Genomic DNA, 55528 nt, shown 5'->3' with positions numbered 1-55528 from the left:
GTCACCCAGCGTGCCGAAGAGGATGAGTAGCGAGGCGCAGACGAGGGGGTAGGCGTCGACGATCCACAGGAGTCCGGTGGCGCTCGGGCGCAGGTCCTCGGTGAGCGAGGGGACGGCGACGTGGAGCACGGTCGCGTCGAGCGCGACCACGAGCAGGCTCAGGCAGAGGACGACGAGGACGACCCAGCGGTTGGCGCCGTCGGCGGCGCTGCGCAGCCGGACTCCGGCCGTGGTCGTCCCGGACATCTACATACCTCCCGATGGGTCCCTCGCGCTCGGTGGACCGGCGGGGACTGTGGCGTGTCGCGTCTCCGGGGGCCCGGCATCGACGGGCGAGTGCGCCGTCAGCGTACGCGAGTTCGGCCTGCTGACACGTGGTCCACCTCATACGCCGGTCCGCCACACAGTGTGTCGTACGCCACTGCGGCCCCGTCGGCGGGCCCCCGCGCCGCACCCCGGCGGGCCCCACGGAGGGGCGGAGCGCGGCGGCGCGCGTCTCCCCCGAATGGCCGGATCAATTCCCGCGGATTCCCCCGTACGAAATTAACCGGGAGATCAAACACACTTCCGAAGGGAACCCCGGGGAAATGGGGCGCAAGATCACGGAGATTCTTCTGCGGGCCGGGAAAAAGTCACCGTTCTGAGACAAAGTCCACATCACATCGTCATCACAAAGCGGCCGGATTGGCCTGCACGCACACTCACTCGCTGTAACGTCGATTGGGTGCGTACCGACATCTTTGCCCGCCTGGACCGGGAGCCGGAACCGCCGAAGATAGTGGCACCGCGGATGAGCCGTCACCGCATCGCCCTCTTCGGCGGGACGTTGGTGTTCTATCTCGCCATCGTCTTCGCCGTGCTCGTGACGTCCTGGCTGGTGGCCCTGGACTGGAAGGTCATGCTGTTCAGGCCCTACCAGCAGTGGCCCGAACTGCACGCCTTCCTCGACTACTACGTCGTGCTCGGCCAGCGCGGCCCGACGGCGGTGATGGTCGCCTGCTGGCTGGGCTGGCGCTCCTGGCGGCAGCACACGCTCCGGCCGCTCCTGGTCCTCGGCACGGCCCTGCTGCTGCTGAACGTGACGGTGGGAGCGGTCAAGCTGGGTCTGGGGCGGCTCGGCCCGCACTACGCGACGCAGATCGGCTCGGCCGAGATGTTCGCCGGCGGCGATATATTTCCCTCAGGTCACACCGCCAACGCCGTCGTGACCTGGGGAATCCTCGCCTATCTGGCCACCACGCCCCGGGCCAGGCGCTATCTGTCGGCGCTCTCCGCCACGGTCTCGCTGGGCGTCGGCCTCACCACCGTCTACATCGGCACGCACTGGCTCAGCGATGTGCTGCTGGGCTGGGCGGCGGGGCTGCTCATCCTGCTGGCGCTGCCCTGGTTCGAGCCGCTGATCGCCCGGACGGAGAGCTGGATCTTCGACGTGCGCGAGCAGTGGCGGGCCCGGCGCAGGGCCCCGCGTCCGGCGCTCGTCCCGCAGGACGGGCCGCAGCCGGTGCTGCTCCCGCAGTCGATCGCGGGCGAGGGCGCGGCCCGCGCGGCCGTGTCGGCCGCGCCCGCCGCACAGGTGTCCACGGGAGTGGCGACTGCCGCGACCGGGACCGCGAAGGCGACCGGGGTCCGGGCGCGGGCGCACACCGCGCCCACCGCCTGCCCGGAGCGACCGGCGTCCGCCCCGGCGGGCAGCCGCCGCCCCCCGCAGCACCCGGAGCACAGCTCCCGGAGCACGGCGAGCCCGGCGCGGCCGATGACGGGCGGCTGAGGACTGTCCCGTCCTCCCTGAGGACCAGGACCCCCGCGTACGGCCAGGGCCCCGACCACACCATGGTCGGGGCCCTGGCCGTAGGCGGCCGTACCGGGGGCGCGGAAGGGCGTCAGCCGACCCAGCAGCGGGTGACCGTGGCGTCCTCGACCTGGAAGTTGATGCGCCCGGAGCGGAACTCCATCGTCAGGAACGAGCCCGGCGGGACCGCCCGGACCGTGTCCCAGCCACGGCTTCTCGCCAGCTGCTCGGCGGTGTCGGCGGCGAGGCCGACATACGAGTCGGGGACGTCGTCGGGCTGTGCGGGAGGGGTCGGTAGAGAGGCCATGCCCTCACCGTAGGCGGCCGCGGAGCCGGACGGAAGGCCGGACCGGGGTCCGGCCCGGCATCCTCACATGCCGTCGCGGTCACGCTTGTGTCACAGAATCCCCACACGCCCATATCCCGGTCCATTCACTCGGACAGCCCGCCGGGAAGTTGCGGCGCGAAATGGTCCGCGGCCCCCGTGCAGCCGCGCGACGGGGCCGGTCGCCGCACTCCGAAAACACCCTGGGTGACCTGCCGCTTTACCCGGCCGGAGTCCCGTCACCCGAATGGCCGGAACACCGGGTAATTCTGGCCCCATAGCTGTGTCCTGTCTTTCCCCACGTTTCTTCCACGACTCCCCCTCCCGTCACGAAGCCGGGAGGAATCTCACGATCCGGCGAGCGCCCGGTCGAGCCGGTCCCGGGCCCGGGACATCACCTCGATCAGCTCGGGCGGCTCCACCACCTCGAAGTCGACACCCATGAGCAGCACGTGGATCACCAGCACCTCCAGGTCGGGTGCGCCCGCGGTGAGCCGGCAGCTCCGCTCGTCGACGGGCTCCAGCACCCCGGCGGAGGGCGAGATGTGCCGGGCCGCCTCCGCCACCGGGGCCTTCAGCAGGAGCACCGCCCGCTCCGCGTAGGCGGAGACCGCGACCCCCCGGGAGACGTAGGCGGCCAGGTCCTCGGCGGGCGGCGTCCGGGGCGTGAAGCGGGGGCCGTGCGGGGGTGTCGGGGTGATCCGGTCCACCCGGAAGGTCCGCCAGTCCGCCCGGTCCAGGTCCCAGGCGACGAGGTACCAGCGGCGCTCGGTGCAGACGAGCCGGTGGGGTTCGACGGTCCGGCGGGAGTCCGAGCCGCTGTGGGCCCGGTAGGAGAAGCGGAGCCGCTCGCTGTCCCGGCAGGCCCCGGCGAGTTCGGTGAGGAGCGCCGGGTCCACGGTCTCGGCATCCGCCGCGTGCAGCATCGGCACGGTGAAGGCGCCCAGCGCGCTCACCCGGCGGCGCAGCCGGTGCGGCAGCACCTGCTCCAGCTTGGCCAGGGCGCGCACGGAGGTCTCACCGATGCCCTCGACGCCGTGGCCAGCCGCCGTGCGCAGCCCCACGGCGACCGCGACGGCCTCCTCGTCGTCCAGCAGGAGCGGCGGCAGCTCCGCCCCGGCACCGAGCTGGTAGCCGCCGCCGGTGCCGGGGCTGGCGTTCACCGGGTAGCCCAGCTCGCGCAGCTTCTCCACGTCCCGGCGGACGGTACGCGGGGTGACGCCGAGCCGCTCGGCCAGGTCGGCGCCGGACCAGTCGCGGTGGGCCTGGAGCAGCGAGAGCAGGCGCAGCAGTCGTGCCGAGGTCTCCAACATGGGAAGGAGTCTGCCAGGGCTTGCGGACAGCTACCGTCCGCAAGCCCTCCGGAAGCAGGCCCGAACCGCTCAGGCGGCGGGAGGCCCGGGCTCCATCCGTACGCAGAGGTCGTTCCCCACGGTGTAGCAAGGGGTGGCCACGGCGCCCTCGGCCACCGGACGGCCCGGGTAGACGAAGGTCTTGTGCCGGGTCCAGACGTCGTCGAGGATGCGCGAGATCCTGACCGCCTTCGCGCCCGGGACCGGGATCAGCCACAGCCCCCAGAGCTGCTCCCCGGCCAGCGGGCCGGTCACCAGCGGGGCGTAGGGCAGCGTGAAGGCGAAGCCGCCCGGCTCCCCGGTGGCGGTGAGCGGGACGCGGTGGAGGCGCGCGGGGTCCTGCTGGAGCCGGGCCTCCACCACGGCGCCCTCCCCCGCCCCGGACCCGTACAGCACGCCCTCGACGCTCATCCCGGACCGGCTGACGCGGATCGCACCGGCCTCGGCGTGCGGGGCGCGGACCCAGCTGCGGACCGCGAGGCGGCCGTCGAGGGTGGGATAGGGCACCCGCCAGCGGACGGTGGCGGTGGCGGCGTCGGGGGTGCGGTCGATGAGGGTGCGCAGGTCCCGAAGGCCCGGCAGGACGGCCGGCGTGTGCTCGGAGCCGGGCTCCTCGACGTACGTGTCCCACCACCCCTCGGGCAGTTCGGTGGCCGGCTCCAGCACCGCCCGCAGCCGGCCGGGGGCGGTGGTGCTCAGCGGCAGCCGGACCGTGGTGCCCGCCCCTCCCCTCCGGCGCAGGAGCAGCACGGCCCCGGGGCCGGGGGCCGGGGCGAGGGCCAGCTCGAAGGTGAGCGTCCCGGCCGGGTCGGCGACGCAGTCGGCGCGTACGGTGGCGGTGGTCATGCGGTCCTCCCCTTGCGGAGCACGTCGGCGGCCTTGTAGCGGAGGGCGTACGCGCCGTCGAGCACAGTGCCCCGGGTACGGTGCAGCGCGGTGCGCAGGGGTCCGTGGCTCCGGCTCAGGCCGCCCCGGGAGACGAGTTCGGTGAAGAGGCTCTCGTGGCGCTCGGCGATCCGCGCCGGGTCGAAGCGCTCCGACGCCCCGATCGCGGCGCGGCCCATCCGGTGGCGCAGGTCGTCGTCCTCGATCAGCCGGAGCAGCGCTGCGGCGACCGCGTCGGTGTCCCCCACCGGTACGAGGCGGCCGTCGACGCCGTCCTCGATGATCTCGGCAGGTCCGTGCGGGCAGGCGGTGGCCACGACCGGCAGTCCGCCGCGCATCGCCTCCACGATGGTCATCCCGAACGACTCGCGCTCCGACGTGACGGCGGCGATCGACCCCTTGGGCCACTCGGCCTCCATGGGGTTGGCCGCGCCCATCAGGAACACGTGGTTGTGCAGGTCCAGCCGGTCGATGAGCGTGCGCAGCGTGGCCTGTTCGTCGCCGCTGGCGTCCGCTCCGCCGTAGATCCTCAGCCGCCAGTCCGGGCGTACGGCCGCGACCTGCGCGAAGGCCCGCACGAGCAGGTCGTACCGTTTGACGCGGTGCAGCCGGCCGGCCGCGACGACCCACTTCAGATCGCCGTCGGCGGGCGGACAGCCGGGCACGGGAACGGCGTTGGGGATGGCCTCGATCCGCACGCCGGGCAGCTTCATCCGGCGGCGGTAGTCGGCGGCGTCGGCGCGCGTGACGGTGGTCAGCGCGTCGAGCAGGGTGTACCGGTGGGCGATCTCGCGCCGCAGGCGGTAGCCGTGGTTGTCGAGGGTCAGGTGCTCCTGCCCGACGCGGACCGGGCCCCGGCGGGTCTGCCGGGTGATGTGCACGTTCAGGCCGGGGCGGGTGCCGACCACGACATCGGCCTCAAGCGTCCGGAGGTGGTCGGCGATCCGGGCGTCGGTGAGCCTGCTGTACTGCTTGTGCCGGCTGTCGCCGCGCGGGAACACCACGGCGGGCCGGGCGTGTTCGGCCTCGTCCCCCTCGTAGGTGCCGCTCTTCTTCCGCAGGTCGACGAGGTGGCGGAGCACCACACCCTCGGGCGCGCCGAGCTGGGGTGTGTCGCGGTGCCGGAAGACGGAGACGATCTCCACGTCGTGCTGTTCGGCGAGCGTGCGGGCGAGTGTGAAGGTCGAGCGGATCGTCCCCCCGATGCCGTACGCGTTGTGCAGCAGAAATGACATGTGCATGGAGCTGCCGTCTCCCCCTGGTCGGGCCCGGTGTTTCGTGACTGTACGTCCCGGTGGTTCACCATCTGTTCCGCCGACCCGTTCCACCACCCCGAACGGATCCGGAATCCGGGTGGATTCCGCCGTGGAATGCTTCGCACCGTCCGGTGCCCCCGCCGCGCCGCCGGAGCCGGGACCGACCGGGCCGTTCCCGGGAGCCGCGGACCCGCCTCCCGCTCGACGTCCGGTGTCCGCGGGTCTTTCGGGGGCGGCCGGGGCGCCTCCCGGCCGCCTGCCCGCCATCCGTTCCGGCGACGCGTTCCTCCGTGCTTGACGTGGGACGAAGCGGGGAGGTTGCCTGCGTCCGGGGAAAATCTCCGGAGCATGCGCCCGACCGGCTCCCCTCTCGCCCCTCTCGCCCTCTCGGCCCCCGAGGGAACCGAAGGTTGACTCGTCGATGTGGAGATGAGTCGACATGGCCCTCACTTCCGTGCTCGCCGGTGCGTGACCCCGGCCACGGGTTCCCCGTTGTCTCTTCATGAGCCGGGAACCCCCCGGCCCACGCACCGAGTTCGAGGAGCCACCCGTGCCGCGCATGCTCGACGTCAGCCAGGACGTACGCGCCGAGATCGGCGACGACGAAGCCGACCGGCTGCTCGTCGGCGACGACACCCCCGGCAGCTACGACTGCACCTCCTGCCGCACCCCCGGCGACTCCGACCAGGAGCGCACCAGCACCGTGCTGTTCATCGGGGACGAGACGGCCGTGCTCGCGTTCGCCCACGCGACGTGCATCCCCTCGCAGGTCGTCAGGGTCGCGGAGGACCAGCTCCAGGGCGCGGTGCGCAGCATCACCGGCAGCGAGCAGCAGAATACGGAGGGGCGTATGCCCGAACAGGCCGTCCTCGGCATCACCAGCGGTCTCGTTCTCATCGAGGACGATGTCCGCCCGGCCCTGGTCGTCGAACCGACCGGACCGGTCGCCCGGCCCGGCACCGACGGCAGCGGGGGCGACGAGTTCCTCCAGCTGCTGCTGGAGCAGGGCTTCCACCCGGCGCCCGACCTGCACACCCTGCCCGCGCCGCTGCCCGGCTGGTCGGTGCTGCTCGCCGTGGGCCAGCTGCACGCCGTGCTGCAGCCGGGCTCCGGCGGCGGGAACCCGGTCGCCTGGTGGCAGGCCCACCAGCCGCTCCAGGTCACCGACGGCTGGCGGGCGGCGGTCAACAAGTCGCAGCAGGTCCTGGTCTTCGCCGCGCCGGCCGGCACCATCGGCCAGCAGCCGCGCGAGGATCTGCTCCGGGACGCCCTGGAGAAGGCCGCGGTCAACGGGGTCCTGGTCGCCGCGTCGATGCCGCTGGCCGGGACCTGAGCGTGTCCGCCCCGCCCGGGTACCCCCGCCGAACAGCGTTTTCTCCGGCGGAACCGCATCCGACGGGCGACGAGGTCGTTGGCACCTACGTGCACTCATACGACCCATCCCGCCAGCACCAGAGCCAGATTCCTGCCATGCGTCCCGCGCAGGATCCATCGGCGGGCACCTCCGCCACCCCGATCTACGACGCGCTGTACTCCGAGTACCGGCGCTCGTTCCGGGCGTTGCCGGGTGACCGGAGCGGTGAGGAGAATCTCCGCTTCCCGGCCTTCGGCGCCGGGCTCTTCGCCACCCGGGCCCCGCTGGGCGGCTACCCGCCGTCGGCCGGGTCCGCCCGGCACACCGGAACCGGCAGCGTTCAGAGCCAGCACACCGGGAGCCTCGGCTCCTGGCAGCGGGTGGGCCGGCACGCCGGGCGCCCCCGGCCGGCGGCGCTTCCGCCGGGCTCCCGGGAGTCCTGAGAGCGGGTACGGGGAGAGCCCCGGCGTGGTCCCTGGGCAGGGACCGCGCCGGGGCTCTCCCGTGTGCGCTACTTGGTGCGGCCGCGCTTCTCGCGGACCCGGACCGAGATGTGGATCGGAGTGCCCTCGAACCCGAACTCCTCACGGAGTCGGCGCTCGACGAAGCGGCGGTAGCCGTGCTCCAGGAAGCCGGAGGCGAAGAGGACGAACCGGGGCGGCTTGGTGCCCGCCTGGGTACCGAAGAGGATGCGCGGCTGCTTCCCCCCGCGGACCGGGTGCGGGTGGGAGGCGACGATCTCCCCGAGGAACGCGTTCAGCCGACCGGTGGGGACGCGGGTCTCCCAGCCCTCGATCGCGGTCTCGATCGCCGGGACCAGCTTCTCCATGTGGCGGCCGGTGACGGCCGAGACGTTGACGCGCGGGGCCCAGGCGATCTGCGCCAGCTCCGTCTCGATCTCGCGCTCCAGGTAGTAGCGGCGCTCCTCGTCGAGGGTGTCCCACTTGTTGAAGGCCACGACCAGGGCCCGCCCGGCCTCCACGGCCATGGTGACGATCCGCTGGTCCTGGACGCTGATGGACTCGCTGGCGTCGATCAGGACGACGGCGACCTCGGCCTTCTCCAGGGCGGCGGCGGTTCGCAGCGAGGCGTAGTAGTCGGCGCCCTCCTGGAGGTGGACGCGGCGGCGGATGCCGGCGGTGTCGATGAACTTCCAGGTGATGCCGCCGAGCGTGATCAGCTCGTCGACCGGGTCTCGGGTGGTGCCCGCCAGTTCGTTGACGACGACCCGGTCCTCGCCCGCGACCTTGTTGAGCAGGGAGGACTTGCCGACGTTCGGGCGGCCGATCAGCGCGATGCGGCGGGGGCCGCCGGGGGCGGTGCCGAACTTCTGGGCCGGGGCGTCCGGGAGCGCCTCCAGGACCGCGTCCAGCATGTCGCCGGTGCCCCGGCCGTGCAGCGAGGAGACCGGGTAGGGCTCACCGAGCCCCAGCGACCACAGGGCGGTGGCGTCGGCCTCGCCGCTCTGGCCGTCGACCTTGTTGGCGCAGAGCACCACGGGCTTGCCCGCCCGGCGCAGCAGCTTGACGACGGCCTCGTCGGTGTCGGTGGCGCCGACGGTGGAGTCGACCACGAAGACGACGGCGTCGGCCGTCTCGATGGCGTACTCCGCCTGGGCGGCGACGGAGGCGTCGAGGCCCAGCACGTCCTGCTCCCAGCCGCCGGTGTCGACGACCTTGAACCGGCGGCCCGCCCACTCGGCCTCGTAGGTGACGCGGTCGCGGGTGACGCCGGGCTTGTCCTGCACGACGGCCTCGCGGCGGCCGATGATCCGGTTCACCAGGGTCGACTTGCCGACATTGGGGCGGCCGACGACGGCGAGCACGGGGAGCGGGCCGTGACCGGCCTCGCCGAGAGCGCCCTCGACCTCCTCCGGGTCGAAGCCCTCCTGCGCGGCAAGCTCCATGAACTCCGCGTACTCGGCATCGCCAAGCTCCCCGTGCTCGTGGTCCGAGCCGCCGGAGTGAATCTGGTCGTTCATGAAGTCCGTTCCTCTTTGCATCATCGATGGACCGCGATCAGCGCGGTCCACTACTCAAGTACTCAAGTCTGGCCTATCGGCCGGTGAGGCGCTTGGCGCTCTCCAGGTGGGCGGTGAGCCGCGCCTGGATCCGCAGGGTCGCCTCGTCCAGCGCCTTGCGCGTCCGCCGCCCGTCGCCCGCGGCCGCGTCGAACGCGTCACCGAAGACGACGTCGACCCGGCTGCGCAGCGGGGGCAGCCCCCGTATCAACCGTCCGCGGCGCTCGGTGCTTCCCAGCACGGCGACGGGGACGATCGGCGCCCCGCCGCGTACCGCGAAGTACGCGAGTCCGGCCCGCAGCGAGGCGAAGTCGCCCTCGCCCCGGGTGCCCTCGGGGAAGATCCCGAGCGCCCCGCCGTTCGCCAGCACCCCCAGCGCGTGGCTGATCGCGGTGCGGTCCACCGTCGTACGGTCCACCTCGATCTGGCCGATCCCGTGCAGGAACGGGTCGAGGGGGCCGACGAACGCCTCCTTCTTGATCAGGAAGTGCACCGGCCGGGGCGCGGTGCCCATCAGCATCGGGCCGTCGATGTTGTGGGAGTGGTTCACCGCGAGGATGACGGGCCCGGCGGCGGGCACCCGCCACGCGCCGAGCACCCGCGGCTTCCAGAGCCCGTACATCAGGCCGACGCCGATGCGCCGCCCGACCGCGGCCCCGCGCGGTGTGGGCGCCCCCGTGGCGTCGCTCACGCGGCGGTCCGCTTCTCCTCGACGAGGGTGACGACGCACTCGATGACCTGCTGGAGGGTCAGCTCGGTGGTGTCCACCTCGACGGCGTCGTCGGCCTTGGCGAGGGGGGAGGTCTTGCGGCCGGAGTCGGCGGCGTCCCGCAGGATCAGGGCCTCGCGGGTGGCGGCGAGGTCGGAACCCTTGACCTCACCGCTGCGGCGGGCGGCGCGGGCCTCCGGGGAGGCGGTGAGGAAGATCTTGATGTCGGCGTCCGGCAGCACGGTGGTGCCGATGTCCCGGCCCTCCACGACGATGCCGCCCTTAGCACCCGCGGCGATGGAGCGCTGCAGCTCGGTGATGACCGTGCGCACCTCGGGGACCGCGCTGACCGCGCTGACCTTGGAGGTGACCTCCTGGGTGCGGATCGGGCCGGAGGCGTCCTCGCCGTCGACGGTGATGGTCGGGGCGGACGGGTCGGTGCCGGAAACGATCACCGGCTTGGCTGCGGCGGTGGCGATCTCGGCCGGGCTGGAGATGTCGATGCCGTTGTTCAGCATCCACCAGGTGATGGCCCGGTACTGCGCGCCCGTGTCCAGGTAGCTCAGGCCGAGCTTGGCGGCGACGGCCTTCGATGTGCTCGACTTTCCGGTGCCGGAGGGCCCGTCGATGGCGACGATCACGGCGGAGCTTGCGGTTTCCACGGCGGTGGACACCTTCCTGGTGCACGGGGTGGGGACGGACGGGCCACGGGGGCCTTGTACCAGGTTACCGAGTGCCGGGCGCGCCCTTGTACCCCGTACGGCTCAGGCACCGGACACCGCCGGCGCCAGAGCCGCCGACCTGAGCCCCACCGGACTCAGCCGCGGATCGACCAGCCGCGCTCGGCGAGTGCGGCGCCGAGCACCTGGGCCGCGCTCGGCTCGACCATGATCTGGACCAGACCCGCCTGCTGCCCGGTGGCGTGCTCGATGCGGACGTCCTCGATGTTGACCCCGGCCCGGCCCGCGTCGGCGAAGATCGCGGCCAGCTCGCCCGGCTTGTCCCCGATGAGGACGGCCACGGTCTCGTACGCGGCCGGGGCGGCGCCGTGCTTGCCCGGGACCCGGACCCGGCCCGCGTTGCCCCGGCGCAGGACGTCCTCGATGGCGTCGGTGCCCGCGCGCCGCCTCTCCTCGTCGGCGGAGTGCAGGCCGCGCAGCGCCCGTACCGTCTCCTCCAGGTCGGCGGCGACCCCGGCCAGCACGTCGGCCACCGGCCCGGGGTTGGCGGAGAGGATCTCCACCCACATCCGGGGGTCGGAGGCGGCGATCCGGGTCACGTCCCGTATGCCCTGCCCGCAGAGCCGTACGGCGGACTCGTCGGCCTCCTCCAGCCGCGCGGCGACCATGGAGGAGATCAGCTGCGGGGTGTGTGAGACCAGGGCGACGGCCCGGTCGTGGGCGTCGGCGTCCATCACCACGGGCACGGCCCGGCAGAGCGCGACCAGCTCCAGCGCGAGGTTGAGGACCTCGGTATCGGTGTCGCGGGTCGGAGTGAGGACCCACGGACGTCCCTCGAAGAGGTCGGCGGTGGCGGCGAGCGGCCCCGAGCGCTCCTTGCCCGCCATCGGATGCGTACCGATGTACGGGGTGAGGTCGAGGCCCAGCGCCTCCAGCTCCCGGCGCGGGCCGCCCTTGACGCTGGCCACGTCCAGGTAGCCCCGGGCCGCCCCGTCGCGCATGGCGGTGGCCAGGACGGTGGCGGTGTGGGCGGGCGGTACGGCGATCACGGCGAGGTCGACCGGTCCGGTGGGCGGCTCGTCGGTCCCGGCGCCGAGCGCGGCGGCGGTACGGGCCGACTCGGGGTCGTGGTCGACGAGGTGGACGTGGATGCCGCGTCCGGCCAGGGCCAGGGCGGCGGAGGTCCCGACGAGCCCGGTTCCGATGACGAGGGCGGTTCTCACTGGGCGATGTCCTTGCGCAGGGCGGCGGTGGCGCCGAGGTAGACGTGGCTGATCTCGGCGCGCGAGAGGTAGGTCTCGACATGGGCCAGGAGGCGGACGACGCGGGGCATGGCCCCCTCGACGTCCAGCTCCTGGGCGCAGATCAGGGGGACGTCGACGATCCCGAGGCCGCGCGCGGCGGCGGCCGGGAAGTCGCTGTGCAGATCAGGGGTGGCGGTGAACCAGATGCTGATCAGGTCGTCGGCGACCAGCTCGTTGCGTTCCAGGACCGCGGTGAGCAGCTCACCGACCCGCTCCTCCATGTGTCCGGCCTCGTCCCGCTCCAGCTGGACGGCGCCTCGGACCGCTCGTACCGCCACGTCCTGACTCCTCGCTCGTTCACTTCCGCTGCTCCTGATCACCCTAGAGGGGCGGGAGGGGGGGCGGTCACCGCGCTCTCTGGGTGAGACGGGCGGTGGCATGGACCGCGAGGAGCATGTGCCAGATCCGGCCGGCGAGGTGTTCCGGCGTCGCGGCGACGCGCCCGTGCACCCAGTCGGCGAGCACGCCGGTGAAGAGTCCGGCGACGGCGCTCGCGGTGAGGTCGTGCCCGGGCTGCGCCGGGCGCCGTGCGGACAGCTCGTCGAGGCTGCGCTGCCGCAGCTCCCGGTGGAGCAGCTCGCCGAGCGGCCCGCCGCCACCTTCGCGCAGGAGGCTGCGGTAGACGGAGGCCCGGCCGTGGACGGACGCCAGGAGCGCGGCAAGCGGGGGCGGCGGCGCGTCCGGTCCTGGCGGCGCGCCCTCCCAGGCGTGCAGGGCGTCGACCGCTTCGGTGACGACCTCGGCGCAGGCGTCCACCGCGAGCGCGTGCAGGTCGTCGTAGTGGAGGTAGAAGGTGGCGCGCCCGACCCCGGCCCCGCGGACCACCTGCGCGACGCTGACCTGTTCGAGTGGCCGGTGCTCGCAGGCGGCGAGCAGAGCCGTACGGAGCTTGGCGCGGGTGCGTGCGGTACGGGGGTCGGCGCTGCCGTCGGTGACTGCCGGAGCCATCAGGGGCTCAGCCGGCGAGCAGGACGGCGCCGAGGGCGAGTGCGGACGGCACGGCCTGGACGTAGAGGATCTTCCGGCTCACGGTGGCGGCCCCGTAGATCCCGGCGACGACCAGACAGCTCAGGAAGAAGACCTGCGCCTGGAAGGCGACCGGGTCGGCGGCGACGAGGCCCCAGACCAGGCCGGCGGCCATGAAGCCGTTGTAGAGGCCCTGGTTGGCGGCGAGGGTGGCGCTCTCGCGGGAGAAGGCGGGGGTCGTACCGAAGGCCGAGCGGCCGCGGTCGGTGTCCCAGAGGAACATCTCCAGGACCAGGAAGTAGGCGTGGATCAGCGCGACGAGCGCGACCAGGACCTGAGCGGCGATGTGCATGGCGGTCGGCCTCTCTGTGACGATTTCCTGGACGACTGTACAGGAAGTGCTCCCGACCCGCCCGGTTGCTTCACCTCCGCCCTCCCCGCCGCCACCATGGCGGGCACGATCCCCCACTCACACCTGACCACTGGAGAGCCCGTGAACGCACGGCGAAGGACCGTCCTGGCGGCGGGCGCGGCAGGCGCCGCCGCCCTGGTGACCAGCTGCGGATCGGACGGCGACGGAGGCGGTGGCGGGGATACGGCCGCCACCTCGCCCGGGACCTCGCCGGACGCCTCCCCCGGCGGCGGGCAGCAGCTCGCCTCGACCGATGACATCCCGGTCGGCGGGGGCATGGTCTTCAAGGAGCAGAAGGTGGTGGTGACCCAGCCGGAGGAGGGCGAGTTCAAAGCGTTCTCCGCCGTCTGCACCCACGCCAGGTGCCTCGTCTCGACGGTCGGCGACGGCACCATCAACTGCCCCTGCCACGGCTCCAAGTTCTCCCTCACGGACGCGGCGGTCGAGGCCGGCCCGGCGACCCGCCCGCTGCCGGCCGAGCGGATCACGGTCACGGACGGGGAGATCCGGCTGGGCTGAGCGGTGGAGCCGCCCCGGCCCGGCCCGGTTGTTTCCGGATGCGGCCCGGCCCGCCGTCCACGTACCCTCACGGCCATGATCACTCCCGCCGACGAGGCTCTCGTACGTGACCACACGGTCTACGCGTGTGTGATGGGCTCCCGGGCGTTCGGTCTGGCGACGCAGGACAGCGACACCGACCTGCGCGGGGTGTTCGTGGCCCCCACCCCGCTGTTCTGGGGCTTCACCAAACCCCCGACACATGTCGAGGGCCCGGCGCACGAGCAGTTCTCCTGGGAGCTGGAACGCTTCTGCGAGCTGGCGCTGCGGGCCAATCCGAATGTGCTGGAGTGCCTGCACTCCCCGCTGGTGGAGTACATGGACGACACCGGCCGGGAACTGGTGGCCCTGCGCGGGGCGTTCCTCTCCCGCCAGGCGCACACCACGTTCGTCCGCTACGCGCTGGGCCAGCGCCGGAAGCTGGAGGCGGACGTACGGCAGTACGGAGAGCCGCGCTGGAAGCACGCCATGCACCTGCTGCGGCTGCTGGCGAGCTGCCGGGACCTGCTGCGCACGGGTGAGCTGCGCATCGAGGTGGGCGAGGCGCGCGAGGGGCTGCTGGCGGTGAAGCGGGGCGAGGTGCCATGGCCGGAGGTGGAGCGCCGGATGAACCGCCTGGCCGAGGAGAGCGAGGAGGCGGCGGATGCCTCCCCGCTGCCGCCCGGGCCGGACCGGGCGGCGGTGGAGGACTTCCTCGTACGGGTGAGGAGGGCGTCGGCGCGGTAGTCGGGGGCGAGGGGGCGTCGGCCCGGCAGGAGCCTGCCGGTGGCCTCCGGAGGCCGGGCCGGGCGGACGGCGGACCGGCAGCCCCGAGAGGCCTCAAGGCGTGAGCCTCGCCCGTACGACCACCTCGTGCAGGGCGTCGAACGCCGTCGCGGTCTCCGGGAGCGAGGAGCGTTCCTGTGCCTCGTCCAGCACGCGGTGCAGTTCCTCGATGTCCCGGGCCACGGCCTCGCCGTCCGCCTGCGTCGCCGTCGCGTGCTCGGCCTCAGCCTTGGCCTCGATCAGGTCGGGCAGATACGCGGGGGCGTCGACCTCGTCGAGCAGGGTCGGCAGATGGGCCAGCACCTCCCCGCCGCGCATCAGGTGGATGCCGGTGAGCAGCGCCCGGAAGGTGTAGAGCAGCGGCTTCAGCTCGCCGGTCCTGCCGTACAGCCGCCACTGGGTCCCGGCGAAGCCCCGGTAGTGGTGGGCGTGGTGGCGGGTCAGCACGCCGGGGACGAGGGCGGCCAGTTCGGTGTGGAGGGCGCTCGTGTGGACCACCAGCGGGGAGAGCAGCTGCTCCAGGACGTAGCCGTTGGGCCGGAGCATCAGGCGGACGAACTTGCGCAGGTCGTGGGTGACGAGGTCCAGTTCGACCCCGTCCCGCTCCCACATCCGGGTCCGGGTCTCCTCCGGCTCGCGCAGCCCCACCAGCTCCTCGGCGGGCAGGACGTGGACCCCCCGCAGGTCCACGTCCGAGTCCCGGGAGGGGAAGCCGTAGAGGTGGGCGCCGGAGACCGTGGCGAAGACCAGCGGGCCCGGGGCCTCGGCGAGGTCGGGGCGCAGGTCGACCACCGGGAGGCCGGCCCGCGCCAGGGTCAGAGGAGTGGGGCTCATCGCTCAAGCATCCCAGAGCGCCGCCAGGGAGAGCAGGTCGCTCCGGTACTCGATCCGCTCCGACCACTCCTGGGGCCAGGCCCCCGCGCCCAGGTGGGCTCCGGCGAAGGCGCCCGCCAGGCAGGCGATCGAGTCGGAGTCGCCCCGGGTGCAGGCGGCCCGGCGCAGGGCGGCGAGCGGGTCCTCGGGGAAGAGCAGGAAGCAGTGCAGGGCGGTGGCGAGGGCCTCCTCGGCGATCCAGCCGTCGCCGGTGCGCTCGCACGGGTCGGTCTCCGGCGACGGGTCGCGCAGGGCCTCCTGGACGGCGGCCAGGGCGTGTCGGCACTCGTCCCAGCCACGGCTGATGAACGCCTCGGGCGAGGTGTCCCCGGCGTACCGCCACAGGTCGCCCAGCCAGCGGGTGTGGTAGCGGCCGCTGTTCTCGTACGCGTAGCTGCGCAACTGGCCGATCAGACCGAGCGGTTCGGCGCCCTGGGCGAGCAGGAGGACCGCGCGGGCGGTGAGGTCGGAGGCGGCGAGCGCGGTGGGGTGGCCGTGGGTGAGGGCGGCCTGGAGCTGGGCGGCCCCGGCGCGCTGCTCGGCGCTGAGGCCGGGGACGAGGCCGATGGGCGCGACCCGCATGTTGGCGCCGCACCCCTTGGAGTGCGTCTGGCTCGCCTCCTGCCAGACGCCGCTGGTTTCGAGGAGGCGGCAGGCGGTGAGGCAGGTGTTGCCGGGGGCCCGGTTGTTGTCCGGCGAGTGGTACCAGGCGATGAACTCCCGGCGTACCGGGTCCACCATGCGCTCCGGGGTGAGCAGCCCGCTGTCCATGGCGGTGCGGACGCCCCGGCCCAGCGCGATCGTCATCTGGGTGTCGTCGGTGACGAACGCGGGGGCCGGCAGCTCCATCCCCCGCCAGGGGCCGCACTTGGCGAGGATCGAGGGCACGTCGTTGAACTCGGTGGGGAAGCCCAGCGCGTCACCGAGCGCGAGCCCGGTCAGCGAGCCGGTGGCCGCCTGCTTGGTCAGTCTTCGGGTGGCGATGGTCATGGTGTTCGTCCTTCCGGGCGGGAGAGGGGTGCGTCGGTGGGCTGCGGGCGCAGCAGGGGCGGGTGGAGGGTCGTGGCGCCTCCCGCGCGGTGGAGCGCGGCCGGTTTGCCCCGGCCGCCGGTGCGGCGCGGGGGCCCGTCGACGGGCTGGACGAAGCCGGGGGCGCCCAGGACCTTGCGGCGGAAGTTGGGGCGGTCCAGCTCGACGCCCCACACCGTCTCGTAGACCTGCTGGAGTTCCCCGAGGGTGAACTCGGGCGGGCAGAACTCCGTGGCCAGGCAGGTGTATTCGAGCTTGGCGCCGATCCGGTCGCGGGCGTCGGCGAGGATCCGGTCGTGGTCGAAGGCGAGCGGGCCGGTGGCGCGCGCGTCCCACCACCGGGCGCTCGCCGCGTCGCCGCCGCCGCGCGGTTCGGGCAGGTCCGGCAGGAGGGCGGCGTACGCGACGGAGACGACCCGCATCCTGGGGTCGCGGTCCGGGTCGGTGTAGGTGCGCAGCTGCTCCAGGTGGAGGGAGCCCACGGCGTCCGGGCCGAGTCCGGTCTCCTCGGCCAGTTCGCGGCGGGCGGCCTCGTCGGCGGACTCGCGGGGCAGGACGAAGCCGCCCGGCAGCGCCCAGCGCCCCCGGAAGGGGTCCTGGCCGCGCTCGACCAGCAGGACGTGGAGCGCCGCGTCCCGGACGGTGAAGACCGCGAGGTCGACGGTGACCGCGAAGGGCGGGAAGGCGTGCGGGTCGTACTCCGCCGGTACGCCGGTGCTCATCGCTTCTCCGGGAGGGGGGCGGCGAAGTCCCATGCGGTGGCGAGGGGTTCGTCCACGGCGGCGACAGCCCGGGCGGGCCGGGTCTCGGGCGGGCCGGTGGTCTCGCGCGGCTCGGCGAGCGTGCGTGCGCTGTGCTCGCGCCCGCACTCCGCGACGTACGCCGTCCGTCGCCAGGCCCCACCGTGGGCCCGGCCGTGGCCGGTGAGCGCCCGCGCGAGGGTGGTGGCGCCTGGTCCACCCCCGTGGGTCCAGGTCCACCAGCCGTATGCGGCCAGGGTGATGAGGACCGTCTGGAGGCCGGTGCCGGCGTACGGCACGGCCTGCGCGAACAGCGGGGGATCGAGTAGGTCCGCGAGGCTCACGGGCCCGCCTCCTTCTTAATAGTCACTCTGACTATAAAGGCTGGGCGGGGGCAGCAGAAGGCCCGCGGCCGGTTCCGTCCGAACTTTCCGGACGGTTACCGGCCGCGGGCCCTGGCGTGGGTGCGGGCGCTGCTAGAGGCCGACCTCGCGCATCAGCATGCCGACCTCGGTGTTGGTCAGGCGGCGCAGCCAGCCGGACTTCTGGTCGCCCAGCGGGATCGGCCCGAAGGACGTCCGCACCAGCCGCTCGACCGGGAAGCCCGCCTCGGCCAGCATCCGGCGCACGATGTGCTTGCGGCCCTCGTGGAGGGTGACCTCGACCAGGTAGTTCTTGCCGGTGTTCTCGACGACGCGGAAGTGGTCGGCGCGGGCGTACCCGTCCTCCAGCTGGATGCCGTCCTTGAGCCGCTTGCCGAGGTCGCGCGGCAGGGGGCCCTGGATGGCGGCCAGGTAGGTCTTCTTCACCCCGTACTTGGGGTGGGTGAGGCGGTGGGCCAGCTCACCGTGGTTGGTGAGCATGATGATCCCCTCGGTCTCGGTGTCGAGCCGGCCGACGTGGAACAGCCGCGTCTCGCGGTTGGTCACGTAGTCGCCGAGGCACTGGCGGCCGTCGGGGTCCTCCATCGAGGAGACGACACCCGCGGGCTTGTTCAGCGCGAAGAAGAGATACGACTGCGCGGCGACGGTCAGGCCGTCGACCTTGATCTCGTCCTTGTGCACGTCCACGCGCATGCCCTGCTCGACCACGATCTCGCCGTTGACCTCGACGCGGGCCTGCTCGATCAGCTCCTCGCACGCGCGGCGCGAGCCCATGCCGGCCCGGGCGAGGACCTTCTGCAGCCGCTCGCCCTCCTGCTCGGCGCCCGGGTGGGTCTTGGGGAGCTTGATGTCGGGCTTGTTCGCGTACCGGTCGCGGTTGCGCTGCTCGATCTTGGCGTCCAGCTCGCGGGGGCGCGCGGGGGCGCCCCGGCGGGGGCCACCGCTGCGGCCGCCGCCCTGTGCGGGCTTCGGGCCGCCCTTGGCGCCGCCGCGGGCCGCCGCGCCCCGGCCCTTGCGGGGGCCGCCCTGGCCGTCCCGGGCGCCGGGGGCGTCGTTGCCCACGTCGTAGCGGCGCTCCTCGGGGCGGGGACGGCGGGGACGCTGGTCCTGCTCGTCCCGGCCGCCGCCCTGGGAGCCGCGTGAGCCCTGGGAGCCGCGTGAGCCCTGGGAGCCCGGACGCCCGCCCTGGCCGCCGGGACGGCCTCCCTGGCTGCCCCCGCGACCGCCCTGGCCGCCGGGGCGTCCGCCCTGACCGCCGCCGCTCCGGGGGTTCCGGCCGCTGCCGCCGCTGCCGCTTCCGCTGTTCCTGCCACTGCTTCGCATCAAAATTCCGTCTTGTCGTCTGCGTGAGTATCCGGGGTGTCCGGTGCGTCCGGATCGAACGACGGCACACCCTCTAGCGTCTCAGCCTCGATCGCGTCCGCCTCCGGGAGGAAGGGCGCGAGCTCCGGGAGCTCGTCCAGGCCTCGCAGGCCCATGCGCTCCAGAAAGTAGTTCGTCGTCCTGTACAGGATCGCACCTGTTTCGGGTTCCGTGCCCGCCTCGGCCACCAGACCCCTCTGGAGGAGGGTCCGCATGACGCCGTCGCAGTTCACCCCGCGCACCGCCGAGACCCGCGACCGGCTCACCGGCTGCCGGTAGGCGACCACCGCCAGGGTCTCCAGCGCGGCCTGGGTGAGCCGGGCGTGCTGGCCGTCCAGGACGAAGCCCTCGACCGCCGCGGCGTACTCCGGGCGCGTGTAGAACCGCCAGCCGCCCGCGACGAGCCGCAGGTCGAAGCCCCGGCGCCGCACGGTGTACTCGTCGGCCAGCTCCCGCAGCGCGTCCGCCACGGCCCGCCGGGGCCGCTGGAGCACCCTGGCCAGCTGGTCGACGGTGGCGGGCTCGTCGACGACCATGAGGACCGCCTCCAGGGCGGGCTTGAGGTCGAGCGAGGCGACCGCGCCCGTGTCGCCTCCCTGCGTCGTCTGCTCGCTCATTCCCGTACGCCCTCCTCTTCCGGGGTCCCGTTCAGCTCCTGCTCGAACTCGTCCGTCACCACCGGCTCCGCGCCCTCCCCGCCGCACCAGGTCACCAGCAGGTCGCCCAGCGCCTCGTCCTGGTCCAGGGTCACGGCCTTCTCCCGGTACAGCTCCAGCAGGGCCAGGAAGCGGGCCACCACGGTCAGCGTGTCCGGGGCGTCCTCGGTCAGGCCGCGGAAGCTGACCGCCGCCCCGGCCGCGCGCAGCCGCTCCACCACGAGGCCCGCCTGCTCCCGCACGCTGACCAGGGGGGCGTGGATGTGGTCCACGTACACGCGGGGCTCGGGCTTCGGCTGCATCGCCTTGACGGCCAGCTTCGCGAACCCCTCGGGCCCGATGCTGATGACCACCTCGGGCAGCAGCTCCGCGTGGTGGCCCTCCAGGCCGACGGTACGCGGGTGGCGGCGGGCCTCCGCCTCCAGACGGCCGCTGAAGATGTCGGCGATCTGCTTGTACGCGCGGTACTGGAGCAGCCGTGCGAAAAGCAGGTCCCGCGCCTCCAGGAGCGCCAGGTCCGCCTCGTCCTCCACCTCGGCGGCGGGCAGCAGCCGGGCGGCCTTGAGGTCGAGCAGGGTGGCGGCGACGACGAGGAACTCGGTGGTCCGGTCGAGGTCCCACTCGGGGCCCATGGCACGGATGTGCGCCATGAACTCGTCGGTGACCTGGGAGAGCGCGACCTCGGTGACATCCAGCTTGTGCTGGGAGATCAGCTGGAGGAGCAGATCGAAAGGCCCCTCGAAGTTCACCAGCCGAACGGTGAACCGCCTGTCGTCGCTTTCGTGCTCCGGCGCGGTCCCCGGCTCCGGTACGGGGACCGCCTCGGGATGCCGTACGGGCTCCGGCTCCGCCCCGGGGACGGGTGCGGCCTCTCGTACGGCCTCGGCTTCCGGCTCCCGTACGGGCTCCGCGGGCGGTTCCACCGGCGGCTGGGCCACTCCCGGCCCCCGCCCCAGGGCGCGGCGGCGCGGGGCGGCGGGGTCGGGTGGCGTCGGCATGGTGGTCCAGGGGGGCGGTGCGGGGCGCGGAGGGGCCCCGCCGGTCGGCGGGTCCCTTCCGGCAGGCTACCGGCGGGGCGCCGGTCAGCGACCGCGCAGCCGCCGAACGAGGATGCTCGCGTCGCCCCGGGACTCCAGGTCGGCGAGGACCACCGCCACCGCCTCGCGGACGATCCGGCCGCGGTCGACGGCGAGGCCGTGCTCGCCGCGCAGGACGAGCCGGGCGTGTTCGAGGTCCATCAGCTCCTCGGCGGAGACGTAGACCGTGATCTTCTCGTCGTGGCGCTCCCGGCCGCTGGGGCGACGGTTCGCCCCGCGTCCGGTGCCGCGCCTGCGCTGCTGCTGGACGGCCGGTGGCTGTTCCGCCGGGGCGGCGGCCGCGGTCCGGTCACCGGCCGGGGCGGCGGCGGGGGCAGCGGCGGCCTGGCGGTCGCTCTCGCCGCCGCGGGCGCGCGCGTCGTCGTCGGCCGGGGCGTGCTCCTCACCGGCCTCGGACCGGCCCGCGGGGTCGCTCTCCCCCGCCGGTGCGGGCACCCGCGGCTCGCCGTTCGCCTTGCGTCGCCGGTCCGCCGGGGAGGAGGACTGCAGGCCCATGCCTCCCCCGGTCGTACGGAACAGTTCGTCGGCCCCGGGCAGACTCACTCGGCGTGACACCGGGCGAGCACCTCCCTGGCGAGCTGGCGGTAGGCGGCGGCACCGACCGAGTTGGAGGCGTAGGTGGTGATGGGCTCGCCGGCGACCGTGGTCTCCGGGAAGCGGACCGTGCGTCCGATGACCGTGTGGTAGACGTGCTCGTCGAAGGCCTCGACGACGCGGGCCAGGACCTCGCGGCTGTGCACCGTACGGGAGTCGTACATGGTGGCGAGGATGCCGTCCAGCTCCAGCTCGGGGTTGAGCCGCTCCTGGACCTTCTCGATGGTCTCGGTGAGCAGCGCCACCCCGCGCAGCGCGAAGAACTCGCACTCCAGCGGCACTATGACCTTGTGCGCGGCGGTCAGGGCGTTGACGGTGAGCAGGCCGAGCGAGGGCTGACAGTCGATCACGATGTAGTCGTAGTCGGCCATCAGCGGCTTCAGGGCGCGCTGGAGCGTGGACTCGCGGGCCACCTCGCTGACGAGCTGCACCTCGGCGGCCGAGAGGTCGATGTTGCTCGGCAGCAGGTCCATGTTGGGGACGGCGGTCTTCAGCAGGACCTCGTCCGCCGCCATGCCCCGCTCCATGAGCAGGTTGTAGACGGTGAGGTCCAGCTCCATCGGGTTGACCCCGAGGCCGACGGAGAGGGCGCCCTGCGGGTCGAAGTCGACGAGCAGGACACGGCGGCCGTACTCGGCGAGCGCGGCACCCAGGTTGATGGTCGACGTGGTCTTGCCGACGCCGCCCTTCTGGTTGCACATCGCGATGATCTTGGCGGGGCCGTGGTCGGTCAGGGGACCCGGGATCGGGAAGTACGGCAGCGGCCGTCCGGTCGGGCCGACGCGCTCGCGGCGCTGGCGCGCGGCGTCGGGCGCGAGCGTGGCCGCGTACTCCGGATCGGGCTCGTACTCGGCGTCGGGGTCGTAGAAGTGCCCCTCGGGCACCTCGGCGAAGTCGGCGAAGCGGTCGGTGTTCCGGCCACTCTCGTTGCCGGCCGTGGCGTTCACGTGTAGGCCGTCCATCATCTGGGGGGCTGTCGTCATGTGCTGTTGGGTGGCGAAGGTGCGGACCGCGACGGAGCCGACAGCTTCGAGCCCGATCGGGCTCAGACCCCGTGCAGGCATCCCTGGTTGACCACCCCCGGGAGTAATTGTCGACTCATTCACAAGTCGTCTTACCTCCTTGGACGTGACCAGGAAACTTATCGATAGGTCAGCGTGGCACCATGCCGACGATTGGCGACTCTATGGCGTGTCACCGGTCCGCAGCAACACAATCCGCCGGACCCGGCCCGATGTGTCGGCAATCGAACGCCTCCCTGTCAAGGGTGCACAGCGGCCAAGCCGCACATTTCGCCGCAGCACGAAACGGGTAAAGAGTTACGTTCGAGGCGAGTTGCGCGAGGGCCTCGCGGGGCCCGGTACGCGTCCGGCCGGACCTTGCTCGGCAAGGTCCGGCCGGAGTCCCGATGTTGACGGGAGGTGTTGACCCGTCAGCCGAGCAGGGTGCTCAGCTCGACGTGCGGGAGGCCGTGCGCCTCGGCCACCTCGCGGTAAACGACCTGCCCCTCATGGGTGTTGAGGCCCTTGGCCAGGGCGGCGTCGCGGCGCAGGGCGTCGGCCCAGCCGCGGTTCGCCAGCTCCACGATGTAGGGCAGCGTGGCGTTGGTGAGCGCGTAGGTGGAGGTGTTCGGGACCGCGCCGGGCATGTTGGCGACGCAGTAGAAGACCGAGTCGTGGACCTGGAAGGTCGGCTCGGCGTGGGTGGTCGGGTGCGAGTCCTCGAAGCAGCCGCCCTGGTCGATCGCAATGTCGACAAGGACACTACCGGGCTTCATCTTGGCGACCAGCTCGTTGGTGACCAGCTTCGGGGCCTTGGCCCCGGGGATGAGCACGGCGCCGATGACGAGGTCGGCCTCGACGACGGCCTTCTCCAGCTCGAAGGCGTTGGAGACGACGGTCTTCACCTTGGTGCCGAAGATCTTGTCGGCCTCGCGCAGCTTGTTGATGTCGCGGTCGAGCAGCGTGACGTGGAAGCCGAGGCCCACGGCGATCTGCGTGGCGTTCCAGCCGGAGACGCCACCGCCGATGACGACGGCCTCACCCGCGTGGGTGCCGGGGACACCGCCGGGGAGCACGCCGCGGCCGCCGACCGAGCGCATCAGGTGGTACGCGCCGACCTGCGGGGCGAGACGGCCCGCGACCTCGGACATCGGGGCGAGCAGCGGGAGCGCGCGGTTCGCGGTCTCGACCGTCTCGTAGGCGATGGCGGTGGTGCCGGAGGCGAGCAGCGCGTCGGTGCACTCGCGCGAGGCGGCGAGGTGCAGGTAGGTGAAGAGGGTCTGGTCCTTGCGGAGGCGGTGGTACTCCTCGGCGACCGGCTCCTTGACCTTGAGCAGCAGGTCGGCGGCGGCCCAGACCTCGTCGGCGGTGGCCAGGATCTGCGCACCGGCGGCGACGTACTCCTCGTCCGGGATGGACGAGCCGACGCCGGCGTCGTGCTCGATGACGACCTGGTGGCCGTGGCGGACGAGCTCGTGCACTCCGGCGGGGGTGATCGCCACCCGGAACTCGTTGTTCTTGACTTCGCGGGGGATGCCGACCTTCACGTCGATCACGGTCCTTGGCTCGGAGGGTAATCCGGACACAACAGTGCAGACCCGGATAGATACATCATAAATGGAGACGCCACGGAGGAACGCGGCAGAGCCAGTCTAATGAAGGACTTCGCGCTGTCTAGCCTTACAAAGCATTAACTTTCTGTCGAAGCACTGCGGATTTCGTAGGCAGAACCCTCCTCCCCCAGCAATCTGTCGGCGGCGGACCTGTGCAGCCGGGCCGCCGCCGGATCTCCGAGCCGGTCCAGGGTGTCGGCCAGCCGGAGCTGGAGCGCCGCCTGAAGCCGCACGTCATCGGCGCGACGGGCCAGCTCGGCCGCCTCCCGGCAGGTGTGCAGCGCCTCGTGCGGCCGCCCGGCGTACTCCTGGACCCGGGCCGCCTCGCTGAGCGCCCGCGCCTGGGCCGCCAGGTCGCCGAGCCTGCGGTGGCCCGCGGCGGCGGCCCGCCAGTTCCGCAGCGCCTCGCCGTACCGCCCGGCGTAGCTGTGGACGGCCCCGAGCCGCCCGTAGAGCCGTGCCTCGTCGGCCCGCTCCCCCTGGGTGAGGCGCTGGGCGAGGGCTCGGCCGTACCAGTCGGAGGCCCGGTGGAAGTCGCCCAGCTCGGCGTACGTACTGCCTACGGATTCCATCGCGCGGCCCGTCGCGTACAGGTCGCCGGCGGCCCGTCCGGCGTCCAGGGCGGCCCGGTACCGGGTCAGGGCGTCGCGGGGGCGGCCGGTGCGGGCGTCCAGGTCCGCCAGGTTCAGCAGGGCCGCCGCCTGCTCGCGGGGCAGGTTCCGGCGCTCGGCCACGTCCAGGACCAGGCCGTGCAGCCCGTACAGCTCGGGGGCGGCGGCCTCGGTGCCCCGGTGCGCGGCGAGCGCCCGGACCAGGGCGGCGATCAGGCGGCGGGCCAGGGTGTCCAGCTCGCCGTCGGCCACGGCGAGCCGGGCGGAGGCCAGCAGGGCGGGCTGGCGCAGGCGCAGCCAGACGCCCGCCTCCTCGGCGTTCGGGAAGCGCAGGGAGCGGGGCAGTCCGGCCAGTCTGCGGTGGGCCGTGGTGCCCTCCGGTTCGGTGACCGCCCGGCAGGCCTGGAGTCGGCGCACGGTCCGCTCCAGCATCCGGGCGCGGGCGAGCTGGATCTCGGCGGGGCGGTCGCGCTCCTCCAGGAGGGCCCGCAGCATCGGGGCGAGACAGCCGGGGATGCCGTACTGGGGGTGGGCGGCGCCGTCCGTGCGCAGCAGCCCGAGCTTCACGAAGTCGTCCAGGGTCCGCTCGGCGGCCGAGACCGAGCAGCCGGCCAGCGCGGAGGCCGTGTGGGCGTCGGCCAGTCCGGCGGGGGCGAGGGCGAGGAGGCGCAGTATCCGGGCGGCGGCCTGCGGCAGCGAGTCGTGGACGAGGCGGAAGGCGCGGGCCAGCGGGCGGGCGCCGGCGGGCTGGGGGTCGCCGGAGTCGGGGAGGTCGTGGAGCTGCTTGGCGACGTCCGCGACGGAGGCCATGGGGCGGGTGGCCAGCCAGCCGCCGATCAGGGTGAGCGCGGCGGGCTGGCCCCCGCACTCCTCGGCCAGGCTCTCGGCGGTGCGCGGGTCGACGGTGATACGGACCTGGCCGATGGCGCGGGCGAGCAGCCGGACGGCCGCGCCCGCCTCCAGGCCGCCGAGGGTGCAGGGCCGGACGTCGGGGATGCCGGTCAGCGGACCGGTGGCGGTGGCGACGACCAGGCAGTCCGGGTTCTCCGGGAGCAGCGGGTCGACCTGTTCGGCGTCGGCCGCGTCGTCGAGCAGCAGGACCAGGCGGCGTACGGAGAGGGCCTCGCGGACCATCTCGGACAGCTCGTCCTGGTCGGCGCCGGGCGGGACGGCGAGCCCGAGCAGCCCGAGGATCTCGCCCGCGGTGCGCTCGGTGGGGACGGGGTCGCCGCCGGGTTCGGTCAGGCCGACCCGGAGCACCCCGTCCGGGTAGTCGCCAAAGCCCGTACCGGCAACGGCCCATGGCAGGGCGCCCGTTGCGGTCGCGGGCCCCGAAGCGTCGGCCGGGGCCGGGCCCGTCCCCGTGAGGGCACCCGCGAGTTCGGCGGCGAGGGCGCTGCGGCCGGAGCCAGGGCGGCCGGCGATGAGCAGGACCCGGGCGCGGGGGGCCTTGCGTCCGGCCAGGGTGTCCAGGCCGACGCGTTCGATGTCGGCCCGCAGGGCCTTCAACTCCCTTTCCCGGCCGAAGAATCGGGGCGGGACGGCGCCGGGCGGCTCCTGGGTCCCCGCAGCTTCGGCCGGGCCGCTGGTGTCCACCGCCTGATCGGTCACGAGCCACGCTCCACTTCACTGCACGCGGTGCCCGCCGGAGCTCCGGTCGGGGCCTTTCGAGCGTAGTTCAGCGGCGGTGCGGATCACTGCCGAGCGGCGCCGACCCCGGGGGAAACATCCCTCGATCGGATCAGCATCTCTTCTGATTGTCCGACTGCATCCGGTCACCTTCGGCCGAAGGGCCGAGGGACTGGGCCGACGGCCCGTCAGTCCTCGAACGGCCGGGCCGGCCAAGGCGCGTCGGCCGGACGGAGCGAGTCGACGCCGTCTCCCGCGCGGACGGCGGTGAGCGCGAGCACCCCGACGACCAGGCAGTTGTTGTGCAGGTCCCCCGCGATCACCAAGCGCACCAGCTCGGACAGCGGGATACGGGCCTGCTCCATGTCGGCCTCCTCCTCGGAGACCTCGAACCGCTCGCCCTCCACGTCGGAGAGGCCCCGGGCGAGGAAGATCCGCACAGCCTCGTCGCAGCCGCCGGGCGTGGTGTAGACGTCGGTCAGCACCCGCCACTCCTCGGCCTTGACGTGCGCCTCCTCGTACAGCTCGCGCTGAGCGGCGTGCAGCGGGTTCTCGCCGGGGACGTCCAGCAGCCCGGCGGGGATCTCCCAGAGCCGCTGGCGGACCGGGTGGCGGTACTGGCGTACGACGAGGACCCGGTCGTCCTCGTCGATGGCGAGGACCGCGACGGAGCCGGGGTGGACCTGGTAGTCACGGCCGTGGACGGAGCCGTCCGGCATCACCACCTGGTCGGTGCGGACGCTGGTCTTGTTGCCCGTGAAGGGGGTGGCGGTCGCCGTGACCTGCCATTCCTCGGGCGTGTCCTGGATCCCCATGTGCGTCCTCCCACGTACCACGTGCCATGTGCCGAAACGAGAAACCGGGGTACGCGTCCTGCGAGCAGGATCCGTACCCCGGTCAACCGTAATGCCTCGGCGTTACTCGCCCGCGCCGACCTTGCGCTCGACGGCCGCCTTCACCAGGCCCGCGAAGAGCGGGTGGGGGCGGGTCGGGCGGGAGCGCAGCTCCGGGTGGGCCTGGGTGGCGACCAGGTAGGGGTGGACCTCGCGCGGGTACTCCACGTACTCGACGAGCTTGTTGTCCGGGGAGGTGCCGGAGAAGACCAGTCCGGCCTTCTTCTCCAGCTCGCCGCGGTAGGCGTTGTTGACCTCGTAGCGGTGGCGGTGGCGCTCCTCGACGTACGGCTCGCCGGCGTACGCCTCGCGCACCACGGAGCCCTCGGCGAGCTTGGCCGGGTAGAGGCCGAGCCGCATGGTGCCGCCCAGGTCGCCCGCGCCCTCGACGTAGGCGAGCTGCTCCTCCATGGTCGAGATGACCGGGTGGGCGGTGGCCGCGTCGAACTCGGTGGAGTTGGCGTCGGGGATCTCGGCCAGGTTCCGCGCGGCCTCGATCACGATGCACTGGAGGCCGAGGCAGAGGCCGAGCAGGGGGACCTTGTTCTCGCGGGCGTAGCGGATGGCGCCGACCTTGCCGTCGACCCCGCGCTCGCCGAAGCCGCCGGGGATGAGGATCCCGTCGACGTCGCCCAGGTGCTCGGCGGCACCGGCGGCGGTGCGGCAGTCGTCGGAGGTGACCCACTTGACCTTGACCCGGGCCTTGTTGGCGAAGCCGCCGGCGCGGATGGCCTCGGTGACCGAGAGGTAGGCGTCGGGCAGGTCGATGTACTTGCCGACCAGGGCGACGGTGACCTCGTGGTCGGGGTTGTGGACCCGGTCCAGCAGGTCGTCCCAGGTCGTCCAGTCGACGTCCCGGAAGGGCAGGTCGAGCTTGCGGACGACGTAGGCGTCCAGGCCCTCGGTGTGCAGCACCTTGGGGATGTCGTAGATCGACTTGGCGTCGATCGCGGCGACCACCGCGGCCTCGTCCACGTCGCACATCAGCGAGATCTTGCGCTTGATGGATGTCGGGACCTCACGGTCGGCGCGGAGCACGATGGCGTCCGGCTGGATACCGATGTTGCGCAGGGCGGCGACCGAGTGCTGCGTCGGCTTGGTCTTCAGCTCGCCCGAGGGGCCGATGTAGGGCAGCAGCGAGATGTGCACGACGAAGACGTTGTCCCGGCCGACCTCGTGGCGGACCTGGCGGACGGTCTCCAGGAACGGCAGCGACTCGATGTCCCCGACCGTGCCGCCGACCTCGGTGATGACGACGTCCACGTCGTCGGTGGCCATGCGGCGGATGCGGTGCTTGATCTCGTTGGTGATGTGCGGGATGACCTGGACGGTGTCGCCCAGGTACTCGCCGCGCCGCTCCTTGGCGATGACCTGCGAGTAGACCTGGCCGGTGGTGACGTTGGCGGAGCCGTCGAGGTCGACGTCGAGGAAGCGCTCGTAGTGGCCGATGTCCAGGTCGGTCTCCGCGCCGTCGTTGGTGACGAACACCTCGCCGTGCTGGAAGGGGTTCATCGTGCCGGGGTCGACGTTGAGATACGGGTCGAGCTTCTGCATCGTGACCCGCAGGCCACGCGCCTTGAGCAGGGCACCCAGGCTGGAGGCAGTCAGACCCTTGCCGAGGGAGGAGGCGACACCCCCGGTGACGAAGATGTGCTTGGTCGTCGTGGATGTGGGCTGCATAGCCAAAGGGGGCTCCCGTGGTCGCGGTTGTGAGGTGCGTACCGGCCGCCGAACCGGGGATTCCGGGGTGCCGTCGCTGCGGTTCGGGGGCCTCGTCCGCTGTCGGATACGACCACCGTCCACGGGCTACCAGGGTAACAGCGACAGGGGGAGGCTGCTTCCGGCCACACCCTGCACAGGGGCGTCACACCATCACCCCAGTCGTTTCACGCCCCACCCGATCAGCTCAGAAATGTTGTCAAGACCATCGCGCGGATCTTCGTACCGCGTCGTATCCTGCTCGGACACTCGCTGCCGAGACGGCCGGCCGGCGGCACACCCAGCCCCGCTCTACCGGTACGGGACCGTCTGTTGCACTACGACCCCTAGACCCTCCCCCAGTAAGCGCCCCCGACGGGGCGACATGGCCGTTCGACTGGAGACGCACGTGGCCGGGCGCATCGAGGATTACGCACTCATCGGAGACATGCAGACCGCCGCCCTGGTCTGCCGGGACGGCACGGCGGACTGGCTGTGCCTGCCCCGCTTCGATTCGCACGCCGTCTTCGCGGGACTGCTGGGCACCGAGGAACACGGCTTCTGGCGGCTGAGCCCGGCACGGGCCGAAGGGGCCGAGCCGCTCCCGGCGGACCGGCGCCGCTACCGCGGCGACTCCCTGATCCTGGAATCGGAGTGGGACACGCCGCGCGGCACCGTGCGGGTGACCGATTTCATGCCGCCGCGTGACGGTGCCCCGCAGCTCATCCGGATCGTGGAGGGCGTCAGCGGCCGGGTGCCGATGCGTTCGGAGCTGCGGATGCGGTTCAGCTACGGCCGGGTGACACCGTGGGTACACAAGGTGGACGGCCGTACGGTCGCCGTCGCCGGGCCGGACTCCGTCTGGCTGGACACCCAGGCCGACACCTACGGCGAGAACCTCACCACCTACTCCGACTTCACCGTCGGCCCCGGCGACCGGGTGGCGTTCACGATCAGCTGGCAGCCCTCGCACCGCGAGCCGCCCGCCCTCCCCGACCCGGAGGGGTCGCTGGAGGCCACCGAGCTGTTCTGGCGCGAATGGGTCGAGCAGTGCACGTACCACGGGCCCTACCGGGAGGCGGTCGTCCGCTCCCTCATCACCCTCAAGGCCCTCACGTACGCGCCTACCGGCGGCATCGTCGCCGCGCCCACCACCTCGCTCCCCGAGGAGATCGGAGGCGTACGGAACTGGGACTACCGCTACACCTGGCTGCGGGACGCCGCGATCACCCTCTCCTCCCTGCTGCGCACCGGCTACCGGGAAGAGGCCCGGGCGTGGCGCGAGTGGCTGCTGCGGGCGGTCGCGGGCGACCCGGAGAATCTCCAGATCATGTACGGCATCGCCGGCGAGCGCGAGCTGGGCGAGGCGGAGCTGGACTGGCTGCCCGGTTACGAGAACTCCGCCCCGGTCCGCGTCGGCAACGGCGCCGCCAACCAGCTCCAGCTGGACGTCTACGGCGAGGTCACCGAGGCCCTCCACCTGGCGCACATGACCGGCCTGACCCGCAACGACTACGCGATGGGCCTCCAGCTCAAGCTGATCGAGTACCTGGAGAAGCACTGGGAGGAGCCCGACGAGGGCATCTGGGAGGTGCGCGGCCCCCGCCGCCACTTCGTGCACTCCAAGGTGATGGCGTGGGTCGCCGTCGACCGGACGATCAAGCTGGTCGAGTCCGGTGACGTCGAAGGCCCCCTGGAGCGGTGGTACGAACTCCGCGACGACATCCACCGGGACGTCTGCGAGCGCGGCTACGACAAGGAACGCAACACCTTCACCCAGTCCTACGGCTCCAAGGAGCTGGACGCCTCCCTGCTGCTCATCCCGCAGATGGGCTTCCTGCCCCCGGACGACAAGCGGGTCATCGGCACCATCGAGGCGATCCAGCGGGAGCTGTCCACGGAGGACGGCTTCATCCTGCGCTACCCCACCGAGGGCGACGAGGCGGGCGTCGACGGCCTGGAGGGCGACGAGGGCGCGTTCCTGGCCTGCTCGTTCTGGATGGCCGACGACCTGGCGATGATCGGCCGGGTCGACGAGGCGCGCCGGCTCTTCGAGAAGCTGCTCGCGCTCCGCAACGACCTGGGCCTGCTGGCCGAGGAGTGGGACTCGGGCCTCCAGCGCCAGGTGGGCAACTTCCCGCAGGCGTTCAGCCATGTGCCGCTGATCGACACGGCCCTGCGGCTGACGGCGAGCGGTGCCTACGTGGGGTGAGGGCGTGTGGGATCCCAGATCCCCTGTCCTTTTCCCACCGGCGGTGTCCACCGCGTGGCCAATAGGACAGGGGGATGGGATTCATGCCCCGTGAGCGAGTAGTTTCCCTCTTCGTGTACAGGACCGCCCCGGTCGTCATCTGCGTACGTGACCGGGGCAGTTCCCCAGCGTTCGGCGGCCGACGGGGCCGCCTCGGGAATCGCGGGGTCGGTGGTCCGATGAGTACAGCCGTGGCCGCACCGGGACGGCTGAGTGTCCGGCGTGGTGACGAGGCCGTGGTGGAAGACCTGGAGTGGCCGTCGGTGCCGCTCCAGCTGCTGCGGGAGGCTCGGCCGTGGCGCACGTTCCGCTGGTTCAAGGGACAGCAGCACTATTCGGGCACGTACTGGTCGGCCACCATGGGCGACCACGTGATCTACGAGTCGCGGCTGGAGCTGGGGCGGCTGTTGTTCGCCGACTTCGCTCCAGAAGTGCGGCGCATCGTCGCCCAGCCGTTCCTGCTCAAGACCGAAGTCGACGGCAAGGTCCGCAAGCACATCCCGGACTATCTGCTGCTGACGGACGACGGTCCGGTGATCGTGGACGTAAAGCCGCGCCACCGGCTCCGGAAGCTGGAGGTCGCCTTCACCTTCGCCTGGACGCGCGAGGCGGTCACGTCGCGCGGTTGGCAGTACGAGGTGTGGAGCGAGCCGGATCCGCATGTGCTGGAGAACATCCGGTTCCTGGCCGGCTATCGCCGCACCTGGCTGTTCGACCCCGATCTGGTGGCCGCGTTGCGGGCCGCGGATCTGGACGGGATGCCGCTGGGTGATGCCTTCCCCGGCTGCTGCCGGAGTGTCCCCGGCCGCTGGTGACATCGGCGGTGCTGCACCTGTTGTGGTCCGGACATGTGACCACCGCGCTGGACCGGCCGCTGAGCGCGGGCCACGTGCTGCGGAAGTCCGCATGAGCGGGGCTGGGACGAAGCTGAGGGTCGGCACGCATTTCCGGCTGGACGGCGAGACGGTCCAGGATCAGGGGTCAAGGCCCCTAGTCGTGGAGCCCCTCGCTCTGCGCGGCAGTCCGGCTAGGCCGGTGGACGTCGGCCGGCGGTGTCCAGGTCTTCCATCACGCTCGTGTGCACGAGGGCGGCCCCGAAGTCCGCCGGGTCGATGGGCCCGTCCTGCCGCTGGATGATCAGGTGGCGGCGCCGGTAGGCGTCCGATCCCCAGCGCTGGACGATCTCCCCGCTCAGGGAGATGTCGATGGTGACGAAGACGCCTTGCTCGTCCTCATCGAAATCGAGAGCGCGCAGCTGCCCGTAGTTCCCTTCGGCCAGGACACGTTCAATGCCGTCCGTCGCGGCGGCGCCGAACTCGCGGAGATGGTCGGTGTACTGGTCCAGCAGGTTCACTCTGCTGTCTCCTCCTGGGCGGCGAGGCAGCCGCAGTCGTTGAGGTAGTAGGCGGTGATGATCCCACGGGCGCGGCCGTCCGGGGTACCCGTGGTGCTGTGGGTGTAGACCACCTTCATGTTCCCCCACTGCGAGTTCACGCCGCTGATCTTGTTGGAGTTGCACGTATAGGTGCCGTTTTTGTTGGTGCACTTGATCGTCGAGCTGTTCAGGGTCTCGTCGATGTCGTCCTTGAACTGGCTCCAGGACTGGTTGATCCGGTGCCCGCGGTCGTCGATGTGGTACTTCCCGAAGCCCGTCGTGTGGCCGGACGAGTTGTCGTGCCGTCCGAGGCGCAGCGGGATGTCGTGCCCCTTGGGCGAGAAGTGTGTGGAGTAGACCGTCCAGTTCTCGCCCGCGGCCTGAGCGGGAGCCGCCCCGAAGGACAGAAGGCCGACGACGCTGGCGATGCTGGCGCCGGCCGCGATGACAGCGGTACGCGTTCGTGACAGGTGCATGGTTTTCCCCCGGTCGGCATCCAGATCGGACGCATGTTCGATAACCCTAGGAGGCATCGCCGCACCATGCCCGCCTTTATGGCAACGGGGCTCAAAGCGCTCAATAACCGTCCGAAAAGGCGAGGTTGCAACGCTCCGGGGGTACGGCATCAGCAGCACGTGCCGTACGGCCCGCCGGAGGAACACCCGCCATGGCCCAGGCCCCGGTTGATTGCCGCGAGCAGCACCGGTTCCCACCCGACGGCGGCGATCGAGGCGGTGTCGGCCAGGCCCGCATCGACAAGGGCGTGCAGCTGCACGGTGTGCTCGATGCCCTGCGACCAGGCGGCGCGGACGGACCGGCGGACGGCGAGGCGGGCCTCCAGCTCTGCGGTGCTGCCGGGCTCCTGCGCACGGATGTCGGCGGCATGGAGCAGCTGCGGTGCGGCGTGCAGCCGAAGGCCCAGCGGACGCTGATGACGCCGGACGCCGGCGCCCGTCGCCGCCTGGGCGCGATGGCCCGGTGCGCCGTCACCCAGGCCGGAGCGGCCTCCCACGTGCAGCGGCTGACCGCGCTCCCGGGCCGCGAAGAAGGACAGAACGAGGACGACTTCACCGAGTTCGACGGCTGGACCGGCGGCGTCGACATCGAGGGCGTCCAGGTCTTCGCAGCCACCCTCTAGCTCGCCCAGCACCCCGAGAGCCTGGCTGGCCCGCCGACGCCGCGCCCTGGTCTCCAGCGCGATGCGCGGCGCCGCCTACGCCACCGGGGCCGGCGCCGTCGGACTCCTCTTCTGGGCGATCCAGCAGGGGCTGCAGGGATACGGCCGTGGTTCGCGGTGGTTCGCCGGGCGTACGCTCCGGCCCAGCGGCCTCGCCGACGTACTCGCCGCCGCCGGGGGCTGCTCAGGCCAACAGCTCGATCACGAGGACGGCCCGCAGCCGTCGGGGTGATCGTGGCCAGTCCAAGCCCGTTCGGCCACGAGGCGCGCTGCAGAGCCCGCGCCCGAGCCGTGTCGCTGGAACGAGCATCAAGCCGATAGGGCGCACGGCATGTGAAGAGGCGACATGGCCATCTGGCTAGTCCCCTGATGACACGATGGTTTGCCGGGATAGATGGGGGAGTACGTGCGGGCTGACAAGCGGCGGATCAGACGGCGGTGCTGGGCGCGGCGGGCTCGGAGGAGCCGTTGATGCTGCCGATGGAGGCGATCGAGCTGGACGGCTTCCGTCATGCGCACGAGCGCGACACCTTCTGGTGCGGCACCCTGCTCGGTGGCTGCGGCGGCCAGCTGACCACGAAGCTCTACACCGATAGAGCGTGCCACTTCGCCCATCACCCCGATCCGGACGGACTCCCGCACGTGTGCGGCCGCGCCGCACGCGGTGTGAACAGCGCGGACCACCTGTATGTGAAGTCGGCGGCCGCGGCCTGGCTCGCCGATAGGGGAGAGCAGGCCACCTTCGCCTATACCCGCCTCGGGGACGGGCCGCTGAGTTCCCTCGTCGACATCCGCTGGCGCCACGGCGCCCTGCGGGTGCACTTGGACCAGTCGGTTACCCCGGTGTGGGACGACGCCGTGGAGCCGGTGCTCGGCACTATGATCCCCGTGGACCGGGACACGCTGGTCCGCCGCTGGTACGTGCACCGGATCCGTCTCGACAGCGAGGGCACGGCGCGCCGCGTACGGATCGGGACGGAGTCCTTCGCCCGGCCCACCGAGTGGTTCGCTCTGGACGAGTGCGAGATGACCGAGCGGGGCCTGTCCACCCCGGCGGTCGAGCGGATCGTTCAGTCTCGCAGCGCACCTCCGCCGGCCCGCCGGGCCCCGGGCAGGGAAAGAAAAACGCCGGACGTACGGGCCCGGACCCAGGTTCTCTTCCGCCGCATCAAGGAGGCCCGCGCCGTGGGGTCCGTGGTCGTGGTGGCCCGGGTGAGCCACACCCTGGCCACCCTGGAGGGGGTGGATGAGGAGACCCGTGCCCGGATCGGCATCGTTCTCCAGGACGCCAAGGTCTGGTTGGAGGAGCAGGCCGTGGTCAGGCAGGAGATGTTCACCCGCCTGGGCGAAGCCGTGGCCGAGGGTAACGTCCAGGAAGTCCGCGGACTGCTGGCCAAGGTCAACGCGCTCGCGGCCCACGAGCGCACCGACACCGAAACGCGGACGGCCGGTGCGGCCGCCGGCTTCCTCGCCGGGATGCTCCGGAAGCAGGAGGAAACAGCCCGGAAGCTGAACGCTGCGGCCGAGGCCAAGGAAGAGGCCCGTCGGAGAACCGCCCGGCAGAAGACGGAAGCACTGGAGCGGATACGCACGACCTTGCGCACCCTGCGTCGTCACGGCGGCACCATGCTGGGGACGGAGAAGCGGCGTCGGGTCGCCATGCTCACCGACCTGGCCGCCACGGCCGGTGATCAGCTCTCGCGCAGCGAGACCAACCAGATCGAGGCGTGGAGAGCCCGCGTGCAGCGCGAGCGAAAGACGTCGGCACCTGAACCAGCGCTTCCCGCGCAGAAGAAGCCCGCCCCGGACCGGACACTGAAATCCGACCGGAACCGAAACGTCCAGCAACAAAAGGGCGAGCCCCGGCTGTACCAACAGGTGGCGCGCGCGGACTGGTACAGCAAAACCTGCCCGCGGTGCTACGCCGGGCCCGGGAAGCCGTGCGGCAACGACGACCGGCTCGGCCCCGGCCGGACACGGCAACTCCCGCACGACGAACGCCTGCGCAAAGTCCTGCACCACGCCCCCTCCCGGCCTCCACGGCCCCGCCGGGAGAAGCGAAGCGAACAACCCACCGGTGGCACGGCGGCCCGAACCTGGCACGCCCGGGAAGTCAGGTGCCCGAAGTGCCAGGCCCCGCCCGAGGCCCGCTGCGCGCCCAGCGGACCGCACCGCGAACGGGTCGAGTGGGCGGCGGAGTTCACTCGCAAGCTGTGGGGCTGACCTCCGGCTGCCCGGGTGTGCTGGAGCTGTCGCACCAGGCAACCCGAGGGCGGGCTTACCGAAGGCCGTGCGGCGCGCGCGGCGCCGCCTACGCCACCGGAGCGGGGACGGTCGGTCTCATCTTCTGGCTGATCGAGCAGCGTCTGTAGGTCCAGGCTCAAGAGACATCGGGTGGGGGCCAGGACTCCGGATGGGGCGCTATTGCCTCCTGAGCGACCGCGCCGCGCCCCGGGGGGAGAGATCCGGGGCGCGGGCTGCGGTGGATACGTGCTGTGTGGCCGCCCAGCGAGAGGGACGTCAGGACCGGGCGGGCAGCCGGTTGTCGATCGTGATGACGACGGGGTCTCCATCGGTGGAGTACGCGTGCCTGAGGACATCGGCCGTGGCGGTGTAGACCTTCGTGGCCATGATCCAGTCGGCGTAGGCGGTCATTTCGTTCACGTCGCCCGAATCGGGCTGATACACGGAGGTCTTCTCGACCTGGTAGAGCGCCAGGAGCATGGCGACGAGCGAGCGTCCGGAGAGCACCGCGGCAACCAGTCCGTTCTCGCGGTCTTCCAGCGCAGGGGGCCTGAAGTGCGGGTGGCTTCCGGCCTGCGTGGCGACGAACTCCCAGGTGTCCCGGTGGCAGACCAGAGTCGCCGAGGCGACTCGGGCGGCCCGGCTGATCGCAAAGATCCGCCCTCTGCGACTGAAGGGTGCGGGCTCCCCCTTCTGGTCATCGGTGCCCTGGGCGGCTTCCAGAGCCACGGCGGAAAGGTCCCGGTCTCCGTCGGGTTCCGGGACCGTTTGCGGCGCCTGCACCTCGGAGGCGGGCTCGGCCTCCCCGTCGTGGGCACCGTCATCCTCGGCATCCGTGGAAACGCCTTCGGCCGCGGCGGGCACGGAACTCTCGGCCGGAGCCGCATCCGGCGCCGGCTCGATCTCGATACTGGAACTCTGTGCCTGTCCGGGCGGCGGCGTCAGGTCCCGTTCGGGTCCGACGTCCGCACCGAGTTCGACACACGGTGAGCCGACGGCCGGTCCGATGCCGACCAGCGCTTCCAAAACCTTGCCGACGTCCCCGCGCAGGCCGTCGAGACGCTCGTGCAACTGGAGGACGTCCCGGCGCAGCTCGGTCACGGCGGCGACCGCCTCACCCGCACGCGTTTCCGCCCGGGAGGCGTTCCTCTGCGCTGCCGTCTGGGACGTCTTCATCTCCTCCAGCGGCGCCTTGCGGAGTCCTTCGACCTCATGGATGAGATCCGTTCGCAGGTCACGTCCCAAGTTGTTGACGCGGCCGTCCAGCTCCTCGACCGACTTCTTGATCTCGTTCTTCGCGTCGATCACGATCGCCACGATGTCGTCCCTGCGCGTCAAGGCGCCCCTCCGAAGTGCGTGTAGTCAGATAACTGCACTGCGTAGTCTCAACGAGTGAGGCGCGCATGTACGGGGCTTGTGGAACATGGCTTGATTTACGCGAACATGGGCCAGTGCGGTCCATGTCACTGGTGACCCTTCGGTCGTTTCTGCGCAACGCCGCGCACGCCCGTCGCCCTCCGCGCCTCCGTATCCGAGTCGGCCATTTCCGCACCGTGGGCACCGCGGACCGGCCATGCTTGCTCTCGGCAAGGTTGGCCAGCAAGGCGTAGCCGGGAGGCGAAGTGTTCCAGGCCGATTTCGTCAGCATGTACCCGTGGGTGGTGGACGAGCTGGAGGAGGCGCACGGCGGGCAGCCCGGGGTGGGGAACGAGGACGGGACCGAGCCCGGCCCCGTGAGCATCCCGTCCAACTCCGGCGGCGGCCTCGGCACGCTCACCGAGTGGTGGACCTACGACGGAAGCTTGGGGAGCCCGGCCACGCACCTACGCGGCTCGTGCTCGTGCGGCTGGCGGGGCGAGACCCTCTACCCGGTCGACTGGGGCCAGGCCCACGAGCAACCGCCGCCACCCGGCGCCGCGCCTCGCCGTCCTCGAAGTCACCGACGCGGATGACTTCGCCAGATGGCGCCGTGACTCCGCACATAAAGTTGAGTGCGCGCCGGAGCCGGTCAGACGGTGCAGAACCACAGGGCGACTGCCAGGACCAGCGGGATCGGGCAGGCCAGGACCGCCAGCAGGAGACTGCGCCCCTCGGCCGACAGGCGCTTGACCGCCGGGGCCCGGCTGACCGCGATGAGTACGGCCGCGCCACCACCCACAACAACGGCGAACCGCAGCAGAAGCCCGCCCATCACCATGCCCTCCGCCGCGCCCCACAGCACGGTCATGCCGACCAGGAAGCCCAGCCAGGACAAGGCCATCGCCGTGAGCAGCCACAGCGTGAGAGCAAGGATCATCATCGGGGTGCGGCGGGGCGCAGCGGGCAGCCGGGTGGGGCGGTAGAGCGTGTCGTACGTACGGGGGTCCATGACCCGATCCTGCTCGGCGGCCCGCCGTGGGGCATGAGGTGAGCGACTCAATCCCCTGGGCCGCGGTACTTAGACGCTTCCCTGAGGTCGAAATCCCGGACCCACTGCTGACTCGTCAGCACGCCCTCGTGGCCAACCGCGCGGCCAACGCCGCCGAGGCACTGACCCGCAGCTCGGACACGGCCGCCAACCAGGCACGCGACGCAGCCAACTCAGCCGCCACGCACGCGCACAACGCCGCGGACAAGCACCGGTGTTTTCCCCGCATGGGCCACGCCCTTCGCGGCGACGTGCCAGGATCGGCGGCATGGTGATCCTCGGGGTACGCATCGAGTTCTACGAGAAGGTCGGCGACGTGGGTGAGCCGTCGTAGAACATGCTGGGCGCGCTCTACCGTGACCACGGCTTCAGGGCCGCAGGGGTGCCTGGCGTGGGGGAACTGTTCGCGCTGACGTCCCTGCGGGTCGGCCCGCGTAAGCACCACATCGGCGTGGACTTCACAGGGCACGGCCCGTTGCTCCCGGTGAGGGCGGTCGAGCATTACCCCACCCCCATGGACGGCGGAGGCAACCCACCCGCGTGGTGGGACCGCTCCGCAGAACCTTCGGCGAACGTCGTGCTGCACACCACCATGACCGCGGACCCGGTCCTGCGCCGCAAGATGATGGAGCGCTTCGCGGCGCCGGATTCCGGCTGGGTGGGGCTCTTCCCACGGCAGGGCACAGAGTTTTCAGAGCTGGACCAGCTCTGGTGGGAACTGCGTGACCAAGGGGCGTGACCTTACTGGTGGTCGGCTCGGGCACTGGAGCCCGAGCCGCCGCCTGAGCGGAAAGAGGTTGCCGGGCCGCGCCGACGGGGAGGATCGGTCAGCGAGTTGTCAACGGACAGCGGGCCGTCCGGGTGAGCGGACATCTCAGGTCCTTGTGCGCGGACAGTTGATCTCCCTGCCCGGTACGACTATTCGCCCCTCGGATGGGGGCGTGTAAGCGTTGGGAGCCGGGCTCGTTTGACGCAGGTTCGGCGGTGTTCACGTGCGATGGGTGATGTAGCGTCGCGATCATGAGACCGCTGACTGACACCACCACTGACCAGGCGCCGGCCGATCCGGCCGCCACGGACGGCATGCTGGCCACCCAGCCCGTCGGCTACTGGAGTGGCCTCGTCCACGCGGCCGTCACCCGGCATCTGCGTGACGCTATGGCCAGGATCGACGTCACACAGCCGCAGTACTGGGTGCTGAACCGGGTGAACGGTGGGCCCGAGGCGCCGAGCCGCGAGGAGGTTGTCAGCCAGCTGACGCCCCTCGCGGACGGGCCGCACGAGATCGCTCGTGTCATCGACCAGCTGCTCCACCGCGGCTGGCTCCGGATCGAGGCCGGTCAGCGCCTTCAGCTCACCGATGCCGGGGAGGCTGCCAGGGTGCGGTTGCGCGAGCTGGCGACCGAGGTGCGCGCCGTGGTCCACGAGGGCATCAGCGACGAAGAGTACGTGGCCGCGCTCAAGGTGCTGCGCAGGATGGTCGCCAACGTCGAGGACAACGGGGACTCCTAGGTTCAGCCGACGAACCCATAAAGGAGACACGCTCTGGCCCGGCTGGTTCAGCGGGACGACGCCCTGGCCGGTCGTGGCCTGGGTCAGCCGCAGGCTTCCCGGCCTGGGCAACGATGAACGCGGCAGGATCCTTGAGGAGCGGCTGCGCAAGCAGGTCGCCGTCGAGGCGGAGCAGCTGATGCAGCGGCAGGAGCAGGCCCGCGCGGAGCAGGCCGAGCGGGATGCGGCCCGGCGGCAGCGGCCCGACGGGCGAAGGCCGAGCGCGCAGCCGTGGCCGCCGCTGATGTGATGCGGTGCGCCAGGCCCTGCCGTGCCAGGACTGCGGGCAGCAGCAGGTCGGCGGGCTGTGCGAGGCGTGCGGGTACCGGCGCCGTACGGAGGAGGCGTTGACCGATGCCGGTCTGATCGCCGCGACGTGGGCGGCCGACCTCCGCGACGGCGACGACATCGTCGCCGTCGCCAGCGGCGTCCGCGCGTCACTGGAGCAGGAGATCGCCGACGCCCGTACCCCATACCTCAGCGTTCTGGGCCAGGCCGAGGCGGAGGCGACCCCGCCGGTACGGCCGCCGTGCTCGCCTACCGGGCCCTGCGGATCGTCGAAGAGGCCCTGCCGGAGTTCCGGAGCAGCGCCTTGAAGTGGCTGAGCCGGACCGAGGAGGCCGATGAGGAGGCCCGACGGGCTTCCCGGGCCGAGAAGGGGAGGCGATGGTTCCGCACAACCCGCACGGTGCGGACGCCGTCGCCGCAGCGGCCAAGGCCGCCGACGCCGCCCGGGAACGCACCGCCTGCACAGGCTGTGGGATTTTGTCCGCGGAACGTGGGAGCTTCTGCTCCAGCAGACCCAGGCCGCCGCAAACGCGGCGATGAGATCGACTGGGCCATCTCGATCAACTCCACCATCGTCCGCGTTCACCAACAATCCGGCCGGCACCCGCACGCAGCCGCCTCTGGGCCCCCGCGCCGAGGAAAATGACACGAACCATGGGAATCCGGCACTGACACGATGCTGGAACAGTACGCAAAGCCGCAGGTCACAAGAGCTGACGCTGAATCAGATAATGGGAACCTACAGCCCGGACCGGACCGCTCGTCGCGCCCGTCACGGCGCGACAGGCGGTTCGGCTTCGTAGGCGCGGTGCAGCGCCTCCAGGAACCGGGGTGCGGCGGGCAGTTCGCTGGGGCCGATGCGATGGACGGGGACGCCGGGGGTCCAGGAGTTCATGACGGCCGCGCCGGCGAGGGCGGGCAGGTCGGCGGGGGTGACCGGGGCGGTCCGCCAGCCGATGCCGAGCGCGTCCAGCTGCCTGCGGACGATGCCCAGCGTCGTACCGGTCAGGATCCGGGCCTCGGGCCAGACCACCGCATCGCCGTCCCAGAACACCAGGTTCCAGATCGTCGCCTCGCTGAACCGGCCCTCACGGTCGAGGAAGGCCGCGTCGTCGAAGCCGTCGGCGACGGCCTGACGGAGAACGTGTGTCTTGGCCACCTCGCCGACGTGTTTGACGTGCGGCAGGAACCGTTCGTGGTCCACGGCCGCCAGGGAGAGCGGGCCTTCGGGACCGGAAGACGGCGGTCCGGTCCGTATCAGGAGGGTCAGGTCTCCGTCGGCGGCGGTGAACTCGCCGGCCGTGGAGAAGACCGTGGCCGTCAGCGAGAGGTCGGTGGTGGGAGCTGCGGCGAGGGCGGTACGGAGGCGGGCGCGGACCACGTCCTCGGGCAGGGCCCGGCCGAACAGCTCCACCGACGCGGACCGCAGCCGTTCCAGGTGGAGGTCCAGGCCGCGCACCCGGCCGTCGCGGAGCTGCATCGCGGTGAAGTGGGCGTGGCCTGCGAAGGCGAGTGGCGTCAGGTCGTCGGTGGTCGCCGGGCGGCCGTCGAGGTGCACGAGGCTGGGGGAATCTTCGCTCATGGGTGGGACGTTAAGGCTTGACGCCGGTGACAAGGTCAAGCGCCGACAGGCGCGGGGACGGGGACGCATGCTGATCGGAGAACTGTCGGGGCGGACGGGCGTCAGCGCGCGGTCCTTGCGGTACTACGAGGCGCAGGGCCTGCTGGAGGCACGGCGCGGGACGAACGGCTACCGCGTCTACGACGAGGGCGCGGTCGCCTCCGTGCGGAAGATCCGCGCCCTGCTGCGGGCCGGGCTCTCCACCGAGGTGATCCGTCAGGTGCTGCCGTGCGCCCGGGGCGAGGAGCCGGGGTTCGACTGGTGCGCGGAGCTGCGGGCGATCCTCGACGGGGAGCTGGCGGACCTGGACCAGCAGATCGAGGCGTTGCGGCGGAGCCGGGGGGCGCTGGTGGGGTTGCTGGAGGCGCGGGGGTGAGGGGTACGGCCCCGGGGGCCGTCGGCGGCTTCGACGGTCCGTCCGTCCCGCGCCCTCCACGCCTCCCCTGCCATGCGCACCCCGTGCCCCGGGCGGTAGCGTCCTGAACAGGACGGACGCCCGGGGTACGGGTGCGGGAACAAGGGGAAAGCGGGCCGGGTACGTGGAGAGCCACAGCGGAATCACCGTGCAGCGGGCGCTGGAGCTGCCGGGGCTGCGCGCCGGGCTCCCGGAGGTGGTGGCCGGCGCGGACCGGCTGAACCGCACGGTGCGGTGGGTGCACGCGGGCGAGGTCCCCAACATCGCCTCCCTCCTCAAGGGCGGCGAGCTGCTCCTCACCACCGGCCTGGGCCTCGGCACCCGCCCCGCCGAGCAGCGCGCGTTCGTCCGCCGGCTCGCTGACCGGGGGATCGCCGCCCTGGTGGTGGAGCTGGGCCCGCGCTTCGGCAGGCTGCCCGCCTCCATCGTGGACGCGGCCCGGGCGGCGGGTCTTCCCCTGGTGCAGCTCCACCGCGAGGTGCCGTTCGTCGCGGTGACCGAAGAGGTGCACACCGAGATCGTCAACGGGCACTACGCCCTGCTCCAGCAGGCGGAGGAGGTCCACCGGCGTGCCACCCGCGCGCTGCTCGACGGCGGCGGGGTGCCTCAGGTGCTCGGCATCCTGGCCGACTTCACCACCAATCCGGTCTTCCTGGAGACGCCGGACGGCCAGCTCCTGTACGCGGCGTCCACGGGCACGGGTCCGGTGGGCGCGGACCCGCTCCAGGTCTGGGAGGGGATGCGCGGCGACCGGGCGGCCCGGGAGTCACCGCCGACGGGTGCGCTCCTGGTGGATGTGCCGGGCGGCGGTCCGGAGACCGGTGCCGTACGGGCCCGGCTGGTGCTGCTCGCCGTCGCGGGGCCGCTGGCGACCGTGCACCGGATGGCGGCCGAGCGGGCGGCGGGGCTGCTCGCGGTGGTCCTGATGCAGGCCCGCCAGGAGGAGGAGCTGGCGGCCCGGGGCCGGGGCGACTTCCTCACCGATCTCGCGGAGGGCCGGATCGCCCCGGAGGACGCCCCGGCCCAGGCCCGGGTGCTGGGTTTCCGGCCCGGGGACACCCCGCTCCTCCCGGTCGTGATGCGACTGGCGCCCGAACTGTCCCCGTCGGGCAACTGGGCGCTCCTGGCCCGCGCGGTGCTGGAGGAGCTGGCCTCGGTCGGGGTTCCCGTGCTGCTGGGCGTACGGCCGGTGGAGGGCCGGGTTCCGCTGCTGCTCGGGCTGCGCTCGGAGGGTGAGCGGGCTGCGGTCGCGGACCGGGTGGCGGCGGCGCTGCGGGCAGGCGTGGGGCGGGCGGGGCTGGACCGGGCGGGGTCGCAGCCGCCGGTGGTCGTGGTCGGTGTCGCGGGGAGCTGGGCGACGGCGGGGGCGGGGCTGCGGCACGCGGCGGAGACGGCGACGGCGGCGCAGGGTCTTGACGACCAGCCGTGGTACGACGCCCGGCGGCTCGATATCGACCTGCTGCTGTGGCGGCTGCGCGACCATCCGGACCTGGCGGCGTTCGTGAACCGGGCGATCGGTCCGCTGCGCGAGCACGACCGCACCTCGCGCCCGCCGCTGCTGCCGACCCTCCAGGCGTATCTGGCGCACGCGGGCCGCAAGGCGGAGACCGCGCGCGAGCTGCACCTGAACCGCCAGACGCTCTACAACCGGCTGGCCCGGATCGGCGAGCTGCTGGGCACGGACCTGGACGACCCGCAGACGGTGCTGGCCCTCAGCCTGGCGCTGCGGGCCCGCCGCCACACCACCTAGGTCAGCGGGGGCGCGGGGACGGCTGCGCCAACTCGTCGTAGACGCTCAGAACATGGGCGATGGTGTCGTCCTCGGTGGGCCAGCCCGCCGCCTGCTCCCGCCCGGCCTCGGCCAGCCAGGCGCACCGCTCCGGATCCCCCAGCAGCCGTACGACCGCCCGCGCCAGCGCCTCCCCGTTCCCGAACGGCACCAACTCAGCCGCCTCACCCACGAGTTCGGGTACACCGCCCACCTCGGTCGCCACCAGCGGCACGCCGAGGCGCAGCGCCTCCTGCGCCAGCAGGGAGCGGCCCTCCCAGCGACTGGGCAGCACGGCCAGATCGGCGGCGGCGATCAGCTCACCGACATCGCCCCTGCTCCCGACGAGCCGTACGGGCAGCTCCTCGTCCCTGATCCGCTGCTGCAGCGCGGGCCGGTCCCGTCCCTCCCCCGCGACGACCACCAGGGGCACGGGGTCGAGTCCGCGCCAGACGCGGGCGGCGTCCAGCAGGGTGTCGAAGCCGTGGTGCGGGACGAGGCTGCCCACGGCCACCAGCAACGGCCGCGCCACCGCCCCCAGTTCGGCCCGCACCTTGCCTTCGTTCGGGGTGCAGGAGGCGCGCGGCGCCGGGGCGGCGGCCGGGGCGAGCCGGGCGTCCCGGGCCCCCCGGAGCCGCGCCCGGTCCACCAGGTCGGAGGAGGGGGCGAGGACAACGGCCGCCGCCCGTACGGCTCTTCGCTCCAGCAGATGCAGGATCTGGCGGCGGGCCCCCTCGGCATATCGCCGGGTGTGCCAGGTCATCACCAGCGGCACGGTCCGCCCGCTCAGCGCGAGGGCGGTCCGGGCCGCGGCGTGCAGCCCGTGCGCGTGCACCACGTCGGCCCCGGTGCAGGCGGCCCGGAGCGCGGCGACGGCGGCCGGGTCGCTGCGCCGGGGCACCGGCAGGAAGCGGGCCCCGGTCGCCGCGAAGTCGTAGGCGCGGTCCACGGCTTGCGGCGCGCAGACGGTGACCTGCACCCCGCGCGCCACCAGCCCCGCGGCCAGCGAACCGACGTGCGCGCTACTGCCCGCACTGCCGCCGCCCAGGACTTGGACCGTACGCAGCTGTGACACGTTGATTGGCTCCCGGGGTCCCCGAGTCGGCGGTAGGTACAGCGCCAAGGATGCCAGCCCGTTCGCGCGTTCCGGGACTGCCGGAACGTTGCTGCCCGCCCGGCAGCGGCAACGAGCCACACGGCATCACCCTCACGGGTGAATTCAGGGGCGCAGAGTTGCCACCACCGGCACTCCCGCTCCCCACCCCCCGGCACCCCCGCGCAGCGCCCCCGGATGGGCCCGGAACCCCCGGCGCGGGTCCCCGGCCCCGACGAGATCGTCGTACGCCCCGCACCCCCCGGCGGCCAGCACGGCGAGCACCCCGGCCGCCCGCGCCCGGGCCGGCCCCGGGGCGGCGGCGATCCCGGCGGCGGCACCGAGCGCGGCGGCAGGCCCGGCGTAGAGGGTGACGGTCCGGCCCGCGTGGTTGGTCCGCAGCCAGGCGGGGTCCGCACGACGGCGGCTCAGCACCCCGTGCACCACGGCGGCCACCGAAGCGGCCGCGCCCGCCGCTGCCCCCGCCGCGACGAGACCTGCGACGACAACGGCACCCCTGCTCATGTTCGCACCCATGGAAGAAGCATGGCGGACGTCGGGACACGCGGGCGGGGCCGGACGGGAGATCCCCGTCCGGCCCCGCGAGAGCGGCAGGCCTACCCGTCCTTGCGGGCCGTGGCGAGCAGTTCCTCCGCGTGGGCGCGGGCCGTCTCGGAATCCTCCTGGCCGGCCAGCATCCGGGACAGCTCGCGAACCCGGTCCTCACCCTCCAGGACGGTGACGCCACTGCGGGTCACCGAGCCGTCCACGGTCTTCTCCACCAGCAACTGCCGGTCGGCGAAGGCCGCGACCTGCGGGAGGTGGGTGACGACGACGACCTGCGCGGACCGGGCGAGCTTGGCCAGGCGCCGCCCGACCTCCACCGCCGCCTTGCCGCCGACACCCGCGTCGACCTCGTCGAAGAGGTACGTGGGCACCGGGTCGGAGCCCGCGAAGACGACCTCCACCGCCAGCATCACCCGGGACAGCTCACCTCCCGACGCACCCTTGGCGATCGGCCGGGGCTGGGCGCCCGGATGCGGGGCGAGCAGCAGTTCGACCTCGTCCGCGCCCGACGGGCCGTAGACGACGGACCGCCCGCCGATGTCGATGCCGGACGCCTCGTCCGCCGCCTCGGTCTGCCGGATGGCGAAGGAGACCCGGGCGTGCGGCATGGCGAGCGAGGCCAGCTCCTCGGTCACCGCCTCCGCGAACCGGGCGGCGGCCTCCGTACGCGCGTCGGTCAACGCCTGTCCCAGCACGGAGAGTTCGGCGCGCAGCGCGTCCCGTTCGGCGGTCAGCTCACCGATCCGCTCGTCGTCGCCCTCCAGCTCGGTGAGCCGGCCCGCGCCCTCCTGCGCCCAGGCGAGCACGGCCGCGATGTCCTCGCCGTACTTCCGGGTCAGGGTGGTGAGGGCCGCCCGGCGCTCCTCCACGGCCGCCAGCCGCAGCGGATCGGCGTCGAGCTGGTCCGCGTACCCGGCCAGCTCGCCGGAGACGTCGGCCAGCAGGATGGAGATCTCCCCCACCCGGTCCGCCAGCGCGGCCAGCGCCGGGTCATGGGCCCGGACCCCGTCCAGCGCCTGCCCGGCCGCGGCGACCACGGTGGTCGCGTCGACGCTCTCCGGGTCCTCCGGGTTCCCCGCCAGCGCGGTGTGCGCGAGAGCGGCGGCGGAGGCGAGGGCCTCGGCGTGCCCCAGCCGTTCCGCCTCGGCGGCCAGTTCGGCGTCCTCCCCCGGCAACGGCTCGACGGCGGCGACCTCGTTCAGCCCGAACCGCAGCAGATCCGCCTCCTGGGCCCGCTCCCGGGCCCGGGTGGTCAGCTCCTCCAGCTCGGCCGCGACGGCCCGCAGCCGCCGGTAGGCCGCCGCGTACTTGGCGTGCGGGACCTCCACCCCGTCCCCGGCGTACCGGTCCAGCGCCTGCCGCTGCCGCGCGGGCTTGAGCAGCCCCTGCTGGTCGGTCTGGCCGTGTACGGCCACCAGCTCGTCCGCCAGCTCGGTGAGGACCCCGACCGGCACGGATCTGCCGCCGAGATGGGCCCGGGAGCGTCCCTCCGCCGAAACGGTACGGCTGATGAGCAGCGCACCGTCGTCGAGTTCCGCCCCGGCCTCCTCGGCCCGGGCCACCACCGCGTCGCCCCCGGACACCGTGATCCGGCCCTCGACGACGGCGGCTTTCGCCCCGACCCGTACGAGGGCGGGGTCGGCGCGCCCGCCGAGCAGCAGCCCGAGGCTCGTGACGACCATGGTCTTGCCCGCGCCGGTCTCACCCGTCACCGCGGTGAAGCCGGGTGACAGCTCCACCACCGCGTCGTCGATGACTCCGAGCGACCGTATCCGCATCTCCTCCAACACGGACATGACCTTACGAGGTTCCGAGGCGGACGCGCGACGGCCCCCGCTCCCGGATTCACTCTCCCGAGCGTTCCCGGGACCGCGGGGGCCCTCACGGACCGCCGGGACGGTCAGTGCGGAGCGCCCCGCCACCCCGACACCGGCAGCGCGAACTTCGCCACCAGCCGGTCGGTGAACGAGGCCTGGTGCAGCCGCGCCAGCCTTACGGGCACCGCCCCGCGCCGCACCTCGACCCGCGCTCCGGCCGGCAGCTCCACGGTCCGCCGCCCGTCGCACCACAGCACCCCGTGCGGCGTGTGCGGCTGGACCTCCACGGCCAGCACGGAGGTGGGCGAGGTCACCAGCGGCTTGGCGAACAGGGCGTGAGCGCTGATCGGGACCATCAGCAGCGCCTCCACCGCGGGCCAGACGACCGGACCGCCCGCCGAGAAGGCGTACGCGGTCGAACCGGTCGGCGTCGCGCACACGATCCCGTCGCAGCCGAAGCCGGTCACCGGACGCCCGTCGATCTCCAGGACCACTTCGAGCATCCGCTCGGGCGACACCTTCTGCACGGCCGCCTCGTTGAGCGCCCAGTCGGTGTGCACGACATCGCCGTTGCTGTGCACGAGGACGTCTATCGTCATGCGCTCCTCGACGTCGTAGTCGCGGGTGACGACCCGCGAGACCACCTTGTCGAGGTCGTCGCGCTCGGCCTCCGCGAGGAAGCCGACACGCCCGAGGTTGACGCCGAGCATCGGCACCCCTGAGGCGCGGGAGAACTCCGCGCCGCGCAGCAGTGTCCCGTCCCCGCCGAGGACGATCAGCAGCTCGCAGCCGTCCACGGCGGCGGGGCTGGTGTCGGTGACCGTCTCCACCGCCTCCGGGAGGGGCAGATCGTCCGCCTCGGTCGCCAGGACCCGCACGCCGAGCCCGTTGCGCAGCAGCCCCTGCACGACGAGCTCCGCACTGCGGATCGCGGCCGGACGGCCGGTGTGCGCCAGAAGGAAGACCGTCCGTGCCGCATCCGTCGTCACGTTCGTCGTCACGTTCGTCGTCACGTTCGTCGTCAACGAGGCCCCTCCGCCACTGCACGGTCGACATCCGCGGGATCCAGCTCAGGTGCGCCGGCCCGCAGCCACAGAAAGTATTCGACGTTCCCCGAGGGGCCGGGCAGCGGACTGGCCGTCACCCCTCGCACCCCCAGACCGAGCCCCCAGGCCCGGCGCGCCACTTCGCGTACCGCCTCGGCACGCAGCTCCGTACTCCGCACCACTCCCCCGCTGCCGAGCCTCTCCTTGCCCACCTCGAACTGCGGTTTGACCATGAGGACCAGGTCCGCGTCGGGGGCCGCGCACCGGGCGAGGGCGGGCAGCACGAGCCCGAGCGGAATGAAGGACAGATCTCCCACCACCAGGTCGACCGCCTCTCCGTCGATGTCCTCCACAGTCAACTCCCGCACGTTGGTACGGTCCTTGACGACGACGCGTTCATCGGACTGGAGCGACCAGGCCAACTGCCCGTACCCGACGTCGACGGCGACGACCTGACGTGCACCGGCCCGCAGCAGGACATCGGTGAACCCGCCGGTCGACGCCCCGGCGTCCAGCGCCCGCCGCCCCTCGACGGCCAGACCGCGCGGGACGAAGGCGGCGAGCGCCCCGGCCAGCTTGTGTCCGCCGCGCGAGACGTACTCGGGGTCGTCCTCGTCCTTGGTCACGACGATCGCGGCGGCCGTCTCGACCTGGGTGGCGGGTTTGGTCGCGGTGGTCCGGCCGACGGTGACCCGCCCCGCGGCGATCAGCTGACTCGCATGCTCGCGCGAGCGGGCGAGCTTACGGCGTACCAGCTCGGCGTCGAGGCGGCGACGTGCCACTCCTGCCACGTTCGGTTCAGCTCCTGTGGTCGTGCGTGTTGTCGTACGCGGATGAGGTTCCGGGTGCGGCTGTGGGCCCGGGCGGCCCGGGTGCGGCGGCCGGACGGGCGTCCAGCGAGGTCAGCGCGGACGTGAGGCCACGGTGTACATCCTCGTACACCTCGGTGTGCCCGTCCGCCGGGAGGTGGTCCGCGTCGGCCAGCCGCTCCAGGAGCGCGTCGATCTCGGCCCGGCCGGTGGGGGTGCGCCCGACGCCCAGCGGCGCGGGCCCGGCGGGCTCGGGGGAAGGCACCCCGGGCCCCGTCGGCCCGTTGGGCTCCTCGGGAGTGCTCACGGGCCGCGTCCCCGCCTCCGGCGTCCAGTCGCTCATGCCGAAACGCTACCGCGACGGGCCGGTGTACCGTCGAGCGCGATGGCGACCATGGCGGAGTGCCGCAGCGCACTGAGAAGACTTTCCGACAACCTCGCGGCGGCCGACGGCGACGTACGCGGCGCCGCCGCGCTCGACCGCTCGCTGAGCTGTCACCTCAAGGACCTCGACATCACGTTCACCGGCCGCCTGGCCGACGGCCGGATCCAGGTCCGGGACACGGTCGAGGGCCCGCCCCGCGAAAAGGCCGAGATCCGCCTGACGATGACGGGCGACGACCTGGTCGCCCTGGTCGACGGCGACCTGAACTTCGCGAAGGCGTGGGCATCGGGCCGCGTACGCCTGGAGGCGGGCTTCAGGGACCTGCTGAAACTGAGATCACTGCTGTAGAGGCCAAGCCCCCGGCCCGCACCTTCGGGGCCGAGCGCGACCGGATCGAGCCCGTCCGGCACCGAGGGCAGAGCCGCCCGGCCTGAGCGCCGCCGGCACCCTCCCCACCGGCCTCAGACGGCCGCCTTCCGCGCCTGCCGGGCCGCCGGCACGACGAGCGGCGTCCCGGTCTCCGGATCGTCGATCACCTGGCACCGCATCCCGAACACCCGCTCCACCAGGGCCGCGTCGACCACGTCCGACGGCGCCCCCTCCGCGACGATCTCCCCGTCCCTCATCGCGACGAGGTGCGTGGCGTACCGTGCGGCGTGGTTCAGATCGTGGAGTACGGCGACGAGCGTGCGCCCCTGCGTCTCGTGCAGCTCCGCACAGAGGTCGAGGACATCGATCTGGTGCTGGATGTCGAGGTACGTCGTCGGCTCGTCGAGCAGGAGCAGCGGCGTCTGCTGGGCCAGGGCCATGGCGATCCAGACCCGCTGCCGCTGACCGCCGGAGAGCTCGTCCACGTAACGGCCGGCCAGCCCCGCCACCCCGGTCGCCTCCATGGACTCCCGGACCACCTTCTCGTCTTCCGGCGACCACTGCCGCAGCAGCCCCTGATGGGGGTAGCGACCCCGGGCGACGAGGTCGGCCACGGTGATGCCGTCGGGCGCGATGGAGGACTGGGGCAGCAGCCCCAGCGTCCGGGCGACCTTCTTCGCGGGCATCTGGTGGATGATCTGCCCGTCCAGCAGCACCTGCCCCCTGCTCGGCTTCAGCATCCGGGCGAGCGAGCGCAGCAGCGTGGACTTGCCGCAGGCGTTGGGCCCGACGATCACGGTGAAGGAGTGGTCGGGTATCTCGACCGAAAGATCCTCGGCGATGATCCGCTGGTCGTAGCCGAGGGTCACCGATTCCGCGGTGAGGCGCTGCATGGTCGTACTCCCGGCGTCGGAGGGTGTCCGGTGGATCGGAGCCGGACGGACCTCCGACCAGCACGAAGTTAGGTTAGCCTATCTTCGCGCTGGCGCCCCGGGTCCGACCCGGTCCGAGCCACCTTCGCAGGCCTCCGCCTCAGCGCTGCGGGCCTACAGCCCCAGCCGCGCGACGGCCTTCCCTGTGTCCAGCCCGAACGCCCCGCCCTCGGCGAAGGTCCACGCGGCACCGCAGAGCGCCCGCAGCCCGTCGAGCGGATCACCCTCCCCGTCCAGGACCAGCCCCTCCCCGTCCCGTACGGCCGCGGTCCACCCCCCGCACCGGAACACCGCGCCCTCCGCGACGACCTCGGGCTGCCCGGTCAGCAGCCCCCGCAGGTCCCGGTCCACGTACGTCGGCCGGTGCTTCGGCTCCGCGGCGAGCAGCCGCGCCGCGTCCGTCACCCCGGTCAGCACCAGCAGCGAGTCCACGCCCCCGTTGAACGCGCCCTCGATGTCCGTGTCCAGCCGGTCCCCCACCACGAGCGGCCGCCGCGCCCCGGTCCGCAGCACGGTCTCCCGGTGCATCGGCGGCAGCGGCTTCCCCGCCACCTGCGGTTCGGCGCCGGTGGCGATCCGTACGACCTCCACGGCGGCACCGTTGCCGGGCGCGATGCCCCGGGCCCCCGGGATGGTCAGGTCGGTGTTGGAGGCGTACCACGGCAGCCCGCGCGCCACGGCGTAACTCGCCTCCGCGAACCGCCCCCACGCCAGCTCCGGCCCGCCGTACCCCTGCACCACGGCCACCGGGTCGTCGTCCGCCGACTCCACCGGCACCAGACCGCGCTCCCGCAGGGCGACCCGGAGCCCTTCGCCCCCGACGACCAGCACCCGTGACCCGGCGGGCAGCTGGTCCGCCATCAGCCGGGCGACCGCCTGGGCGGAGGTGATCACATCGGCGGCCTCGGCGGGCACGCCCAACTCGGTCAGGTGCTCCGCGACCGCGTCCGGCGTGCGCAGGGCGTTGTTGGTGACGTACGCGAGGTGCATCCCGCCGTCCCGGGCTGCGGTCAGCGACTCCACGGCGTGGACGATCGCCTCGCCGCCCGCGTACACCACCCCGTCCAGATCGAGGAGAGCCGTGTCGTACGCCTCGCTCAGCGCCGTACCGCTCCCGGAGGGCCGACCCCTGTCGTACCGATGGCTCTGGCTCATATGACTCTGCTCCTCATCCGCGTCTCTCCCCCGATCATCGCGCATGCCCCGTGCACACATACGATGCTCAAATGAACACTTCAGGTCCCGACGAGCAGGGGCTGCGGCTGATCCCGTTCCGCGGACTGCGTTACGTCCCCGAGCGGGTCGGCAGCCTGGCCGCGGTGACCTCGCCCCCGTACGACGTGGTCGTCAGGCCCGACGGTCTGCACCACCTGGAATCGGCGGACCCGCACAACATCGTGCGCCTCATCCTCCCCCAGGCCGACACCGCCGGGGACCGGCACCGGCAGGCGGCAAGGACGCTGGAGCGCTGGCTGGCCGAGGGCGTGATCGCCCCGGACCCGGAGCCCGCGCTCTACGTCTACGAGCAGCGCAACGACGAGATCCTCCAGCGCGGCCTGATCGGCGCCCTGGCCCTCTCGCCCGCCGCCGACGGGATCGTGCTGCCGCACGAGGACGTCATGGACGACATCGTCGCGGACCGTGCCGAGCTGATGCGCACGGCCCAGGCCCACCTGGAGCCGCTGCTGTTGACCTACCGCGGCGACGGCTCCCCGACGGGCGCCGCAGCGGTCATCGAGCGCACGGCCGAACGCCCTCCGCTGCTCTCCACCACGACCGAGGACGGCTTCCACCACCGCCTCTGGGCGGTCACGGACCCGGCCGAGAGGGGCGAGATCGAGACGGATCTCGCCCGCCACCAGGCGCTGATCGCCGACGGCCACCACCGCTGGGCCACCTATCTCCGGCTCCAGCGGGAGCGTTCCGCCCCGGGCCCCTGGGACTTCGGACTCGTCCTGCTCGTCGACACGGCCCGCCATCCGCTCCAGGTCCGCGCGATCCACCGCCTCCTGCGCGGCCTGCCGGTGGCCCGGGCGCTCCGAGGACTGCCGGGCCTCTTCCGGGTCCGTACGGTGGAGGGCCCGCTGCCCCGCGCGCTCGACGCCCTGGCCGGCGCGGCGGCGGAGGGCAACGCGTTCCTGCTCGCCGGAGACGGCGGCTTCCACCTGGTGGACCGCCCGGACCCGGACCTGCTGGCCAGGACGATCCGCACGGACCGCCCCGAGGCATGGCGCACCCTGGATGCGACGGTCCTCCACTCGGCGCTGCTCGACGAGGTCTGGCGGGTCCCCGACGCCCCCGAGCACATCGGCTACATCCACGACGCCGGGGCCGCCGTCGAGCAGGCCGAACGCCTCGGCGCCACGGCGGTGCTCATGCATCCGGTACGCGAAGAGGTCGTCCGGGACCTGGCCCGGCAGGGGGTCACCATGCCCCGCAAGTCCACGTCCTTCGGTCCCAAGCCGGCGACGGGCCTGGTCATGCGCAGCCTGACCCTCGACCGAGAAGACCGGCGATAGACAGGAAGGGGCGGCACTCCCGAGGGAGTACCGCCCCTTTCCTGTTCTACGTCCTAGGCCTCTATGCCCTAGTCCTTGCCCGGCTCGTCACCGCGCTCGTCCTGGTCCGCCGCGTCACCCGGGGCCGCCTCAGGGGCGTCGACGGTCTCGTCCTCGTCATCCCCGAGGGCGTCGACGAACTCCACCCCGTCCAGCTCGGCGAGCCGGTCCGACGCATCGGTCGAGCCGTCCTTGTCGGCCTCCAGGGCCTTGCCGAACCACTCACGGGCCTCCTCCTCGCGCCCGGCCTCCAGCAGGGCGTCCGCGTACGCGTAACGGAGACGCGGCGTCCAGGGCTGGATGGAGTTGGAGGCCAGCTCGGGGCTCTGCAGCGTGACGATGGCGGCATCGATCTGCCCCATGTCCCGGCGTGCCCCGGCGGCCACGAGCCGCATCTCGACCTGGCCGGCCTTGTCCAGCTTCTGCACCTCGGGCTCACCGGCCATGGCCATCGCCCGCTCGGGCCGGCCGAGGCCGCGCTCGCAGTCGGCCATGACGGGCCAGAGCTCCACCGAGCCGGTCATGCGCCGCGACGCCCGGAACTCGGCGAGCGCCTCGGCGTACTTCTGCGTCGCGTAGGCCGCGAACCCGGCCGCTTCCCGGACCGCGGCGACGCGCGAGGCCAGCCGCAGGGCGATGCGGGAGTACGCGTACGCCTCCTCTGGGTCCTCGTCGATCAGCCGGGCCACCATGACGAGGTTGCGCGCGACATCCTCCGCCAGGGTCTTCGGCAGGCTCATCAGCTCCTGGCGGACGTCCTTGTCGATCTCTTCGCCGGTGACGTCCTCGGGGATGGGCAGCCGCTTGATCGGCTCCCGGTCACGGTCACGGTCCCGGTCGTCGCGACGAAACCCGCCACGGCCACGGTCGTCCCGCTGCCCGCCCCGGTAACCACCACGGTCCCGGTCGCGGTCGTCCCGACGGAACCCGCCGCCCCGGTTGTCGTCCCTGCGGAAGCCGCCGGAGCCGCCGCTCCGGTTGTCGTCGCGGCGGAAGCCGCCGCCGCTGGGACGGTCGTCATCGCGACGCGGCCCACGCGGCCGATCGTCACGACGCTCGAAACCACGACCACCCCGGTCGTCATCACGCCGGAACCCGCCACGGTCATCATCACGACGCGGCCCACGGTCCCGATCACGGTCGCGGTCATCACGGCGGAAACCGCCACCGGACCCGCCGCCCCGGCTGTCGTCACGACGGAAACCGCCACCGGACCCGCCGCCTCGGCTGTCGTCGCGGCGGAAGCCGCCGCCGCTGGGACGGTCGTCATCACGACGCGGCCCACGCGGCCGATCGTCACGACGCTCGAAACCACGACCACCCCGGTCATCGTCACGCCGGAACCCGCCACCACGGTTGTCATCCCGGCGGAACCCACTACCAGCGCTACCGCCCCGGTCGTCACGGCGGAAGCCGCCACCGGACCCGCCGCCCCGGCTGTCATCACGGCGGAAACCGCTGCCGGCCTTGCCGCCTCGGTCATCACGAGGGAAGGCGCCGCCGGAGCCGCCGCTCCGGTTGTCGTCGCGGCGGAAGCCACCGCTGGGACGGTCGTCATCACGACGCGGCCCACGCGGCCGATCGTCACGACGCTCGAAACCACGACCACCCCGGTCGTCATCACGCCGGAACCCGCCACGGTCATCATCACGACGCGGCCCACGGTCCCGATCACGGTCGCGGTCATCGCGACGGAAACCGCCGCCGGAGCCGCCGCCTCGGTTGTCTTCACGGCGGAAGCCGCGGTCGTTGTCGCGACGAGGACCCGCGGAACCGGACCGGTCGTCACGACCACCGCGGTAACCGCCCCGGTCACCACCGTCCCGGCGACGCGGCTCGCGCTCCGGACGATCGTCGGGAGAGTTGGTGGACATGGGTGTGACTCCTGTCTTCGGGTACCACAGACATTCTCGCGCAGCCGACCGTCGGACGCGCTTCGACAAAACAAAAGGACCCCTGGTCCCAGCGTGAACGCTGGGACCAGGGGTCCTTGAAAGATTGTTCGGCGGCGTCCTACTCTCCCACAGGGTCCCCCCTGCAGTACCATCGGCGCTGAAAGGCTTAGCTTCCGGGTTCGGAATGTAACCGGGCGTTTCCCTAACGCAATGACCACCGAAACCCTATCGGGTTCTAGCGAACAAGCACACTCTTCAATTAAGTAGTGAAGCTGTTCAACCGGTGCGATAACTGTTCGCAACCCGGGAACAACACAGTGGACGCGAGCAACTGAGGACAAGCCCTCGGCCTATTAGTACCAGTCAGCTCCACCCCTCACAGGGCTTCCACATCTGGCCTATCAAC

57 protein-coding genes, 1 rRNA gene and 2 pseudogenes (1 of these 60 cut by a window edge) are annotated in these 55528 nt (G+C 72.4%); 19 read left to right on the top strand and 41 right to left on the bottom strand.

The features are described from left to right. Positions 1 to 246: the start of an MFS transporter gene (locus AC0682_RS00300; RefSeq protein ID WP_478530173.1), read on the bottom strand. Its footprint begins 1542 nt before the window's first position; 246 of the gene's 1788 nt are visible here — the first part of the coding sequence; it begins with the start codon at positions 244 to 246; the stop codon falls past the left edge of the window. 478 nt (positions 247 to 724) lie between these two features. Between AC0682_RS00300 and AC0682_RS00295 the strand changes: the two genes are divergently transcribed. Further along, positions 725 to 1768, top strand: a complete 1044-nt coding sequence (locus AC0682_RS00295; RefSeq protein ID WP_254812885.1) for a phosphatase PAP2 family protein — start codon at positions 725 to 727, stop codon at positions 1766 to 1768. Positions 1769 to 1880: 112 nt separating this feature from the next. Here AC0682_RS00295 and AC0682_RS00290 read toward each other — a convergent pair whose 3' ends face one another. The 4 genes from AC0682_RS00290 to AC0682_RS00275 form a co-directional block, all read right to left on the bottom strand. Beyond that, positions 1881 to 2096, bottom strand: a complete 216-nt coding sequence (locus AC0682_RS00290) for an I78 family peptidase inhibitor (RefSeq protein WP_478530171.1) — start codon at positions 2094 to 2096, stop codon at positions 1881 to 1883. A 365-nt stretch (positions 2097 to 2461) separates the two neighbouring features. Then, entirely contained in the window at positions 2462 to 3427 is a 966-nt protein-coding gene (locus AC0682_RS00285) for a helix-turn-helix transcriptional regulator (protein WP_478530169.1), read from the bottom strand. A 69-nt stretch (positions 3428 to 3496) separates the two neighbouring features. Next, positions 3497 to 4312, bottom strand: coding sequence for a transferase (locus AC0682_RS00280; RefSeq protein ID WP_478530167.1), 816 nt, complete (start codon positions 4310 to 4312; stop codon positions 3497 to 3499). After that, a complete protein-coding gene (locus AC0682_RS00275) occupies positions 4309 to 5592 on the bottom strand; it encodes a glycosyltransferase family 4 protein (protein ID WP_478530165.1) in 1284 nt (427 codons plus the stop codon). The genes AC0682_RS00280 and AC0682_RS00275 overlap by 4 nt, the downstream gene beginning before the upstream one ends. Positions 5593 to 6157: 565 nt before the next feature. Between AC0682_RS00275 and AC0682_RS00270 the strand changes: the two genes are divergently transcribed. Beyond that, positions 6158 to 6940 carry a hypothetical protein gene (locus AC0682_RS00270; RefSeq protein WP_254812884.1) on the top strand — a complete coding sequence of 261 codons (783 nt, stop codon included), beginning with the start codon at positions 6158 to 6160 and terminating at the stop codon, positions 6938 to 6940. Positions 6941 to 7077: 137 nt separating this feature from the next. Then, positions 7078 to 7404, top strand: coding sequence for a hypothetical protein (locus AC0682_RS00265; protein WP_478530163.1), 327 nt, complete (start codon positions 7078 to 7080; stop codon positions 7402 to 7404). Positions 7405 to 7472: 68 nt separating this feature from the next. On the opposite strand, the gene der is transcribed toward AC0682_RS00265, so the two are convergent. From der to AC0682_RS00230, 7 genes are all read right to left on the bottom strand, one after another. Beyond that, a complete protein-coding gene (gene der, locus AC0682_RS00260) occupies positions 7473 to 8942 on the bottom strand; it encodes a ribosome biogenesis GTPase Der (protein ID WP_254812882.1) in 1470 nt (489 codons plus the stop codon). A gap of 73 nt (positions 8943 to 9015) precedes the next feature. After that, entirely contained in the window at positions 9016 to 9672 is a 657-nt protein-coding gene (locus tag AC0682_RS00255; protein ID WP_254812881.1) for a lysophospholipid acyltransferase family protein, read from the bottom strand. Next, positions 9669 to 10364 (bottom strand): (d)CMP kinase, encoded by a 696-nt coding sequence (gene cmk, locus AC0682_RS00250; RefSeq protein WP_254812880.1) that lies wholly within the window; start codon positions 10362 to 10364, stop codon positions 9669 to 9671. Before cmk ends, AC0682_RS00255 begins: the two co-directional genes overlap by 4 nt. 143 nt (positions 10365 to 10507) lie before the next feature. After that, a complete protein-coding gene (locus AC0682_RS00245) occupies positions 10508 to 11593 on the bottom strand; it encodes a prephenate dehydrogenase (protein WP_254812879.1) in 1086 nt (361 codons plus the stop codon). Beyond that, the gene (aroH, locus tag AC0682_RS00240; protein ID WP_018488012.1) at positions 11590 to 11952 is read right to left on the bottom strand and encodes a chorismate mutase; all 363 of its coding nucleotides are present in this window, start codon (positions 11950 to 11952) and stop codon (positions 11590 to 11592) included. The genes AC0682_RS00245 and aroH overlap by 4 nt, the downstream gene beginning before the upstream one ends. A 67-nt stretch (positions 11953 to 12019) precedes the next feature. Then, positions 12020 to 12622, bottom strand: a complete 603-nt coding sequence (locus AC0682_RS00235; protein WP_478530159.1) for a TetR/AcrR family transcriptional regulator — start codon at positions 12620 to 12622, stop codon at positions 12020 to 12022. 7 nt (positions 12623 to 12629) lie between these two features. Beyond that, a complete protein-coding gene (locus AC0682_RS00230) occupies positions 12630 to 12992 on the bottom strand; it encodes a DUF1304 domain-containing protein (RefSeq protein WP_478530158.1) in 363 nt (120 codons plus the stop codon). A gap of 141 nt (positions 12993 to 13133) precedes the next feature. Here AC0682_RS00230 and AC0682_RS00225 point away from each other — a divergent pair, with 141 nt between their 5' ends. Both AC0682_RS00225 and AC0682_RS00220 read left to right on the top strand, forming a co-directional pair. Continuing rightward, positions 13134 to 13571, top strand: a complete 438-nt coding sequence (locus tag AC0682_RS00225) for a Rieske (2Fe-2S) protein (protein ID WP_478530156.1) — start codon at positions 13134 to 13136, stop codon at positions 13569 to 13571. A 75-nt stretch (positions 13572 to 13646) separates the two neighbouring features. Then, a complete protein-coding gene (locus AC0682_RS00220; RefSeq protein WP_478530154.1) occupies positions 13647 to 14336 on the top strand; it encodes a nucleotidyltransferase domain-containing protein in 690 nt (229 codons plus the stop codon). 93 nt (positions 14337 to 14429) lie between these two features. Here the strand turns inward: AC0682_RS00220 and AC0682_RS00215 are convergent, their stop codons facing one another. The 13 genes and pseudogenes from AC0682_RS00215 to AC0682_RS00155 all read right to left on the bottom strand — a co-directional run bounded on the left by AC0682_RS00215 (position 14430) and on the right by AC0682_RS00155 (position 28536). Beyond that, entirely contained in the window at positions 14430 to 15209 is a 780-nt protein-coding gene (locus AC0682_RS00215) for a nucleotidyltransferase domain-containing protein (protein WP_478530152.1), read from the bottom strand. A 3-nt stretch (positions 15210 to 15212) separates the two neighbouring features. Next, complete coding sequence (locus AC0682_RS00210) at positions 15213 to 16238, bottom strand: ADP-ribosylglycohydrolase family protein (RefSeq protein ID WP_478530150.1); 1026 nt, start codon at positions 16236 to 16238, stop codon at positions 15213 to 15215. Then, positions 16235 to 16999: an NUDIX hydrolase gene (locus AC0682_RS00205; RefSeq protein WP_478530148.1), complete on the bottom strand. Its 765-nt coding sequence runs from the start codon at positions 16997 to 16999 to the stop codon at positions 16235 to 16237. The genes AC0682_RS00210 and AC0682_RS00205 overlap by 4 nt, the downstream gene beginning before the upstream one ends. Continuing rightward, a pseudogene (locus AC0682_RS00200) lies at positions 16996 to 17331 on the bottom strand (hypothetical protein); the annotation flags it as partial. The pseudogene AC0682_RS00200 and the gene AC0682_RS00205, both read right to left, overlap by 4 nt. Before the next feature lie 162 nt (positions 17332 to 17493). Further along, positions 17494 to 18723, bottom strand: a complete 1230-nt coding sequence (locus tag AC0682_RS00195) for a pseudouridine synthase (protein WP_254812874.1) — start codon at positions 18721 to 18723, stop codon at positions 17494 to 17496. Further along, the gene (scpB, locus tag AC0682_RS00190; protein WP_478530146.1) at positions 18723 to 19379 is read right to left on the bottom strand and encodes an SMC-Scp complex subunit ScpB; all 657 of its coding nucleotides are present in this window, start codon (positions 19377 to 19379) and stop codon (positions 18723 to 18725) included. The genes AC0682_RS00195 and scpB overlap by 1 nt, the downstream gene beginning before the upstream one ends. Continuing rightward, complete coding sequence (locus tag AC0682_RS00185; protein WP_478530144.1) at positions 19376 to 20416, bottom strand: segregation and condensation protein A; 1041 nt, start codon at positions 20414 to 20416, stop codon at positions 19376 to 19378. Before AC0682_RS00185 ends, scpB begins: the two co-directional genes overlap by 4 nt. Before the next feature lie 84 nt (positions 20417 to 20500). After that, the gene (locus AC0682_RS00180) at positions 20501 to 21058 is read right to left on the bottom strand and encodes a hypothetical protein (RefSeq protein WP_254813290.1); all 558 of its coding nucleotides are present in this window, start codon (positions 21056 to 21058) and stop codon (positions 20501 to 20503) included. Beyond that, positions 21055 to 22173, bottom strand: coding sequence for a ParA family protein (locus tag AC0682_RS00175; protein WP_254812872.1), 1119 nt, complete (start codon positions 22171 to 22173; stop codon positions 21055 to 21057). Before AC0682_RS00175 ends, AC0682_RS00180 begins: the two co-directional genes overlap by 4 nt. A 368-nt stretch (positions 22174 to 22541) precedes the next feature. Beyond that, complete coding sequence (gene ald, locus AC0682_RS00170) at positions 22542 to 23657, bottom strand: alanine dehydrogenase (protein ID WP_254813289.1); 1116 nt, start codon at positions 23655 to 23657, stop codon at positions 22542 to 22544. Positions 23658 to 23800: 143 nt separating this feature from the next. Beyond that, positions 23801 to 25945, bottom strand: a complete 2145-nt coding sequence (locus tag AC0682_RS00165) for a tetratricopeptide repeat protein (protein WP_478530142.1) — start codon at positions 25943 to 25945, stop codon at positions 23801 to 23803. Positions 25946 to 26151: 206 nt separating this feature from the next. Further along, positions 26152 to 26778 (bottom strand): NUDIX domain-containing protein, encoded by a 627-nt coding sequence (locus AC0682_RS00160; protein WP_254812870.1) that lies wholly within the window; start codon positions 26776 to 26778, stop codon positions 26152 to 26154. Between the two features lie 102 nt (positions 26779 to 26880). After that, positions 26881 to 28536, bottom strand: coding sequence for a CTP synthase (locus AC0682_RS00155; protein WP_018488030.1), 1656 nt, complete (start codon positions 28534 to 28536; stop codon positions 26881 to 26883). Between the two features lie 427 nt (positions 28537 to 28963). Here AC0682_RS00155 and AC0682_RS00150 point away from each other — a divergent pair, with 427 nt between their 5' ends. Together AC0682_RS00150 and AC0682_RS00145 are read left to right on the top strand one after the other, a co-directional pair. Then, positions 28964 to 30766 (top strand): glycoside hydrolase family 15 protein, encoded by a 1803-nt coding sequence (locus AC0682_RS00150; protein WP_478530492.1) that lies wholly within the window; start codon positions 28964 to 28966, stop codon positions 30764 to 30766. Positions 30767 to 30984: 218 nt separating this feature from the next. Then, the gene (locus tag AC0682_RS00145) at positions 30985 to 31620 is read left to right on the top strand and encodes a TnsA-like heteromeric transposase endonuclease subunit (protein WP_478530139.1); all 636 of its coding nucleotides are present in this window, start codon (positions 30985 to 30987) and stop codon (positions 31618 to 31620) included. Positions 31621 to 31832: 212 nt separating this feature from the next. Here AC0682_RS00145 and AC0682_RS00140 read toward each other — a convergent pair whose 3' ends face one another. Next, positions 31833 to 32159 (bottom strand): hypothetical protein, encoded by a 327-nt coding sequence (locus tag AC0682_RS00140; RefSeq protein WP_125621556.1) that lies wholly within the window; start codon positions 32157 to 32159, stop codon positions 31833 to 31835. Next, positions 32156 to 32656 carry a hypothetical protein gene (locus AC0682_RS00135; protein ID WP_478530137.1) on the bottom strand — a complete coding sequence of 167 codons (501 nt, stop codon included), beginning with the start codon at positions 32654 to 32656 and terminating at the stop codon, positions 32156 to 32158. Before AC0682_RS00135 ends, AC0682_RS00140 begins: the two co-directional genes overlap by 4 nt. Positions 32657 to 32847: 191 nt before the next feature. Here AC0682_RS00135 and AC0682_RS00130 point away from each other — a divergent pair, with 191 nt between their 5' ends. The 3 genes from AC0682_RS00130 (at position 32848) to AC0682_RS00120 (ending at position 35580) form a co-directional block, all read left to right on the top strand. Then, the gene (locus tag AC0682_RS00130; protein ID WP_478530135.1) at positions 32848 to 33318 is read left to right on the top strand and encodes a hypothetical protein; all 471 of its coding nucleotides are present in this window, start codon (positions 32848 to 32850) and stop codon (positions 33316 to 33318) included. 61 nt (positions 33319 to 33379) lie between these two features. Continuing rightward, on the top strand, positions 33380 to 33589 hold the full coding sequence (locus AC0682_RS00125) for a hypothetical protein (protein WP_478530133.1): 210 nt from the start codon (positions 33380 to 33382) through the stop codon (positions 33587 to 33589). 239 nt (positions 33590 to 33828) lie between these two features. Then, positions 33829 to 35580: a zinc finger domain-containing protein gene (locus AC0682_RS00120; protein ID WP_478530131.1), complete on the top strand. Its 1752-nt coding sequence runs from the start codon at positions 33829 to 33831 to the stop codon at positions 35578 to 35580. 297 nt (positions 35581 to 35877) lie between these two features. On the opposite strand, the gene AC0682_RS00115 is transcribed toward AC0682_RS00120, so the two are convergent. Continuing rightward, complete coding sequence (locus AC0682_RS00115) at positions 35878 to 36939, bottom strand: hypothetical protein (RefSeq protein ID WP_478530129.1); 1062 nt, start codon at positions 36937 to 36939, stop codon at positions 35878 to 35880. A gap of 284 nt (positions 36940 to 37223) precedes the next feature. Here AC0682_RS00115 and AC0682_RS00110 point away from each other — a divergent pair, with 284 nt between their 5' ends. Continuing rightward, positions 37224 to 37553 carry a hypothetical protein gene (locus tag AC0682_RS00110; protein WP_478530127.1) on the top strand — a complete coding sequence of 110 codons (330 nt, stop codon included), beginning with the start codon at positions 37224 to 37226 and terminating at the stop codon, positions 37551 to 37553. Between the two features lie 56 nt (positions 37554 to 37609). Here AC0682_RS00110 and AC0682_RS00105 read toward each other — a convergent pair whose 3' ends face one another. Further along, positions 37610 to 37969, bottom strand: a complete 360-nt coding sequence (locus AC0682_RS00105) for a hypothetical protein (protein ID WP_478530125.1) — start codon at positions 37967 to 37969, stop codon at positions 37610 to 37612. Between the two features lie 430 nt (positions 37970 to 38399). On the opposite strand from AC0682_RS00105, the gene AC0682_RS00100 reads away from it, so the two are divergent. The 4 genes from AC0682_RS00100 to AC0682_RS00085 all read left to right on the top strand — a co-directional run bounded on the left by AC0682_RS00100 (position 38400) and on the right by AC0682_RS00085 (position 40155). Further along, on the top strand, positions 38400 to 38747 hold the full coding sequence (locus AC0682_RS00100; protein ID WP_478530123.1) for a hypothetical protein: 348 nt from the start codon (positions 38400 to 38402) through the stop codon (positions 38745 to 38747). 281 nt (positions 38748 to 39028) lie between these two features. Then, a complete protein-coding gene (locus tag AC0682_RS00095) occupies positions 39029 to 39520 on the top strand; it encodes a MarR family winged helix-turn-helix transcriptional regulator (RefSeq protein ID WP_478530121.1) in 492 nt (163 codons plus the stop codon). 73 nt (positions 39521 to 39593) lie between these two features. Beyond that, entirely contained in the window at positions 39594 to 39809 is a 216-nt protein-coding gene (locus AC0682_RS00090) for a hypothetical protein (protein ID WP_478530119.1), read from the top strand. 4 nt (positions 39810 to 39813) lie between these two features. Further along, positions 39814 to 40155 (top strand): hypothetical protein, encoded by a 342-nt coding sequence (locus tag AC0682_RS00085; protein WP_478530117.1) that lies wholly within the window; start codon positions 39814 to 39816, stop codon positions 40153 to 40155. 464 nt (positions 40156 to 40619) lie between these two features. On the opposite strand, the gene AC0682_RS00080 is transcribed toward AC0682_RS00085, so the two are convergent. After that, positions 40620 to 41429, bottom strand: coding sequence for an aminotransferase class IV family protein (locus AC0682_RS00080; protein WP_478530115.1), 810 nt, complete (start codon positions 41427 to 41429; stop codon positions 40620 to 40622). A 67-nt stretch (positions 41430 to 41496) separates the two neighbouring features. On the opposite strand from AC0682_RS00080, the gene AC0682_RS00075 reads away from it, so the two are divergent. Together AC0682_RS00075 and AC0682_RS00070 are read left to right on the top strand one after the other, a co-directional pair. Further along, positions 41497 to 41844 carry a MerR family transcriptional regulator gene (locus AC0682_RS00075; RefSeq protein ID WP_478530113.1) on the top strand — a complete coding sequence of 116 codons (348 nt, stop codon included), beginning with the start codon at positions 41497 to 41499 and terminating at the stop codon, positions 41842 to 41844. Between the two features lie 163 nt (positions 41845 to 42007). Beyond that, entirely contained in the window at positions 42008 to 43633 is a 1626-nt protein-coding gene (locus AC0682_RS00070) for a PucR family transcriptional regulator (protein WP_478530111.1), read from the top strand. 1 nt (position 43634) lies between these two features. Here the strand turns inward: AC0682_RS00070 and AC0682_RS00065 are convergent, their stop codons facing one another. The 6 genes from AC0682_RS00065 to AC0682_RS00040 form a co-directional block, all read right to left on the bottom strand. After that, positions 43635 to 44726 (bottom strand): glycosyltransferase family 4 protein, encoded by a 1092-nt coding sequence (locus AC0682_RS00065; protein ID WP_478530109.1) that lies wholly within the window; start codon positions 44724 to 44726, stop codon positions 43635 to 43637. Positions 44727 to 44870: 144 nt separating this feature from the next. Continuing rightward, complete coding sequence (locus tag AC0682_RS00060) at positions 44871 to 45281, bottom strand: hypothetical protein (RefSeq protein WP_478530107.1); 411 nt, start codon at positions 45279 to 45281, stop codon at positions 44871 to 44873. An 80-nt stretch (positions 45282 to 45361) separates the two neighbouring features. Further along, positions 45362 to 47107: a DNA repair protein RecN gene (recN, locus tag AC0682_RS00055; RefSeq protein WP_367479900.1), complete on the bottom strand. Its 1746-nt coding sequence runs from the start codon at positions 47105 to 47107 to the stop codon at positions 45362 to 45364. 104 nt (positions 47108 to 47211) lie between these two features. Further along, complete coding sequence (locus AC0682_RS00050) at positions 47212 to 48117, bottom strand: NAD kinase (protein WP_478530491.1); 906 nt, start codon at positions 48115 to 48117, stop codon at positions 47212 to 47214. Between the two features lie 32 nt (positions 48118 to 48149). Continuing rightward, positions 48150 to 48965, bottom strand: coding sequence for a TlyA family RNA methyltransferase (locus AC0682_RS00045; RefSeq protein ID WP_478530105.1), 816 nt, complete (start codon positions 48963 to 48965; stop codon positions 48150 to 48152). A 7-nt stretch (positions 48966 to 48972) separates the two neighbouring features. After that, positions 48973 to 49326, bottom strand: a complete 354-nt coding sequence (locus AC0682_RS00040; RefSeq protein WP_478530103.1) for a hypothetical protein — start codon at positions 49324 to 49326, stop codon at positions 48973 to 48975. Between the two features lie 42 nt (positions 49327 to 49368). Here AC0682_RS00040 and AC0682_RS00035 point away from each other — a divergent pair, with 42 nt between their 5' ends. Beyond that, complete coding sequence (locus tag AC0682_RS00035; RefSeq protein WP_478530101.1) at positions 49369 to 49716, top strand: SCP2 sterol-binding domain-containing protein; 348 nt, start codon at positions 49369 to 49371, stop codon at positions 49714 to 49716. A gap of 113 nt (positions 49717 to 49829) precedes the next feature. Here AC0682_RS00035 and AC0682_RS00030 read toward each other — a convergent pair whose 3' ends face one another. Continuing rightward, the gene (locus AC0682_RS00030) at positions 49830 to 50630 is read right to left on the bottom strand and encodes an ABC transporter ATP-binding protein (RefSeq protein ID WP_478530099.1); all 801 of its coding nucleotides are present in this window, start codon (positions 50628 to 50630) and stop codon (positions 49830 to 49832) included. A 153-nt stretch (positions 50631 to 50783) separates the two neighbouring features. Continuing rightward, the gene (locus AC0682_RS00025) at positions 50784 to 51824 is read right to left on the bottom strand and encodes an HAD-IIA family hydrolase (RefSeq protein ID WP_478530097.1); all 1041 of its coding nucleotides are present in this window, start codon (positions 51822 to 51824) and stop codon (positions 50784 to 50786) included. A gap of 71 nt (positions 51825 to 51895) precedes the next feature. Here AC0682_RS00025 and AC0682_RS00020 point away from each other — a divergent pair, with 71 nt between their 5' ends. Beyond that, a complete protein-coding gene (locus tag AC0682_RS00020) occupies positions 51896 to 53188 on the top strand; it encodes a DUF1015 family protein (protein ID WP_478530095.1) in 1293 nt (430 codons plus the stop codon). Positions 53189 to 53256: 68 nt separating this feature from the next. Here AC0682_RS00020 and AC0682_RS00015 read toward each other — a convergent pair whose 3' ends face one another. From AC0682_RS00015 to rrf, 3 genes and pseudogenes are all read right to left on the bottom strand, one after another. After that, positions 53257 to 53967: a tetratricopeptide repeat protein gene (locus AC0682_RS00015; RefSeq protein ID WP_478530490.1), complete on the bottom strand. Its 711-nt coding sequence runs from the start codon at positions 53965 to 53967 to the stop codon at positions 53257 to 53259. A gap of 132 nt (positions 53968 to 54099) precedes the next feature. Next, positions 54100 to 55101, bottom strand: a pseudogene (locus tag AC0682_RS00010) (hypothetical protein); the annotation flags it as partial. Positions 55102 to 55227: 126 nt separating this feature from the next. Further along, a 5S ribosomal RNA gene (rrf, locus tag AC0682_RS00005) occupies positions 55228 to 55344 on the bottom strand. Positions 55345 to 55528: the final 184 nt, after the last annotated feature.

The sequence above is a fragment of the Streptomyces sp. NPDC043746 genome (assembly GCF_056436485.1).
Note: the sequence above shows the minus strand (reverse complement) of the source record. Positions and strands in the feature narration are given on the sequence as shown.

Bases quoted from the DNA above. Each gene is read 5' to 3' on its own strand.
- AC0682_RS00205 (WP_478530148.1), bottom strand. From the start codon at position 16,999: ATGAGCACCGGCGTACCGGCGGAGTACGACCCGCACGCCTTCCCGCCC.
- AC0682_RS00080 (WP_478530115.1), bottom strand. From the start codon at position 41,429: ATGAGCGAAGATTCCCCCAGCCTCGTGCACCTCGACGGCCGCCCGGCG.
- AC0682_RS00235 (WP_478530159.1), bottom strand. From the start codon at position 12,622: ATGGCTCCGGCAGTCACCGACGGCAGCGCCGACCCCCGTACCGCACGC.
- AC0682_RS00025 (WP_478530097.1), bottom strand. From the start codon at position 51,824: ATGAGCCAGAGCCATCGGTACGACAGGGGTCGGCCCTCCGGGAGCGGT.
- AC0682_RS00175 (WP_254812872.1), bottom strand. From the start codon at position 22,173: ATGCCTGCACGGGGTCTGAGCCCGATCGGGCTCGAAGCTGTCGGCTCC.
- AC0682_RS00220 (WP_478530154.1), top strand. From the start codon at position 13,647: ATGATCACTCCCGCCGACGAGGCTCTCGTACGTGACCACACGGTCTAC.
- AC0682_RS00215 (WP_478530152.1), bottom strand. From the start codon at position 15,209: ATGAGCCCCACTCCTCTGACCCTGGCGCGGGCCGGCCTCCCGGTGGTC.
- AC0682_RS00020 (WP_478530095.1), top strand. From the start codon at position 51,896: ATGAACACTTCAGGTCCCGACGAGCAGGGGCTGCGGCTGATCCCGTTC.
- AC0682_RS00030 (WP_478530099.1), bottom strand. From the start codon at position 50,630: ATGCAGCGCCTCACCGCGGAATCGGTGACCCTCGGCTACGACCAGCGG.
- der (WP_254812882.1), bottom strand. From the start codon at position 8,942: ATGAACGACCAGATTCACTCCGGCGGCTCGGACCACGAGCACGGGGAG.
- AC0682_RS00145 (WP_478530139.1), top strand. From the start codon at position 30,985: ATGAGTACAGCCGTGGCCGCACCGGGACGGCTGAGTGTCCGGCGTGGT.
- AC0682_RS00285 (WP_478530169.1), bottom strand. From the start codon at position 3,427: ATGTTGGAGACCTCGGCACGACTGCTGCGCCTGCTCTCGCTGCTCCAG.
- AC0682_RS00120 (WP_478530131.1), top strand. From the start codon at position 33,829: ATGCTGCCGATGGAGGCGATCGAGCTGGACGGCTTCCGTCATGCGCAC.
- AC0682_RS00040 (WP_478530103.1), bottom strand. From the start codon at position 49,326: ATGAGCGACTGGACGCCGGAGGCGGGGACGCGGCCCGTGAGCACTCCC.
- AC0682_RS00155 (WP_018488030.1), bottom strand. From the start codon at position 28,536: ATGCAGCCCACATCCACGACGACCAAGCACATCTTCGTCACCGGGGGT.
- AC0682_RS00135 (WP_478530137.1), bottom strand. From the start codon at position 32,656: ATGCACCTGTCACGAACGCGTACCGCTGTCATCGCGGCCGGCGCCAGC.
- AC0682_RS00280 (WP_478530167.1), bottom strand. From the start codon at position 4,312: ATGACCACCGCCACCGTACGCGCCGACTGCGTCGCCGACCCGGCCGGG.
- AC0682_RS00015 (WP_478530490.1), bottom strand. From the start codon at position 53,967: ATGAGCCTGCCGAAGACCCTGGCGGAGGATGTCGCGCGCAACCTCGTC.
- recN (WP_367479900.1), bottom strand. From the start codon at position 47,107: ATGTCCGTGTTGGAGGAGATGCGGATACGGTCGCTCGGAGTCATCGAC.
- AC0682_RS00160 (WP_254812870.1), bottom strand. From the start codon at position 26,778: ATGGGGATCCAGGACACGCCCGAGGAATGGCAGGTCACGGCGACCGCC.
- AC0682_RS00075 (WP_478530113.1), top strand. From the start codon at position 41,497: ATGCTGATCGGAGAACTGTCGGGGCGGACGGGCGTCAGCGCGCGGTCC.
- scpB (WP_478530146.1), bottom strand. From the start codon at position 19,379: ATGAGCGAGCAGACGACGCAGGGAGGCGACACGGGCGCGGTCGCCTCG.
- AC0682_RS00265 (WP_478530163.1), top strand. From the start codon at position 7,078: ATGCGTCCCGCGCAGGATCCATCGGCGGGCACCTCCGCCACCCCGATC.
- AC0682_RS00105 (WP_478530125.1), bottom strand. From the start codon at position 37,969: ATGGACCCCCGTACGTACGACACGCTCTACCGCCCCACCCGGCTGCCC.
- AC0682_RS00095 (WP_478530121.1), top strand. From the start codon at position 39,029: ATGAGACCGCTGACTGACACCACCACTGACCAGGCGCCGGCCGATCCG.
- AC0682_RS00290 (WP_478530171.1), bottom strand. From the start codon at position 2,096: ATGGCCTCTCTACCGACCCCTCCCGCACAGCCCGACGACGTCCCCGAC.
- AC0682_RS00130 (WP_478530135.1), top strand. From the start codon at position 32,848: ATGGCCCAGGCCCCGGTTGATTGCCGCGAGCAGCACCGGTTCCCACCC.
- AC0682_RS00185 (WP_478530144.1), bottom strand. From the start codon at position 20,416: ATGCCGACGCCACCCGACCCCGCCGCCCCGCGCCGCCGCGCCCTGGGG.
- AC0682_RS00195 (WP_254812874.1), bottom strand. From the start codon at position 18,723: ATGCGAAGCAGTGGCAGGAACAGCGGAAGCGGCAGCGGCGGCAGCGGC.
- AC0682_RS00060 (WP_478530107.1), bottom strand. From the start codon at position 45,281: ATGGGTGCGAACATGAGCAGGGGTGCCGTTGTCGTCGCAGGTCTCGTC.
- AC0682_RS00125 (WP_478530133.1), top strand. From the start codon at position 33,380: ATGCGCGGCGCCGCCTACGCCACCGGGGCCGGCGCCGTCGGACTCCTC.
- AC0682_RS00210 (WP_478530150.1), bottom strand. From the start codon at position 16,238: ATGACCATCGCCACCCGAAGACTGACCAAGCAGGCGGCCACCGGCTCG.
- AC0682_RS00275 (WP_478530165.1), bottom strand. From the start codon at position 5,592: ATGCACATGTCATTTCTGCTGCACAACGCGTACGGCATCGGGGGGACG.
- AC0682_RS00230 (WP_478530158.1), bottom strand. From the start codon at position 12,992: ATGCACATCGCCGCTCAGGTCCTGGTCGCGCTCGTCGCGCTGATCCAC.
- AC0682_RS00035 (WP_478530101.1), top strand. From the start codon at position 49,369: ATGGCGACCATGGCGGAGTGCCGCAGCGCACTGAGAAGACTTTCCGAC.